The organism is Ornithinibacillus jepli (assembly GCF_047228935.1).
Lineage (GTDB): Bacteria > Bacillota > Bacilli > Bacillales > Amphibacillaceae > Ornithinibacillus.
Map to the genome: position 1 here is coordinate 519,045 of NZ_JBFEGG010000002.1, position 57,483 is coordinate 576,527.

Annotated in this window: 70 protein-coding genes and 1 pseudogene (2 of these 71 running past the window's edge); 51 read left to right on the forward strand and 20 right to left on the reverse strand. The window is 35.4% G+C overall.

What is annotated here, in order from left to right; genetic code table 11:
• The 3 genes in view from AB1K81_RS10620 to AB1K81_RS10630 are tightly spaced (at most 14 nt apart) and all read right to left on the reverse strand, a layout consistent with a single transcriptional unit that may run on beyond the window.
• Positions 1-54 carry the beginning of an HNH endonuclease gene (locus tag AB1K81_RS10620; protein WP_412976632.1) on the reverse strand. 597 nt of this gene lie to the left of the window's left edge, so the window shows 54 of its 651 coding nt (coding positions 1-54); it begins with the start codon at positions 52-54; its stop codon lies beyond the left edge, outside the window.
• Positions 44-676, reverse strand: a complete 633-nt coding sequence (locus AB1K81_RS10625; RefSeq protein ID WP_412976633.1) for a hypothetical protein — start codon at positions 674-676, stop codon at positions 44-46. Before AB1K81_RS10625 ends, AB1K81_RS10620 begins: the two co-directional genes overlap by 11 nt.
• A 14-nt stretch (positions 677-690) precedes the next feature.
• Positions 691-2,817 carry an ATP-binding protein gene (locus AB1K81_RS10630; RefSeq protein ID WP_412976634.1) on the reverse strand — a complete coding sequence of 709 codons (2,127 nt, stop codon included), beginning with the start codon at positions 2,815-2,817 and terminating at the stop codon, positions 691-693.
• Positions 2,818-3,061: 244 nt separating this feature from the next.
• Here AB1K81_RS10630 and AB1K81_RS10635 point away from each other — a divergent pair, with 244 nt between their 5' ends.
• Both AB1K81_RS10635 and AB1K81_RS10640 read left to right on the forward strand, forming a co-directional pair.
• Positions 3,062-4,321: a hypothetical protein gene (locus AB1K81_RS10635; protein WP_412976635.1), complete on the forward strand. Its 1,260-nt coding sequence runs from the start codon at positions 3,062-3,064 to the stop codon at positions 4,319-4,321.
• An 802-nt stretch (positions 4,322-5,123) separates the two neighbouring features.
• Positions 5,124-5,495 (forward strand): hypothetical protein, encoded by a 372-nt coding sequence (locus AB1K81_RS10640; RefSeq protein WP_412976636.1) that lies wholly within the window; start codon positions 5,124-5,126, stop codon positions 5,493-5,495.
• A gap of 76 nt (positions 5,496-5,571) precedes the next feature.
• On the opposite strand, the gene rlmH is transcribed toward AB1K81_RS10640, so the two are convergent.
• The gene (gene rlmH, locus AB1K81_RS10645; RefSeq protein WP_412976637.1) at positions 5,572-6,051 is read right to left on the reverse strand and encodes a 23S rRNA (pseudouridine(1915)-N(3))-methyltransferase RlmH; all 480 of its coding nucleotides are present in this window, start codon (positions 6,049-6,051) and stop codon (positions 5,572-5,574) included.
• A gap of 164 nt (positions 6,052-6,215) precedes the next feature.
• Here rlmH and AB1K81_RS10650 point away from each other — a divergent pair, with 164 nt between their 5' ends.
• The 31 genes from AB1K81_RS10650 to AB1K81_RS10800 all read left to right on the forward strand — a co-directional run bounded on the left by AB1K81_RS10650 (position 6,216) and on the right by AB1K81_RS10800 (position 30,769).
• Positions 6,216-6,980 (forward strand): DUF2935 domain-containing protein, encoded by a 765-nt coding sequence (locus AB1K81_RS10650; protein ID WP_412976638.1) that lies wholly within the window; start codon positions 6,216-6,218, stop codon positions 6,978-6,980.
• Between the two features lie 262 nt (positions 6,981-7,242).
• The gene (locus AB1K81_RS10655; RefSeq protein WP_412976639.1) at positions 7,243-7,995 is read left to right on the forward strand and encodes a hypothetical protein; all 753 of its coding nucleotides are present in this window, start codon (positions 7,243-7,245) and stop codon (positions 7,993-7,995) included.
• Between the two features lie 36 nt (positions 7,996-8,031).
• Positions 8,032-9,228 (forward strand): polysaccharide deacetylase family protein, encoded by a 1,197-nt coding sequence (locus tag AB1K81_RS10660; protein ID WP_412976640.1) that lies wholly within the window; start codon positions 8,032-8,034, stop codon positions 9,226-9,228.
• 33 nt (positions 9,229-9,261) lie between these two features.
• Positions 9,262-10,173, forward strand: coding sequence for a M23 family metallopeptidase (locus AB1K81_RS10665; RefSeq protein ID WP_412976641.1), 912 nt, complete (start codon positions 9,262-9,264; stop codon positions 10,171-10,173).
• A gap of 24 nt (positions 10,174-10,197) precedes the next feature.
• Positions 10,198-10,584, forward strand: a complete 387-nt coding sequence (locus AB1K81_RS10670) for a bactofilin family protein (protein ID WP_412976642.1) — start codon at positions 10,198-10,200, stop codon at positions 10,582-10,584.
• 25 nt (positions 10,585-10,609) lie between these two features.
• Positions 10,610-11,533: an alpha/beta hydrolase gene (locus AB1K81_RS10675; protein ID WP_412976643.1), complete on the forward strand. Its 924-nt coding sequence runs from the start codon at positions 10,610-10,612 to the stop codon at positions 11,531-11,533.
• 267 nt (positions 11,534-11,800) lie between these two features.
• Positions 11,801-12,202: an RrF2 family transcriptional regulator gene (locus AB1K81_RS10680; protein WP_412976644.1), complete on the forward strand. Its 402-nt coding sequence runs from the start codon at positions 11,801-11,803 to the stop codon at positions 12,200-12,202.
• Positions 12,203-12,233: 31 nt separating this feature from the next.
• Positions 12,234-13,154, forward strand: coding sequence for an NAD(P)/FAD-dependent oxidoreductase (locus AB1K81_RS10685; protein WP_412976645.1), 921 nt, complete (start codon positions 12,234-12,236; stop codon positions 13,152-13,154).
• Positions 13,155-13,171: 17 nt separating this feature from the next.
• Positions 13,172-13,744: a class I SAM-dependent methyltransferase gene (locus tag AB1K81_RS10690; protein ID WP_412976646.1), complete on the forward strand. Its 573-nt coding sequence runs from the start codon at positions 13,172-13,174 to the stop codon at positions 13,742-13,744.
• 538 nt (positions 13,745-14,282) lie between these two features.
• Positions 14,283-15,062: a GNAT family N-acetyltransferase gene (locus AB1K81_RS10695; protein ID WP_412976647.1), complete on the forward strand. Its 780-nt coding sequence runs from the start codon at positions 14,283-14,285 to the stop codon at positions 15,060-15,062.
• A 76-nt stretch (positions 15,063-15,138) separates the two neighbouring features.
• Entirely contained in the window at positions 15,139-15,588 is a 450-nt protein-coding gene (locus AB1K81_RS10700) for a DUF1569 domain-containing protein (RefSeq protein ID WP_412976648.1), read from the forward strand.
• A gap of 72 nt (positions 15,589-15,660) precedes the next feature.
• Positions 15,661-16,230 (forward strand): kinase, encoded by a 570-nt coding sequence (locus AB1K81_RS10705; RefSeq protein ID WP_412976858.1) that lies wholly within the window; start codon positions 15,661-15,663, stop codon positions 16,228-16,230.
• Between the two features lie 64 nt (positions 16,231-16,294).
• Positions 16,295-17,095: a CPBP family intramembrane glutamic endopeptidase gene (locus AB1K81_RS10710; RefSeq protein ID WP_412976649.1), complete on the forward strand. Its 801-nt coding sequence runs from the start codon at positions 16,295-16,297 to the stop codon at positions 17,093-17,095.
• 100 nt (positions 17,096-17,195) lie between these two features.
• Positions 17,196-18,248 carry a DUF3231 family protein gene (locus tag AB1K81_RS10715; RefSeq protein ID WP_412976650.1) on the forward strand — a complete coding sequence of 351 codons (1,053 nt, stop codon included), beginning with the start codon at positions 17,196-17,198 and terminating at the stop codon, positions 18,246-18,248.
• Positions 18,249-18,469: 221 nt separating this feature from the next.
• Positions 18,470-19,117, forward strand: coding sequence for a type A chloramphenicol O-acetyltransferase (gene catA, locus AB1K81_RS10720; protein ID WP_412976651.1), 648 nt, complete (start codon positions 18,470-18,472; stop codon positions 19,115-19,117).
• Between the two features lie 152 nt (positions 19,118-19,269).
• Positions 19,270-21,339 (forward strand): peptidoglycan D,D-transpeptidase FtsI family protein, encoded by a 2,070-nt coding sequence (locus AB1K81_RS10725; protein ID WP_412976652.1) that lies wholly within the window; start codon positions 19,270-19,272, stop codon positions 21,337-21,339.
• Between the two features lie 64 nt (positions 21,340-21,403).
• The gene (locus tag AB1K81_RS10730; RefSeq protein WP_412976653.1) at positions 21,404-22,402 is read left to right on the forward strand and encodes an HD domain-containing protein; all 999 of its coding nucleotides are present in this window, start codon (positions 21,404-21,406) and stop codon (positions 22,400-22,402) included.
• Between the two features lie 458 nt (positions 22,403-22,860).
• The gene (locus tag AB1K81_RS10735) at positions 22,861-23,382 is read left to right on the forward strand and encodes a hypothetical protein (protein ID WP_412976654.1); all 522 of its coding nucleotides are present in this window, start codon (positions 22,861-22,863) and stop codon (positions 23,380-23,382) included.
• A gap of 136 nt (positions 23,383-23,518) precedes the next feature.
• Positions 23,519-24,262 carry a type I methionyl aminopeptidase gene (gene map, locus AB1K81_RS10740; RefSeq protein WP_412976655.1) on the forward strand — a complete coding sequence of 248 codons (744 nt, stop codon included), beginning with the start codon at positions 23,519-23,521 and terminating at the stop codon, positions 24,260-24,262.
• Between the two features lie 235 nt (positions 24,263-24,497).
• Complete coding sequence (locus tag AB1K81_RS10745; RefSeq protein ID WP_412976656.1) at positions 24,498-25,043, forward strand: GNAT family N-acetyltransferase; 546 nt, start codon at positions 24,498-24,500, stop codon at positions 25,041-25,043.
• A gap of 64 nt (positions 25,044-25,107) precedes the next feature.
• Positions 25,108-25,269, forward strand: a complete 162-nt coding sequence (locus AB1K81_RS10750) for a DUF2197 domain-containing protein (RefSeq protein WP_412976657.1) — start codon at positions 25,108-25,110, stop codon at positions 25,267-25,269.
• A 53-nt stretch (positions 25,270-25,322) separates the two neighbouring features.
• Complete coding sequence (locus AB1K81_RS10755; RefSeq protein ID WP_412976658.1) at positions 25,323-25,709, forward strand: hypothetical protein; 387 nt, start codon at positions 25,323-25,325, stop codon at positions 25,707-25,709.
• 31 nt (positions 25,710-25,740) lie between these two features.
• Entirely contained in the window at positions 25,741-25,983 is a 243-nt protein-coding gene (locus tag AB1K81_RS10760; RefSeq protein WP_412976659.1) for a hypothetical protein, read from the forward strand.
• Between the two features lie 51 nt (positions 25,984-26,034).
• Positions 26,035-26,238: a hypothetical protein gene (locus AB1K81_RS10765; protein ID WP_412976660.1), complete on the forward strand. Its 204-nt coding sequence runs from the start codon at positions 26,035-26,037 to the stop codon at positions 26,236-26,238.
• 145 nt (positions 26,239-26,383) lie between these two features.
• The gene (locus AB1K81_RS10770) at positions 26,384-27,082 is read left to right on the forward strand and encodes a Type 1 glutamine amidotransferase-like domain-containing protein (RefSeq protein ID WP_412976661.1); all 699 of its coding nucleotides are present in this window, start codon (positions 26,384-26,386) and stop codon (positions 27,080-27,082) included.
• Between the two features lie 92 nt (positions 27,083-27,174).
• Complete coding sequence (locus AB1K81_RS10775; RefSeq protein ID WP_412976662.1) at positions 27,175-27,387, forward strand: hypothetical protein; 213 nt, start codon at positions 27,175-27,177, stop codon at positions 27,385-27,387.
• Between the two features lie 53 nt (positions 27,388-27,440).
• Positions 27,441-27,836 carry a hypothetical protein gene (locus tag AB1K81_RS10780; RefSeq protein ID WP_412976663.1) on the forward strand — a complete coding sequence of 132 codons (396 nt, stop codon included), beginning with the start codon at positions 27,441-27,443 and terminating at the stop codon, positions 27,834-27,836.
• Between the two features lie 306 nt (positions 27,837-28,142).
• Complete coding sequence (locus tag AB1K81_RS10785) at positions 28,143-28,346, forward strand: helix-turn-helix transcriptional regulator (protein WP_412976859.1); 204 nt, start codon at positions 28,143-28,145, stop codon at positions 28,344-28,346.
• Positions 28,347-28,488: 142 nt separating this feature from the next.
• Entirely contained in the window at positions 28,489-28,998 is a 510-nt protein-coding gene (locus tag AB1K81_RS10790; protein WP_412976664.1) for an RNA polymerase sigma factor, read from the forward strand.
• Entirely contained in the window at positions 28,999-29,937 is a 939-nt protein-coding gene (locus AB1K81_RS10795; protein WP_412976665.1) for a hypothetical protein, read from the forward strand.
• Between the two features lie 382 nt (positions 29,938-30,319).
• Positions 30,320-30,769 (forward strand): GNAT family N-acetyltransferase, encoded by a 450-nt coding sequence (locus AB1K81_RS10800; protein ID WP_412976666.1) that lies wholly within the window; start codon positions 30,320-30,322, stop codon positions 30,767-30,769.
• A 93-nt stretch (positions 30,770-30,862) separates the two neighbouring features.
• On the opposite strand, the gene AB1K81_RS10805 is transcribed toward AB1K81_RS10800, so the two are convergent.
• Positions 30,863-32,026 (reverse strand): FtsW/RodA/SpoVE family cell cycle protein, encoded by a 1,164-nt coding sequence (locus tag AB1K81_RS10805; RefSeq protein WP_412976667.1) that lies wholly within the window; start codon positions 32,024-32,026, stop codon positions 30,863-30,865.
• Between the two features lie 299 nt (positions 32,027-32,325).
• Between AB1K81_RS10805 and AB1K81_RS10810 the strand changes: the two genes are divergently transcribed.
• Together AB1K81_RS10810 and AB1K81_RS10815 are read left to right on the forward strand one after the other, a co-directional pair.
• A complete protein-coding gene (locus AB1K81_RS10810) occupies positions 32,326-33,039 on the forward strand; it encodes an MOSC domain-containing protein (protein WP_412976668.1) in 714 nt (237 codons plus the stop codon).
• A gap of 187 nt (positions 33,040-33,226) precedes the next feature.
• On the forward strand, positions 33,227-33,916 hold the full coding sequence (locus AB1K81_RS10815; RefSeq protein WP_412976669.1) for a VOC family protein: 690 nt from the start codon (positions 33,227-33,229) through the stop codon (positions 33,914-33,916).
• Positions 33,917-34,004: 88 nt separating this feature from the next.
• Here AB1K81_RS10815 and AB1K81_RS10820 read toward each other — a convergent pair whose 3' ends face one another.
• Positions 34,005-34,718, reverse strand: a complete 714-nt coding sequence (locus tag AB1K81_RS10820; RefSeq protein WP_412976670.1) for a GNAT family N-acetyltransferase — start codon at positions 34,716-34,718, stop codon at positions 34,005-34,007.
• A gap of 193 nt (positions 34,719-34,911) precedes the next feature.
• On the opposite strand from AB1K81_RS10820, the gene AB1K81_RS10825 reads away from it, so the two are divergent.
• Together AB1K81_RS10825 and AB1K81_RS10830 are read left to right on the forward strand one after the other, a co-directional pair.
• The gene (locus AB1K81_RS10825) at positions 34,912-35,742 is read left to right on the forward strand and encodes an aminoglycoside adenylyltransferase domain-containing protein (RefSeq protein WP_412976671.1); all 831 of its coding nucleotides are present in this window, start codon (positions 34,912-34,914) and stop codon (positions 35,740-35,742) included.
• A gap of 40 nt (positions 35,743-35,782) precedes the next feature.
• A complete protein-coding gene (locus AB1K81_RS10830) occupies positions 35,783-36,085 on the forward strand; it encodes a hypothetical protein (RefSeq protein ID WP_412976672.1) in 303 nt (100 codons plus the stop codon).
• Positions 36,086-36,163: 78 nt separating this feature from the next.
• On the opposite strand, the gene AB1K81_RS10835 is transcribed toward AB1K81_RS10830, so the two are convergent.
• Entirely contained in the window at positions 36,164-37,078 is a 915-nt protein-coding gene (locus AB1K81_RS10835) for a class I SAM-dependent methyltransferase (RefSeq protein WP_412976673.1), read from the reverse strand.
• Between the two features lie 259 nt (positions 37,079-37,337).
• Between AB1K81_RS10835 and AB1K81_RS10840 the strand changes: the two genes are divergently transcribed.
• The 5 genes from AB1K81_RS10840 to AB1K81_RS10860 all read left to right on the forward strand — a co-directional run bounded on the left by AB1K81_RS10840 (position 37,338) and on the right by AB1K81_RS10860 (position 39,885).
• Entirely contained in the window at positions 37,338-37,778 is a 441-nt protein-coding gene (locus AB1K81_RS10840; RefSeq protein ID WP_412976860.1) for a VOC family protein, read from the forward strand.
• A 61-nt stretch (positions 37,779-37,839) separates the two neighbouring features.
• Positions 37,840-37,992, forward strand: a complete 153-nt coding sequence (locus AB1K81_RS10845) for a hypothetical protein (RefSeq protein WP_412976674.1) — start codon at positions 37,840-37,842, stop codon at positions 37,990-37,992.
• A 342-nt stretch (positions 37,993-38,334) separates the two neighbouring features.
• On the forward strand, positions 38,335-38,607 hold the full coding sequence (locus tag AB1K81_RS10850) for a DUF2277 domain-containing protein (protein ID WP_412976675.1): 273 nt from the start codon (positions 38,335-38,337) through the stop codon (positions 38,605-38,607).
• Positions 38,608-38,645: 38 nt separating this feature from the next.
• Positions 38,646-39,338, forward strand: a complete 693-nt coding sequence (locus tag AB1K81_RS10855) for an SGNH/GDSL hydrolase family protein (protein WP_412976676.1) — start codon at positions 38,646-38,648, stop codon at positions 39,336-39,338.
• Positions 39,339-39,483: 145 nt separating this feature from the next.
• The gene (locus AB1K81_RS10860) at positions 39,484-39,885 is read left to right on the forward strand and encodes a DUF6157 family protein (protein ID WP_412976677.1); all 402 of its coding nucleotides are present in this window, start codon (positions 39,484-39,486) and stop codon (positions 39,883-39,885) included.
• An 82-nt stretch (positions 39,886-39,967) separates the two neighbouring features.
• Here the strand turns inward: AB1K81_RS10860 and AB1K81_RS10865 are convergent, their stop codons facing one another.
• The 3 genes from AB1K81_RS10865 to AB1K81_RS10875 form a co-directional block, all read right to left on the reverse strand.
• A complete protein-coding gene (locus AB1K81_RS10865) occupies positions 39,968-40,354 on the reverse strand; it encodes a VOC family protein (protein ID WP_412976678.1) in 387 nt (128 codons plus the stop codon).
• A 17-nt stretch (positions 40,355-40,371) separates the two neighbouring features.
• Positions 40,372-40,719 carry a hypothetical protein gene (locus AB1K81_RS10870; RefSeq protein ID WP_412976679.1) on the reverse strand — a complete coding sequence of 116 codons (348 nt, stop codon included), beginning with the start codon at positions 40,717-40,719 and terminating at the stop codon, positions 40,372-40,374.
• A gap of 160 nt (positions 40,720-40,879) precedes the next feature.
• Positions 40,880-41,395, reverse strand: a complete 516-nt coding sequence (locus AB1K81_RS10875) for a GNAT family N-acetyltransferase (protein WP_412976680.1) — start codon at positions 41,393-41,395, stop codon at positions 40,880-40,882.
• Positions 41,396-41,481: 86 nt separating this feature from the next.
• Here AB1K81_RS10875 and AB1K81_RS10880 point away from each other — a divergent pair, with 86 nt between their 5' ends.
• From AB1K81_RS10880 to AB1K81_RS10905, 6 genes are all read left to right on the forward strand, one after another.
• On the forward strand, positions 41,482-42,078 hold the full coding sequence (locus tag AB1K81_RS10880; protein WP_412976681.1) for a GNAT family N-acetyltransferase: 597 nt from the start codon (positions 41,482-41,484) through the stop codon (positions 42,076-42,078).
• Positions 42,079-42,092: 14 nt separating this feature from the next.
• The gene (locus tag AB1K81_RS10885; protein ID WP_412976682.1) at positions 42,093-42,476 is read left to right on the forward strand and encodes a nucleoside 2-deoxyribosyltransferase; all 384 of its coding nucleotides are present in this window, start codon (positions 42,093-42,095) and stop codon (positions 42,474-42,476) included.
• Between the two features lie 16 nt (positions 42,477-42,492).
• Positions 42,493-43,074, forward strand: coding sequence for a histidine phosphatase family protein (locus tag AB1K81_RS10890; protein ID WP_412976683.1), 582 nt, complete (start codon positions 42,493-42,495; stop codon positions 43,072-43,074).
• A 12-nt stretch (positions 43,075-43,086) separates the two neighbouring features.
• Entirely contained in the window at positions 43,087-43,491 is a 405-nt protein-coding gene (locus AB1K81_RS10895; protein ID WP_412976684.1) for a GNAT family N-acetyltransferase, read from the forward strand.
• Positions 43,492-43,716: 225 nt separating this feature from the next.
• Positions 43,717-44,232: a hypothetical protein gene (locus tag AB1K81_RS10900; RefSeq protein ID WP_412976685.1), complete on the forward strand. Its 516-nt coding sequence runs from the start codon at positions 43,717-43,719 to the stop codon at positions 44,230-44,232.
• A 644-nt stretch (positions 44,233-44,876) separates the two neighbouring features.
• Entirely contained in the window at positions 44,877-45,854 is a 978-nt protein-coding gene (locus AB1K81_RS10905) for a tetratricopeptide repeat protein (RefSeq protein WP_412976686.1), read from the forward strand.
• 117 nt (positions 45,855-45,971) lie between these two features.
• Here AB1K81_RS10905 and AB1K81_RS10910 read toward each other — a convergent pair whose 3' ends face one another.
• The 5 genes from AB1K81_RS10910 to AB1K81_RS10930 all read right to left on the reverse strand — a co-directional run bounded on the left by AB1K81_RS10910 (position 45,972) and on the right by AB1K81_RS10930 (position 49,518).
• A complete protein-coding gene (locus AB1K81_RS10910) occupies positions 45,972-46,346 on the reverse strand; it encodes a VOC family protein (RefSeq protein WP_412976687.1) in 375 nt (124 codons plus the stop codon).
• 14 nt (positions 46,347-46,360) lie between these two features.
• Entirely contained in the window at positions 46,361-46,993 is a 633-nt protein-coding gene (locus tag AB1K81_RS10915) for a GyrI-like domain-containing protein (protein ID WP_412976688.1), read from the reverse strand.
• Positions 46,986-48,365 carry a helix-turn-helix domain-containing protein gene (locus AB1K81_RS10920; RefSeq protein ID WP_412976689.1) on the reverse strand — a complete coding sequence of 460 codons (1,380 nt, stop codon included), beginning with the start codon at positions 48,363-48,365 and terminating at the stop codon, positions 46,986-46,988. Before AB1K81_RS10920 ends, AB1K81_RS10915 begins: the two co-directional genes overlap by 8 nt.
• A gap of 281 nt (positions 48,366-48,646) precedes the next feature.
• Positions 48,647-49,126, reverse strand: coding sequence for a hypothetical protein (locus tag AB1K81_RS10925; protein ID WP_412976690.1), 480 nt, complete (start codon positions 49,124-49,126; stop codon positions 48,647-48,649).
• A 152-nt stretch (positions 49,127-49,278) separates the two neighbouring features.
• Positions 49,279-49,518, reverse strand: coding sequence for a GNAT family N-acetyltransferase (locus tag AB1K81_RS10930; RefSeq protein ID WP_412976691.1), 240 nt, complete (start codon positions 49,516-49,518; stop codon positions 49,279-49,281).
• A 484-nt stretch (positions 49,519-50,002) separates the two neighbouring features.
• Here AB1K81_RS10930 and istA point away from each other — a divergent pair, with 484 nt between their 5' ends.
• Positions 50,003-51,088, forward strand: coding sequence for an IS21 family transposase (gene istA, locus AB1K81_RS10935; RefSeq protein WP_412976692.1), 1,086 nt, complete (start codon positions 50,003-50,005; stop codon positions 51,086-51,088).
• A gap of 126 nt (positions 51,089-51,214) precedes the next feature.
• Here the strand turns inward: istA and AB1K81_RS10940 are convergent, their stop codons facing one another.
• From AB1K81_RS10940 to AB1K81_RS10950, 3 genes are all read right to left on the reverse strand, one after another.
• On the reverse strand, positions 51,215-51,898 hold the full coding sequence (locus AB1K81_RS10940) for a DUF421 domain-containing protein (RefSeq protein ID WP_412976693.1): 684 nt from the start codon (positions 51,896-51,898) through the stop codon (positions 51,215-51,217).
• Between the two features lie 27 nt (positions 51,899-51,925).
• Positions 51,926-52,501 carry a CBO0543 family protein gene (locus AB1K81_RS10945; protein ID WP_412976694.1) on the reverse strand — a complete coding sequence of 192 codons (576 nt, stop codon included), beginning with the start codon at positions 52,499-52,501 and terminating at the stop codon, positions 51,926-51,928.
• A 233-nt stretch (positions 52,502-52,734) separates the two neighbouring features.
• Entirely contained in the window at positions 52,735-54,252 is a 1,518-nt protein-coding gene (locus AB1K81_RS10950) for a phospholipase D-like domain-containing protein (protein ID WP_412976695.1), read from the reverse strand.
• A gap of 377 nt (positions 54,253-54,629) precedes the next feature.
• Here AB1K81_RS10950 and AB1K81_RS10955 point away from each other — a divergent pair, with 377 nt between their 5' ends.
• Both AB1K81_RS10955 and AB1K81_RS10960 read left to right on the forward strand, forming a co-directional pair.
• A complete protein-coding gene (locus AB1K81_RS10955; protein WP_130004285.1) occupies positions 54,630-55,070 on the forward strand; it encodes a cell wall hydrolase in 441 nt (146 codons plus the stop codon).
• 97 nt (positions 55,071-55,167) lie between these two features.
• Positions 55,168-56,265: pseudogene (locus AB1K81_RS10960) on the forward strand (Tn3 family transposase); the annotation flags it as partial.
• 193 nt (positions 56,266-56,458) lie between these two features.
• On the opposite strand, the gene AB1K81_RS10965 reads toward AB1K81_RS10960, so the two are convergent.
• Both AB1K81_RS10965 and AB1K81_RS10970 read right to left on the reverse strand, forming a co-directional pair.
• Complete coding sequence (locus tag AB1K81_RS10965; protein WP_412976861.1) at positions 56,459-56,911, reverse strand: YrvL family regulatory protein; 453 nt, start codon at positions 56,909-56,911, stop codon at positions 56,459-56,461.
• 196 nt (positions 56,912-57,107) lie between these two features.
• On the reverse strand, positions 57,108-57,483 hold the 3' portion of the coding sequence (locus AB1K81_RS10970) for a DUF6262 family protein (protein WP_061794293.1). It continues 8 nt past the right edge of the window; only the last 376 of its 384 coding nucleotides appear in the window; its start codon lies beyond the right edge, outside the window; it ends in the stop codon at positions 57,108-57,110.

A 57,483-nucleotide genomic window follows, 5' to 3' on the forward strand; every position in this document is an offset into this window, starting at 1 on the left:
GTCATATACCTTATATGAAGTATTTCTATAATCGTTTAATTGTTTAGTAATCATAATTAGCTTTAACCTCATTAAATAGATCAATTAACTTATCCAAATCTTCTTTTTCAAATAAAGCTGTGTCATGAAGACCCGTTATGGTTGATTGTATTGTACCAATTAAAACAGGGTCTACTTCATTATCAAGTGTCAACTGCTGTAATACCTCAAACTCTTCAATTATAGCTAAAATAGTACTGTTTAATACTGGTGCCATAACCTCGTTATAATAATCAATTGCTCCATCTGTATTCATCGTACCGTTAGCTTGAAACTTCTTTATCGTTAAAGATCCATCTTCAGGAATATTTTGACTAATTACTATAGTCTTTATAAAAGGTAATACCTGTCTTAAAATAATTTTAAACTGCTCTCCTGTAAATTTACTTAGATTAGAATTTTCATTTTCAAATAATCTAGAATCTATAATAATTATGTTTGAATTGTTTATAATACTATTACTTAATAAAGTTTTATAAGTGTCCGTACTTTTGAACGTGTAATCGGAAAAATTCAATTGATAGTTAAAATCACGATTATTATTATTATGGTTTTTACAAAAATCGTCCAAGTATCTATCTAGTATATTATCTATTCTATCATCTATATAACTTATATTTATTGTCTTCTTGATCATAGTTTTACCCCCAATTACCCTTTTAAAGTTAAATCAATTTTGAAACCATCTTCTCCATCTATTTCAATAACCTTACCACCATACATGTGTATAGTGTTATTAATTATCCACATTCCTAATCCATGCCCATCTTGTCTAGAACTTTCATGTACATCTAGTATTCTATATGGGTCATTTTTATAAATACTATGTAATCCTCTTCCATTATCAGTATATTTTAACCTTATCAGGTCTTCAATTACTTCTAATTCTATATTTATAATTAATCTGTCTTTAAATTCGTTATGTTGTATACTATTCAATATTAGATTATCAAGAATTACCTCTAATACATCTTCAGTGAATTGATATTCTCTCGGAAATTCATTTATATTTAAATTAAAATAAATCCAATTATATTGTTGTTTCCAAGTATCTATTAAGTGGGAGATTATGTTTTCAATTGAATCAACTCTAGAATTAAACTTCTGCTTTTCAATATTGTTTAGAATAATGTCTAAAAATGCTATTAGCCTAATGTTTATTTCCTCTAAATCTTTCAAAGTTTTAGGCACATTTTTATATGAAACTCTCGTTAATTCCTCCGAATTTAACTCTTCCCAAAAGCCATATTCATCTAAAGAACTGATAATATCTTGAAACCCTGTAACTAGTGCATTTCTTTTATTATGTAATTCGTGTGCAATTGCACTAGCTCTTAATCCTTGAGTTGCTAGAACATTTAAGATTCTTACATCATATTTATGTTTTTGCTCACTTTCTTTATATACTTTCGATTGTTCTATAGCTTCTCTCTGAATATCCTTTATTTCAGTAACCAGAATATTAATTTCTTGTTTTGACATTTTAGTAACAGTTGATGGCTTTTTCAAAAATTCATTAAGTTTCTTTTTTTCCTCTTCTACTTTAACTTCAGTTTTACTCTTATCATCAATTTTTCTAATAATTTTCTGACGATGTCTTTCGAACCTACTTAAACCGAACTGCAAAATCTCTGTAAAAAAGGTGTAATACTCATCCTCTTCCAGGCCTTGTCTATTTGCTAAGTCTTTCAAATTTTTGTTTATCTTTTTATCAATATCAACATATCCAAAAATCTGATTGAATCTCACTCTCCAACTACCCGTTTGATGACTTGCTGCTGCAGGGGATTTTCTTGCACGAGAAGTTATTTCAAGCCAATCTTTAATTCCATCTAAAGAAGAAATACTAAAATTATTCCTATATAGAACTATCCTTGTATCAATACTATCTAATCCGTTATATTTATACATGAATTTCTCAGCTATACGAGCTGGCTGTTTTTCTAGACTAAAATATAATTCAGCACTGAAATCACCTAATTGAGTTAAATAGAAGGTAGAATCCTCAATAAATTTTGAGGATTTTAATTCATTTTCCATACTAAACGTTTCTTTATAATCTTTAACTGAATTGATATCTACTATTTCACTAATTTCCTCCTTAAACTCATCTGATTCTATAGCAACTGTTAACTCCATATTTTTACTATTGTAATCTAAAGATATTTTCGTACTATAGTTGACACCTATTCTTATTTCTTTAAATACCGAATTCACTTGATAAGGTTTTTCTTGATTAAAATGAACAAATACTTTCATTTCTTCACTCTTATAAACTCTATTGAGAAAATCTTTTAATTTCTTTATATCCTTTATTCGCCATTTATCTCTCAATTCTGTTATTTCTATAAAAGTTCCTATTTCAACATTTCCTGTAATTAATTTAATACCAGAATTAACCCAATCAGTTTCCCATTGCACTGGAAGATTTCTTTCTTTTTTAGTCATAATCTTAGCTCTGTCACCTAATCTTGCCAAAGCAAATCTTCCTACACCCTTTGATCCAGTTAAAACTCTACTATTATCTTCATCTATATAACCTTTATCACTTTTCCCAACATGCATCCAGCTTTTCTTTACATCTTCCTCATTCATTCCTTTTCCATCGTCAATAATTTTTATATAATCATCATTTATATAAATATCACAAGTTTTAGCTCCTGCGTCATAACTGTTTTTTAGCAATTCAAAAACCGCGGATTCTTTACTCGTAAAATTTTGTCTACCTAATAGCTCAGCAATCTCTCTATCTTCTATTGTGAATTTTATATTTTCCATATAACCCCTCCTCCTATTTAATGCTTTTATAATTATTATTTAATATTATACACTTTTTTACAATTCATAATTATTTTTTCACTTATGATAAGGCTCTTCGTGATGCATCTAAATGAGGTTTCTTGATAATGAATTAACTATTTTAGGAAATTTCAATATGTATAATTCTTACTAGTTTACTAAATTCTATTACTTTATAATATAGAGCTAGTTAGTATAAGAAAAGTTTACGAGGTGGGAATTTATGTTTTATTTGTTTTTGCTAGTATTAACAGTTTTTCCTTTTATTTTTCTTAATTTAACAAATGACAATGGAAATACACGTCTTAAAATAAACGAAATAATCTTATATATTTGGTTTATTTCATACTTGTTTTTCATCCTTTTTTCTAGTATTTATTTTTCTAACTTAAGTGTAATATTACTTTTAGCTTGCCCCTTGGTTTTACAATTTATTTTTAAAAGGTATAAAGATTCGTATTTACTTCAAGAGCTAAATATAACATTTAATAATTTTCAAAAAGACTTTTTTATTAGAGGAATTATAGTTGGGATAATCACTTTATTCAGTTATTTATTATTTACTAAATTTGGTTATTTAAATTATGGCATATACCTAACTTTCATTATATTAATTATCTTATTCTTTAATATACAAAATTCCCTAAACAAAAATTTTAGTCTCTATTTTATTTTAGTTACTTTTTGGAGTTTGATTTCTAGCGCAGGAGACTTTCAAACAAATTTACTTTTAGTATTAATAAGTTTATTTATTCCGTTAATACCATTAAGTTTATACAAACCCTTCGCCCAAAATACCTATTTACATATTTTTTCCTTTTTTATTTATTTGTGTATTTACGAACTTCTAAAAGATATTGATATTAACTTAATAACACTATTTTTAATGGATTTTACTGTTACGATTTCAATAGTTTTGTTAGGAATCTCATTACTATTTAGTGTCGAGAAAAAAATATTGAAGTCTAGTAACTTTTTTGTTCCACTTTTATTTTTAATAACTATTTCTTTTTTAAACTATTATATTAAAATTACAGACCAATTAATTATCAATTCTTTCGATAAATTAATTATAGTTTTGTCATTAATCACCTTACTTAGAACATATGGTGTTGTCTTAGCAAACACTTATAATTATTCTATTAATAAAAATTCCGAACCGCTGTATGAGAGCTCAAAAAAGGTTTTTATTAATTGGATAGGAGAGACGGTTGGCAAGAGTATTTGGGAGCATTTAATTGGCGTACCATCTAAAAGTAAATCATTAAAATATAATAAGTTTATATTTATAATTATACTAGTTTTACTTTGGGTTATAATTAAATTACAATTTGATAATTTCAAACTAAGTTTTAATCCAAATTACTTTCCTTGGGAAATTATTTACATTTTACTATCTCTCCAATTAATCAATGCTAGTTTAACTATTAAAGCCTGGTTCAAAGTTCATGGTTTTATTGACGAAAAGGCTTTAATCAAATAACAAGTAAAATTGTTGTTTCTATATTTTCATTTTTAGTATGTATTTTAATTCAATACTGGAGCGTCTTTAGTATTTTTCCAAATTGGGCTTTAATTACTTTCGGAATTTTGTATTTGATATCACTTATAATATCTTTTGTTAATTTATCCCTAGACATAACAAATTACAGAGAAAAGCAAAACTTTGATAACTTTAAAATGGCATTAGCCCCTTTAATGATGTTAATATCTATTACAATTACTTTTATAGCTTTCCACTTAAATATAAATACTATTGATTTACTATTTATTTTTCTATCAATCATTTGTTTAGGTTTAGGTTTAATTTCTGGAAAGGTCAGTAAATCAATTTTTGCTGTTTCTGGAATGGTTGTAAAAAAGTTTGACTTTTTAAATATTATTATTTTCATGCTAGTAATAATAATAATATTTAAAGAAATGACCTTCGCTTTCTTATACTATATTGGTTACTATGCTACTACCTCAAAAAATAAAAAGTAGCTAAAAAGTAGACAAATTTAATTTACCTATTCAGCGATGCTTGTTACATACTTAATTATTTACTATAAATTGAATTGGAGTTATATAATGCAAATAACAACATTAATTATTGCAGTTGTTGGTTTAGCATTAAGTCTAGTTAATACGTTAACTTCCATCTATAAAGAGTTTTTTAAAAACCACCAAACCCTTATCTAGATGTATATTGTGATTATGCATATTGGAGATACCCACATAAGCACGATAAAACTCAATGTCAAATCCAAATTGATTTAACTGTGGTACCACGTGTTCATGCTAATATGGTGAAAAAGATAACATTTATTAATAAGAAGCACTCTGAAGTTTTTACAGCATTTGATGATAAAAGTAACTATGTTCACTTTTATAAAATTGAGGAAAATTTATATGGAAAGAAGATTTTCTCCAAACATTCCTTTGATCGGCTAAAGGAGCTTATTACAGAAACAAATAAGGCTAACAGAAAAGATGTAAGAAATATTAACTTACCTGAGAATTTCGCGTATAGTTTTACATTATGTGAAAAATTTGATGGTGCAAGGTATCCCGATAGTTATGAGGACCTTCCAAATGATGGTTGGCATATACAAACTTTAGACTCTTATAAAGAAGTATTTGAAGTACCTATAGAATTTGAGCTAACCAATAACTAGTGTGATCAAGGAACAGAAGTCTAATAGGCTCCTGTTCCTTATTTTATAAAAATTATTAACTAGTTCAAAACCTCATTTACTTATGATAAGGTTCATTCTTAATAATCCGATACCCCCGATAAACCTGCTCCAAAAGCACAAGCCGCATCAACTGATGAGGAAACGTCATCCTAGAAAAAGACAACGCATAATCACTCCGCTTCTGCACCGCTTCACTAATCCCAAGCGACCCACCAATCACAAACGCAATCTTACTCTTCCCATACGTCGCAAGCTCGTCCATTTTAGCCGCAAGCTGCTCGGAGCTTATCATCTTCCCACCAATTTCAAGTGTAATCACATACGTATCCTGACCAACATGGGAGAGAATCCGTTCACCTTCCTTGCGCTTCACTTCCTCCATTTCCGCTTCGCTCATATTCTCCGGTGCCTTCTCATCCGCTACCTCCACGATATCCACCTTCGCATAGGCAGATAGCCGCTTCATATATTCATCGATCCCTTGCTTTAAATACTTCTCCTTCAATTTTCCTACTGATATAATCGTGATTTTCAAGTTTATCCGTCCCTTTCATGCTTGTCTTTCATTAGTGTATCAAATCCTCACGTCTTTCACACCTACCAATTCCCGCTTCCATCCCCTATTTCAACTTTCCCAATAATATTACCACTCCCTCACGAATACATTAAAATGATGAAGAAAAAAGGGGTGATAATCGCTTGAAGGAATATGTAGAGAGTGCATCATACGAGCATCAATTTTGGCTTAACGTCTTATCAGCTCACGCGTCCATTATCCATAACGTGCTTTCCCCGAAAGAAAAAGACGCCATCTCCAAAGCGCAAGGCTTTACGAATACATTCAACACCCTGTTAGAAAAGGCAACTAACCTATCCAACAATAACGTCATCGCTTTTACCAAGGAGGCAGAAACGGCTGCCGAGAAGTTAAAAGACTTTAAGCTTTCCATTATAAAGCGAAGTCTAACTGGGGATATCGGGATCCACCTCTCTCCTACCTGTTTGAACCATATGGTGAATGCCTTAGAGGAATATGTACTCGTGATGAGTTATTTAAAAGAAGGAAAAGCTGCACCCACTTTTCATGAATTACATCACCACCTCATCTGGCTTGCCGCAGCAGCAAATCAAGCAAGAGCGATTCATAACGCATTAGATAGCGTGGAGACGCGACTACAGGAGAAAAGCGAAGGCTTCGCAGTGCGTTTTAACCAATTCTACGTAAAAGCCATTGAACTCACGGGCTTCCTGCGCACCAATCTCACCAATTTCCCGAGCCTCATGAAGTTCAATGAAGACGTCCAAGTAGACATGACCCTATTCCGAACCTTTCTCCAAGAGCTAAAGGAAATGGCACGAACCAATATGGTAATAGGCACGCTCTCCCCGGAGATGCTTGACTTATTTGACCAGAAAGCTTCCTACTTTCTACAGAAGCTAAAGGAATCAGCCAACAGGAGCTGACTCTACGAAACTACTAAGGAGAATCTCCTTAAAGCCTAGATTCTCCTTCCTAGTAAAAAAATATCATCTTTTCTACCTTTTATTTCCACTTTTTCTGCTAAATCCGAATTTTTCTCTACTTTTAGTAGAAGTTTTAGGCCATAAGATACCAATATCCATTGACATTCCTCGACATAGATTTACAATAAAATTAGAGAATTCTTATATTAGTCTACTAAATTACTATTTTTATATACAAAATTGCATGAGAGGAAGAGTTTATATGTCAAAGGAAACAGAGAAAAAAGGTCTAGGGTGGTTCAAGGGGAACCGTGCTACCGGGGAATCCAATGAAGCTTGGGAGAATATCATATCGGAAAAGGAAGAAGCAGTCGCTACAATCGAAGAAGAAGCTCCTGTCAGAGAAATTCATTCCCCTGCCGAATCTACTAATAAAAATTATTTCTCCAAGGAAGATCAAGATAAAGTATCCCTTGATTTAATCGTATCCGTAGAGAACATGTTAAAGGACCGCCAATTATTACGCATTAAACAAAGCGACCTAGCGAAGCGCCTTGTAGAAGCGAACGAAACGATTAGCCGCTACAAGCAAGACTTAGAAAATCGCGACCAGCTAATCAATGAGAAAAATAAAGAAATACATACATTAGAAAACAGTCTTACAAACAAGCAAATGAGCTATGATCAATTACTAGAGGACTATAAAGAGTTCCAACAAAACTCCAACGCCGAATACGAGAAAATCTCTAGTCAATTAGAAACCGCGCAAGATAAATACAACAAAATCAGTGAAGAATTTACAAATAGCAAATATGAGCATATGCGTAAAGTGAATGAACTAGAAGAACAGATTCGCAGCATGGAAATTGAAAACAACAAGTACCAAGCACAATATAAGCAAATTTTAGAAGAAAAGAACGAACTTATGAAAACGATTAACGAATTCACCGAGCGTATGTCATTCTCATTCACAGCGAAGAATTCCGTATCCAATTCATCTGATCAGAATGAATAGATTCATCATGTTATAGCCGAGAAAGGGGGCATGAAGATGTATCAGCTTAAAGTACTACAGCTACTCGATATAAAAGAATACGACCATAATTACTACTTACAGGTCAATCTTCATCTGGACGAGGTTCATACCTTGTATTGGAAAGTCGACCATGAAACGGCGAAACAGTTAAACGTATTAACGAATTTTTCAAACGGGTCGTTCTATCGTCTTTCGCTTCACGTGACAAATCAAAAAAGTATCATCACCCAGACGTACTGCGAGCAAAGCCTTCGCTTAGAATTTATATGTTCGGACGCGTATAAAGAACAGTTAGCACAAATAAAAAATGCACAGTCCCAAGCAGATTTGGACAAGCTATCCTTTCTTTCTAGTAAACTAGTAATGGAAGAGCCTGAAGTAGAATTAGAGACTCCGAAGAAAAAGCCGAAACGATTAGCACTTGTATTTAGTATAGTCGCCTTACTTGCTATTTTGTTCACCTACACTGGCCATTCGATTTTAACGAATGCCCAAGCTGAACCCGATAAACAAGCGGCAGACCATGATCTTACTGAGGAAAATCGAGAACCTATTAAGGAAAAAGTAGAACCTGCTCCGGAAACGAATTTACTAGAAGAAAATATCGTCATAGAAGAACCGGAAATTCCATTCTTTGAGCTTCATGAGGGGACTTCTGCCCGTGTTCCAGACGGGATGGTTGCTCTTACCTTTGATGATGGCCCGTCCCAATTTTCTAAGGAGATTGTCGATGTATTGAAGGAATTTGGTGTTGGTGGCACGTTCTTTCTCGTTACGTCTAATATTGCGAAGTTTCCTGGAAGTGTCGAGTATATCTATGAAAACAATCTTTCCATTGGCACGCATTCTGTCCATCATATTAATTTTGCTCATAGTAACCAAGCGAAGCAGAAGGATGAACTACAAGCTTCGATTGAGGATATTGAGAAGGTTATCGGGGAGAAGATTACGTTATTCCGACCACCGTATGGTCATTTAAACGATACGACCGAACAGATTTCCCAAGATTTAGGACAACGAATCGTCCTTTGGAATAATGATCCGAAAGATTGGGAACTACGTAATGCTAGTAAGATCGTGGAACATATTAAGTCTACAGATGTGTCCGGCTCTATTATTCTACTTCATGAGACCCAAGCAACATTAGAGGCACTACCGGAGATTATTACGTATTTGCAGGAACAAGGATTGCAAATCGTATCACTACATTAATTTCCATAGATGAAGGGAAAGGAGAGCAATTGGTTGAAAAAAAAGCGTAAGAAAAATCGTTTGCTGACCTTTACGGTTGTATCCAATGATGCGAACCAGGTTGTCAAACGATTTCGTATGAATAAGTTTCTATTGTATGGCATGATCGCACTTCCGATTATTCCAGTCATCGCACTCATCTATTACATACATATGCACGACCAGAACATGGCTGAAATCGAGGAGCTATCTGCTAACCTACAAATCGAAACGAAAAAAAGTGAAAAGCTAGAGCAAAATCTCGCTGTCCTAGAGGAAGAAACCGGTGAGACGAAAGCAAGACTAGTAGAATTAACCGAGCTAGAAGAACAAATGCGCGAGTACATAGACGAATTACCGACTATCGTGGAACCAAGTGGCGGTATGCAGGTGTTAGCGGCTGGGACAAGCATGGAAGTGTCAGAAGACGGAATGTTAGTGCCATCTGCTGAGTTAATCGAACGCTATAAAAACACCCTTTCCGTAGTGGATGAGCTTAGTACGGAATTGCAATATACACCAACCGCATGGCCGACACACCCGAATACGATCACTTCTGACTTCGGTGTGCGAGAAGATCCGTTAAATAATTCCTCCTCCTTCCATAGTGGGATCGATATTCGAGGCCAATACGGGACACCCGTTTATGCGACAGCAGACGGCTCTGTCACGATGGCTAAGTATTACGGAAGCTATGGCAATGCGATTAAAATTAAACACTCTAGTACATATGAAACACTTTACGGGCATTTAATGCGAATCGAGGTCGAAGTCGGTGACACCGTGAAAAAAGGTGACATTATCGGAACGATTGGCAGCACAGGACGTAGCACAGGACCACATCTTCATTATGAAGTAGTCCGAAACGGCGAACCGGTTGACCCGAAAACATATTTTAATCTATATGGCGAATTTGATATTGAATAGGACTTGGAAAGGAAGATAGAACCATTGAATAAAAAGAAAAATGAAAAAGTAATTGAAACAATCATCGGTGCAGAAACCGTAATCGAAGGAAAAATCACCCTCCCCACTAGCTTACGAGTAGATGGGAAAATCATCGGCGAAATCGAATGCAGTGGCGATGTTTTCATCGGCCAAGACGCCCATGTAGAACCGAAGATTAAAGCGAAAAACGTCGTTATTGCTGGTGAAGTAAAAGGCGAAGTGGAAACAACGGAAAAGATTCAAATTGAAGCAAAAGGGACATTAAACGGAACAGCTACTTCCCGCGGAATCATTATTGAAGATGGCGGTGTGTTTAACGGAAATAGCGTGATTTTAGACGCTGAGGAAAAAGGAAGGAAGAAAAAGCCAGAGAAAGTTGTTGCAAACTAATTTGTAAATAAAGGAGCGGTTCGTGATGTCAGAAGCTCAGTTTATTGCATGTCAAAAAGAAGTCTTTCAGCTTTTTCAAGAAGGAAAAATCGATGAGGTCCACCCGCTTATTGATAAAGTCGAGCAAAGCTTTCCTGATAGAATCAGTAAAACGATTTTTTGGAGAGCATGTGCATTCGCCTTACAGCATAAGCTAGATGAGGCTATTTCGGCTCTTCAAGCAGGTCTGGAAAAGGAAATTTGGTGGAATCCTATCATTCTTACGAGAGATCCGGATTTAAAGCCGCTTCAGGAGCTTTCGGAATTCCAGTCCATTGTGGCTACGTGTAAAGACATATTTGAAAGTACGAAAAGCGAAATGACATCACAGCTTTTTACATATGGAAATCCTCATTCGGAGACAGGAATATTTTCCTTACATATGCGCGGGTCAAATGCACGGGACTTTGCCCCGCACTGGTTAGATGACGTAACATCAGAACACTATTTTTTCGGTTTCCCACAATCCTCCCAAATATTCGGGTATAACGCATATTGCTGGGATGAACAGCAAGTGGTGCTGGATGAGATACGTGAGAATTTTGCAGCGTTTAAGGAAAAAGGTAACACACAATTAGACATCCTTGCCGGTGGCTCGCAAGGTGGTAAAGTGGCAATAGAACGAAGCCTGGCGCAAACCGTTCCTGTGCGTGGGTTCATTACCGTAATCCCATCGGTGCAAGATGTGGCTGCCTTTGAAACGTTAATCAAGACAGCTCCGAGTGATTTAAGAGGCTGTATTATTACAGGCGATCAGGATCCATTTTATGAGAATACGGTACAACTAGTGAAGCTTCTCGAGGAACATCGTATTCCGTGTAAATTAATTACGATTAAGGGGCTTGGGCATTTTATTCCGAATAATTTTTCGGAGATGTTGGTGGAGGCTGTTGGGTTTGTTGCTAACTAAGGCCCCTGGAATTTATAATTTTATTTTTGAATCAACCATAGCTGGTTGGTTCTTTTTTTCTTGTGAAAAGGACTATTCTATTATTTTGGTTGGTTACAAGTACTAAATTGAATTGGTAAAAATTCCGATATTTATTCAACTAGCGGAGCAGTTTAGTCAAAGTTTAAAAACCACTATGTTGACTTCCTTCACGTCTAATGATAGACTCAATTTATATTATAGATATTAAGAGTCCTTAATATCCCATTTAAAACAAGGAGGTTATGTATGAGGTATTCAAACGCAACAAACTACGCCTTGCATACGATTGTCCATTTAATGCTGCAACCAAGGGAAAGCTCGGTGGGAGTGCAGGAATTAGCCGAAATGCAGCATCTTTCCCCGACTTACCTTTCTAAGATATTAACCAAACTTGCGAAAGCAGGTTTGATTGAGTCGACGCCTGGTGCGAAGGGGGGCTATAAAATCTCAAGAAGAAAACATGAAATATCTTTTTTAGATGTAATTCATGCGACTGAAGGAGATACTAGCTTATTCGACTGTTCCATTCACCATGAAGGCTGTCTGATTGAAAAAGTAATGAGACAGGCAGAGGAAAATATGAAGGCTGAACTGAAATCAAAGCTTTTGATCGACATTGCTAAAGAGGCAGAATCCAAACAGAAATAACAATAAAAGTGAAATTAAAGGAGTGAACAAGATGATACTAGACTGCGCTGTGATTGGCGGAGGGCCAGCTGGACTTAATGCTGCATTAGTTCTTGGAAGATCAAGACGTAAAACTATCCTGTTCGATGACAACAAACCTAGAAATGCGGTTGTTTCAGAATCTCACGGGTTTATCACTAGAGACGGTATTAATCCTATGGAATTCAAAAGGGTTGCCCATGAAGAATTAAGCAAGTACCCAGACGTGAGGATCGAAAAGCAACGGGTACATCGTATTAATAAAGAAAACTCCTTGTTCCAGGTGGAGACAGAAAATGGGGAAGTATATAGCGTGAAAAAAATCATTCTCGCAACTGGCTTTAAGGAAGTCCTTCCGAATATCCCACGAGTGGAAGAGTTCTATGGCAAGAGCCTGTTCAGCTGTCCTTTTTGTGATGGCTGGGAATTAAGAGATCGGGCGCTGGCAGTGATTGCAAATGATCAAAGGGCGCTTCATATGGCGAAAATGGTATCCAATTGGACGAATGATTTAATTATTTTTACCAATGGCAATAAGATACTTTCGTCGGAAGAACAAGAATTGCTCAAAAGCTACGGAATCAGTATAAATGAAAAGAAGATCGCCAGTTTCATTGGAGATGACGGGATGCTGAATAAAATCCAACTTGAGGATGGTACGACTGTAGACCGTGAAGGAGGATTTATCTCTGCAGAATGGAAACAGGCTGCTTCTTTTGATTCTACACTTAACTATACAGTAAACGAGCAAGGCGGAATTGAAACCGACAACTGGCAACGTACCAATACGGAAGGGGTATTTGCTTGCGGAGATACGCGAATTGCCGGTCCTTCCCAATTAATTATTGCGGCAGCAGAGGGTTCTATGGCTGCCATATCAGTGAACGCAGCACTGATAGAAGAAAAATTTAACCAGGATAAACAGCACGCGTAAAAAAGAGGAGGATATCTATGCATCACCCGAATGGCAAGCACAGTAAAGGAAAAGTATCGTACTTGGAAAGTCCCGAACGAAGAAAAGAATTCTCTCCGGAACAGCTTCTAAATATGATTCCTTTAAAGGAAACAGACAGTATCTTAGACTTTGGCGCTGGAACCGGTTATTTTTCCATCCCTGTGGCGAAGAGGATCAAAGGCAAAGTATACGCGCTAGATATCGATGCAACAATGCTGGAAATAATAAAAGAGAGAGCCTTGAAGGAACAGCTTATGAATATTGTCCCGGTGCAAGAAAGCATGGAAGAACTTTCTTTACCTGATGGCACTATCGATATGATCATTGCTTCTCTGGTACTACATGAAATTCGGCCGTTGGGTCCACTGTTACAGCAAATGAGAAATGTACTGAAAAAAGAGGGCTATCTAATCTGTCTAGAACTCGTTCTAAAAGGAAGCGCAGATAAAGGACCTAGAATTACTTTGGAAGGAATGGAGCTAGAAATGAAGAAAGCAGGATTTCAGGTAACGGAGAAGTTTTTCCCAGCGGAATCTTTATATATGCTCGTTGCACAGAATACGAAGTAAAGGATTAATTTTCGGCGTAATTAAAGACATTAGGTATCTCTAAAGTATATAATTGATATTGAACTGAAGGCGTGTTTTATGCTTTTGGAAATAATACTAACCAAACAATGCAAGTGCTTCACCGTACAAGGATACAGTGCAGCAAAATGACACCTATTTAGTGCTGACTTTGTGAGTAAATGTGCTTAAATTAACGGCTGCTTTAGTGAAATAAAAGATCATCGAGATGATGGTCTTTTTTTTGAGAAAAACAATTTAAGTGTTATGTTATGATCCGATTATACGATAAGGTGTTCACGGGGAAAGATGAAATAATCTCATTTAACCACTACAAATAAGGAGTGGTTTTTTTGCTTTCCTTTAGGAATCAATCTATAACTGGTTGGTTCTTTTTTTAGGACTGTTCTAGTTTTTCTTGTTTAGTTACGAGTATCTACGTGAGTTCGATAAAAATTCTGAAATTTATGATACAATTAATTTGCAAACGGGGAAGCATTTAGTTGGGAGTATTTGGCTTTACTTAAAGGTTGTGATAACGATGGAAATGTTAAAAGAGGATGAATTTAATAAGGTATTACCTATTTTGAATCAAAATAAAACATCTCCTACCTTCGCTTATTCTATTATTGAAAGAATCATTTCAGGAATGGTTTTTGTAGATAACAGTGATTGTCCTAAAACGGCTTTAATAGGCACGAAAATCGGCATTTATTTTATAGCTGGTCATGAAAGAAACAGTGATTTCAATCGTTCATTTCGGGATTTTTATGAGGAAGAGATAGGAGATCGTTTCACTTTATTTTCAGCTACTGAAGAATGGGATCATATAATTTGTAATCTGTTTAAAGATGAAATTTCGCAAATGGATAGGTATAGCTATACATTTAATAAGAAAAAGTATCTATCTAATGTGATAGATATACCAAAAGATTATCATGTTAAAATGACCGACAAGGATATCATTGAAAATAGTCCTGAGTTTAATAAAGATTACTATAAACAATATTGGGGTTCCGTATCTAACTTTCTTGCTAATGGAATAGGGGTTTCTGCTTTGTATAAAGGTAGAATTGTTAGTGAGTGTACATCCATTTTCCGGAGCAATTCATTTGTTGAAATAGACATTGCAACCCAAACAGAATTTACCGGAAAAGGTTTAGCTTACATATTAGGGAAGGCTTTTATTGATAAGTGTTTGGAAAAGGGACTAATTCCGAATTGGGATTGTGACGTGGCAAACATAGCATCAAGAAAGTTAGCTGAGAAATTAGGCTTCGAATGCCCTATTAAGTATTCGATATTTGTAAGAAGGAGATAAAGGTTTCTTCTATTATTAAACTATTGAGGCAGATCAATGAAAGAATCCCGAGTTAAAATTAGATCGGAGATGACCAATGAAAAATATATATCATCCATTACACACAGAAGAAATTTTAAACCGCATTGACAAGTTAAGCCCAAATTCAAAGCCCGAATGGGGTAAAATGAAGGTTGCGCAAATGCTTGCACATTGCTCAGCCTTTCAAGACATTGCAATGGGTCATTCTTCTCCAGCGAGAGGTTGGTTAGGAATACTAATAGGAAACTTTGTAAAACCAATGTTTTATAACGACAAGCCAGTAGCTCGAAATATGTCCACCATTCCGACCATTTTAATAGAAGATGAAAGAGAATTCGAAGCAGAGAAAGAAAAGCTAAAAGAAAAAATTATAACTTTCCAACATAATGGTCCAGAGAAATGTACGACTCATCCACATGCGTTTTTCGGTACACTTACTCCTGAGCAATGGGGTAAAGGAATATACAAGCATCTTGACCATCACTTAAAACAGTTTGGAGTTTAGGTAGAAGAGGTTGATCCTATGTGTCTTCATAATATAAAAAATGAAATAGTTAATCAGTTTTAGCAACGCGCTATAAAAAATCGTCCTTATTTAATTGGAATTGATGGTTTAAGTGGAGCTGGAAAAACATCTTTAATAAATAAGCTCGAATCTGAATTAAAACATCTATGCAAGATTGTTGTAATACATATTGATGATCTTATCGTCGAAAGGAATAACAGGTATAATACCGGATATGAGGAATGGTATGAGTATTATTACTTGCAATGGGATGTTGAGTTGCTGACGGAAGTATTATTTAAAGGAATCGGTAATCATACTGAATTAACGCTCCCCTTTTATGACAAATCTATTGATAAAACGATACATAAAACCATTTCTTTAACTCCCGAAAGCATCATTCTCATGGAAGGCGTTTTTTTACAAAGAAAAGAATGGAAAGGATTTTATGATTTTACGATTTTCATAGATTGTCCTAGGGAATTAAGATATGAAAGAGTACGCCAACGAGATAAATATATTGGAGATACGCACGAAATATTAGATAAATATAAAAGAAGGTATTGGTTAGGAGAAGATCATTATCTTAAGATGGAAAATCCCATTGAATCAGCTAATAAAGTATATAAGATTCAGCCCTAAGCCTGAAGATATTAAGTTTAGCTAATTATATAATGTAACCACTGCTATTAGGGAGTGGTTTTATATGAAAAAGAAATCAGTATTCGAAAATCCACTGATAAGCTTTGTTACCTTAACTTATATCATATTTTTCATGCTTTTTATGGTTATTGGGATATGTATATGGTTAGGTGCACCTGAGTGGTTAACCGTCACCATGCAAATCATGGCTGCTTGGTCATCAACCTTTGCATTTATTATTTTATTTAAGAGAATTTATCCAGAATTACGGTTAAAGGATTTTATAAAACAGCAATTCACTACCCGACTTCGCTTTTCCGTACTTGGTACCATCGTAGCTATTCAAGTTATTATTGTCGTTGTGACAATGCTTCTACACCAACTTACCAATACGCAAGGTTTTGCTTTTTCCTATCCAGGTCTTGGTCTAATGGCTCTCGCATTTTTAGATAATGTAATAAGGGGGCCTCTTGGTGAGGAGCTAAGCTGGCGAGGTTATGCGTTAAATGAACTTCAAAAGAAGTACTCTCCTTTGAAATCCGCTTTAATAATCGGCGTTTTATGGGGATTCTGGCACACACCACTTTGGTTGGCCTCCGGTTATAATGGTGTAGATTTAGTGAAGTATAGTGTGCTGTTTTTAATTGGAATTATTTCTTTCTCCATTATTGTGACGTTCTTCTATAATATGAATCCAAATCTGGTAATACCGATTGTAATACACCAGCTTTTTAATTTTTCACTTGTTGTCATAAGCGGTGATTTATTAGAGATAATGGTGTATGTTATGCTTTTATATTTTGTTGTTGCAGTGTTATTAGTTGTTATAAATCCAAAGGGAAATTTATATAAAAAAAAGCATTGAAAATCATAATACATCTTAATTATATCCATCCCGAGGAATTCATAATTATCTCCTTTTTTGAGAATAGTATTCTTAAATGAATTTGCTTGGAGGATGCCCTATGGTACATGTCGAAAAAGATTTAAATCCCTTTAATGTTATGAAACGGCTTCATTTGAGTACAAGTGAACAAGATGAATCTCAACCTTTAACTGTTGTTGAAATGGGCAAATTATGGACTTCTTATATGGGCAATAGTATGTCGAGCCAAATCATTACTTATTTCCTTCAACATTGTGAGGATGAGTATATTCGGACGTTATTAGAAAATGGCTTAGCAGTAAGTAAGGATTTTTTGCGAAGGATTGAAAAAGTCTTTAACGCTGAACATTTCCCTATACCAGCAGGATTTACGCAAGAGGATGTAAATCTCGGTGCCCCACGTTTGTACGAAGATGAATTTTATGTCCATTATTTAAAATATGCGGCGAAGGCAGGGATGAGCATTTATTCGGTTGCCATTCCGTTAGTAATAAGGGAAGATATAAGAGAATTTTTCATTTACGCAAATCAATGTACCATGATTTTATTAGGACAAATTAATAATGTTCTATTTGACAAGAAATTAATGGTAAAGCCCCCCATCATTCCTACACCTGAAAAAAATGATTTTATTAGTAAAAAAAGCTACCTAAACGGTTGGTTTGGAGATGTGAGACCTCTACATGCAATGGAGATTGTACACCTGTATGATAACATTGAAAATAACACAACAAGCAAAGCTTTATTATTAGGATTTTATCAGACGGTTAAAGATGAAAAGATAAAGTCTCTATTTAAACGAGGTTTAGATATGACAGATAAAGCTGTGAAGCAACTAAGCGAAAAGCTTCATAATGAAAAACTACAAACGCCGTCATATCTTGACCATTTGGTTACAGCATCTACCTATCCCCCCTTCTCGGATAAAATAATGTTATTTCATAAATTTGATATGTTCTCTATCAAGATGAGATCATTTGGAAATTCCGTAGCTGTAAATGGTCGAAGAGATATAGGTGCATTATATGGCCGAGCTATCGCTAACGTTGGCTTATTTGTTGATGATGCTGCAAATATCCTAATTGATAAAGGCTGGTTGGAATCACCGCCAAAAGCATTGGATAGAAGTTGAATTTTTACCACATAAGCGAATTGGTCTAAGGCGATCTATGAAGGTCGCCTTTTCCTTATGATAATCCCACTAATAAATTGGGAATAGTATGCTACTATTGAGATAGTGATTATAATTATATAAAAAAGTATTTCAATACGATTGAAAAGGATGGTTCCCATGAAAAAGGCAGTGAACTTAGCCTCCTAAAATCAAACTAAAAACTTTTAGGAGGCATAAACATGACATTTCATATAATTGACCGTGAGAATTGGAAACGAAAAGAGTATTTTGAACATTATTTGGCTCAACAAACAACTTTCAGTATAACGAATAATATTCGTATTACTGTTCTGCTTGAAAACTTAAAGAAAAAGAATTATAAGTTATATCCTGCGTTTATTTTTATGATTACTAAAGTAGTGAATTCGCATAAAGAATTTAGGATTAATTTTGACTCGGAAGGTAACGTAGGCTATTGGGCAGAGCTTTTGCCGTCTTATACAATTTTTGATCAGAAGACGAAAACCTTTTCGAGTGTCTGGTCACCACATACCGCAACTTTTTCAGAGTTTCATTCTGAATATGAAAAGGATGTAGAAACATACATCGGTTCGGGTACGTTATTTCCAAAGACACCAATACCAGAAAATAATGTCCCGATATCGATGATTCCCTGGAGTTCATTTACAGGGTTTAATTTGAATATTAACCACAATGAAGACTATCTTCTCCCAATCATTACTGGCGGTAAATATTCGCAAGTAAATGGGGAATTTTGCTTACCTGTCTCCCTACAAGTTCATCACGCCGTTTGTGATGGCTACCATGCGAGTATCTTTATGAATGACTTACAAAGACTTGCTGATGAAAGTGCCGATTGGATATAGTTGTAGCTTTTCTTCGTCTACTAACGAAAACAAGGTGATCCCTAAAACAGATCACCTTGTTTTTTTCCATAAAAAGGAAGATTAAATTCCGAATATTATGTTAGTATAGAAATAGAAACACGTTAGCGCAGTGAGGGGAATGGTTAGATAAAATGAAGAAAGAAAACAAGAAACAATCTCAGCTTCCCTTTCGTCTAAATTTATTATTTTTCTTCGTCTTTGTATTATTTGCCGTCCTTATCCTCCAACTTGGTATCGTTCAAATTCTTAACGGCAAAAGGTTTCAAGAAGAGATAGACAGCACCACACAGGATATAACAAAACTTCCAGTACCTCGTGGTGAGATATATGATCGCAATTATAATGTAATTGTAAAAAACCAGCCAACGTATGCCATTACCTATACACCCCCAAAGAATGCAGGTGCAGAAGATAAAATAGCCGTTGCTAGAAAGCTGGCTCCGTATATCGATATGTTTCATCCAGATAAAGAAGAAAGAAAAAAACAAATTAGCCGAATTACGGAAAGAGAGAAAAAAGAGTATTGGTATCTTGAACATGTAGCAGAAGCAAATGCCAAACTAACGATGGAAGAAGCAGATGAGCTAAAGCCTGCCGAACAGTATAAAGAGATTCTAAAGCGAATTACAGTAAATGAATATGAACATTTAACGAAGCAAGATTTAGAAATTATTTTGATAAAAAAGGAACTTGACCGTGCATATGCCTTAACACCGCAAATTGTGAAAAATGAACATGTCACACCTGAGGAATATGCCAGGATTGCAGAACATCTCGCATCACTACCAGGAATAAATGCAACTACAGACTGGATAAGAGAATATCCATACGACGAAACATTTAAAAGCTTAATTGGAGATATTACAACGGAAAAAGAAGGCGTTCCTGCTGAGAATATTGATTATTATTTAGCAACGGGGTATAGCCGTAATGATAGAGTAGGTGAAAATGGTCTTGAATCGCAATATGAGGACCTACTCAGAGGTAGAAAAGAACAAGTTAAGTATATTATGAATAACCATAACGTTATTCTGGAATCAGAAGTTGTTGTCCCAGGGGAAAGTGGAAAGAGTCTTATTTTAACTATTGATATGGAATTTCAGAAGTTGGTAGATGAAATACTTCGGGAGGAACTAATGGCGGCAACGGCAGGTGGTAAAAATAATCTTCTACGCGATGCTCTAGCAGTTGTAATTGATCCGCATACGGGAGAATTACTAGCTGTTTCCGGCCAAAGTTTTAACGATGAGAAACAAGATCAAATCTATGATTCTGCTTACAGAACGATTTATGACCAGCATGTACCAGGGTCTATCGTTAAAGGGGCTACTATTCTAGCAGGCTATGATTCTGGTACCATCACACCCGGACACCGGGAATATGACGAACCAATTAATATACAAGGTACACCAACCAAGGGTTCATGGATGGACTTAGGATCGGTAAATGATCTTGATGCACTACGGTTGTCATCGAACGTATACATGTTTTATATCGCGATGAAAATGGGTGGAGAAAATAATTATTATCCAGGGAAAAAGATTAGCTTCAACCCTCAAGCCTTCCAAGAAATGCGTAATTACTTTAAACAATTTGGACTAGGTACGTTAACTGGAGTTGATTTTCCAAATGAATCTCCTGGTCTTAAAGGAACATTACAGGATGGCGGTTTATTAATGGACTTCGCTATTGGCCAGTATGATAACTACACGGCGATGCAACTCGCTCAATATGTGTCCACCATAGCAAATGGCGGTTACCGTGTTCAGCCACATTTCTTAAAGGAAGTACGTAACCCATCTTCTGATGAGGAATTTGGCAGTGTTTATCGTAGTTTTAATACGAAGATATTGAATAAAATTGTAATGGATGAGAACTATATCCAGCGGGTTCAAGAGGGGTTCAGACAAGTATTCCAAGAACCCGGTGGTACGGCTTATAGTTATTTTACAGAAACAGATTATCAAATAGCTGGTAAAACAGGTACAGCCGAAAATCTCCACGATACCATCAATTTAACGATGGTCGCCTACGCTCCTTATGATAATCCAGAAATAGCGGTGGCTGTTCTCGTTCCTAAACTAGATCCTGATATGACGAACAACAACTCTATTATTACGAGGAGAATTTTTGATGCTTATTTTTCATTAAAGGAGAAAAGAGAAAATGAAATACAAGAGGAAAATCAAGAAGAGGAATGAAGCAATAGCGTATAGCCTTATTGGTTAGGTCGTAACGTTCAACAGGTACCTTAATCATCTGCAGATGAAAAATAAAGGAGGACATTCATTTCAAAAACAACAAATAAAACTATTCTCAGAACCACTTTATCCATACATCCAACCTAATGATTTGGAAATACAATTAGTTCAAAGTAAACCTCTTAGAAGGTTAAAACATTTAGCGCATTTCGGTGCTGGTTCACTAGTTTCATCTGTTGTTCATAGTAGATTTGAACATACAATAGGTGTATGGAAGCTAACGGCATTATTTTTCCCAGAAGATATGGAATTACGGATAGCAGCATTGCTGCATGATGTTGGGCATCTACCATTCTCCCATGCAGTAGAAAACACCTTACAGTTTAACCACCATCAATTAACAGAACAATATATTTTAGAGGATGAAATAGCTTCGATATTGAAACAATTTAATATGAATCCTAATAAGATTATAGAAATCTTAAATGCGCCTTCCGTTATCACTGGTAACGAAAATATATTAGGTATTGATCATCTGGATAGCTTTTTTAGAGACACCTATATGGCCGGTAGGATAGAAACTCTCCCTAAACATTTATTACATAAAATTAGATGTACCTCTAAAGGCATCGAGACGGATCTTGAAACAGGACATTATATTTTACGACTGATTTTGTCAGATCATAAACTGTTCTTATCACCACATATGGTTGCCGTAGATAGATTATTAGCAGAGTCTATAAAACTACATTGGAGTGTAGATACCGTTAATAAGAAAGATTTTGCACGACTAACGGACTCCGATGTGGTGTCCATGTTAAAAGCATCCCCTTCTACTGAAGCCAAAGAGCTAATCAATATTTTACTTTTTGCACCAAATAAAATTAGAATTAATACCGCCAAAACAGGAAATGGTTACCCGATTAGTATCAGGAAGGTATACAGTAAAGTACCTTTATATAAGGGAAAACCACTAACGGAACATAGTAATGAAGCTAGAAAAATCTTAGAGGGATTGAATCAGTTATCGTTTGATTCAGAAGTTCTTATAACTTCCAACTAGTTAACGTTTTTAAAGTTACCGGCACCTTAACACAACTATGAGAAAGGCGATCATTCAAGTTCGCCTTTTATTTTCGAAATTGATGTTGATGATTTAAGGAGAGTGAGCCATGAAATCTATATCTAGGGATAATATCAACCTCGGATTTATTTTTGTCCTGTTGTTTGGAATTTCATTATTTGCTGGAGTATTTTATTGGATATTCTTTATTTTTTCAGGAGTTTTTCTGCTATCTTATATAGTTTTGGATAGGAAAAAGTTACGATGTCCTGCATGCGGGGGATTTGAAAATCTTGATAGATTATTGTATGCAAAAAATAATATCTATCATTGCAATCGATGCGGTGAAAGGATAGTAGTTTTATAAAGTTGCGTAATTATGAATCTATCATATTTCTTTATTGTAGAAATGGATTTAATGGAGATAGAAAGCGTCTTACATTAGGAGGAATAAAATCTTGAATAACCTATTAAAATCGAGTGTCTTCATTTTATTACTTGCAGCACTATTTTTAACCGGTTGCAATGAAATTGAAGGTAAGCTAGTCAATGGAGATAAACATATAACTGCAGAGATAGATGAGGCGATATCTGATTACATCATTGAAAAATATTCCTCCTCTTATCCGGATACAGATAAGCAATTTGAAGTCCACCGTGTATATGGCACGAGTGAATCAGAAGGAGTTCTAAGTGTCTATATGTGGTCTTATTATAGTGGTTTTAACAAATCCACTGGATTAGAAAGCCAAGCCGGCCATTCCCTACCAGCCGTCATTCGGTTACGTAATGAGGGAGAAAATTATTCTGTTATCGAGTATTTAGAACCACAAGACGGCTCTTATTACCTGTCCTCTTTAGAAGAAATGTTTCCCAAAAAGTACGTTAGGCTCGCTAAGAAAGATAGTGGTAATATCGAGGATTTACAAAAAGAGATGGATCTAAAGGTAAAACAGTGGTTAGAGGAACCAGCGAATTGATGAGAATAGACATTTAAGCAGACGGAAGTTTACTATATAGAAGAGATGAACATTATGGAAAAGAAAGACCCTTCCCTTTTATGCTAGAATGAAATAACATGATCATCATAATATATTTAAAAAGTGAGGACCCACAATGATTGCAACGACAGAAGCAGATTTTAATGGATTAAAAGAAATTGGTAGTATTTGCGGTGCAATTCGAGATGAATTAGTTAAACGTACGAAACCTGGAATAACTACAAAAGAACTCGATGAGATTGCTGCAAAGATGTTTGAAGAAGCAGGAGCGCAATCTGCACCTAAGGGAGTATATGATTTTCCCGGATATACATGCATTAGTATAAATGAAGAAGTCGCCCATGGGATTCCAGGGGACCGGACCATTCAAGAAGGAGACCTTGTCAATATCGATGTTTCCGGTTCGAAAAATGGGTATTTCGCAGATACTGGTATTTCCTTTGTTGTTGGGGATGGAGAAGCAATTTTACAGAAAATATGTGACGTTGCGAAGGAAGCATTCTATGCTGGGCTTGAGAAGGCAAAACCAGGTTCGAGAACAAGCGCACTCGGAAAAGCTGCACATAATGTGGCGAAACAACATGGCTTAACGGTCATCAAGAACCTTACTGGACACGGTATCGGACGGTCCATTCACGAAGCACCAGACCATATTCTCAATTACTACTCCCGCTGGGATGACGAATTGTTAAAGGATGGTATGGTCATTGCTTTTGAACCTTTTATCTCGACATTGGAAGAAGAAGTTTTCTTATCTGAAGACGATGACTGGACTTATCTAACAGATGAAAGCTTTGTCGCTCAATACGAGCATACGATTATTCTTACGAAGGATGGACCGATTATTACGACATTGTAAACGGCATTAGCCACTCTGATTTTATTATTTGTTGAAATGTGAATTTAAGGGACCGATGGTATTGCACCTCAAACATTGTTGGGGTGTTTTTTTTGTTTAAAATTTTTGATTTTATATTTGGAATATTATGTTAGTATTTAGATAAACTCATTAAGCTTCTGATTCAAGACTTGCTGATATGATGCAACAACCTTTTACTGGCAGTTTAATTGATAATGATATAGGGAGATAGAAAATGAATACTAGAGAATTACCGAGAGTACATTTAAGAGAATTAACGCCTGATGATGTGGAAGATCGTTACAGATGGTGTTTAGATAAAGCAGTCATTAAACATTTAAATATGCCAGATAAGTATCCTCCCTATACTCGAGAAGAAACGCTTCATTGGATTAAAATGTGTATTAACAAAACAAATGGCTATGAACAAAAGGCGATCGAAACGGAAGAAGGAAAACATATTGGTTGGGTCGATTTAAAAAACATGGACCAACTAAACAAACATGCTGAATTAGGCATTGCTATAGGCGATAAAGAATATTGGGGCAAAGGATTTGGTCTTGCTGCCATGAATGAAATGCTTTCATGGGGGTTTCATGAATTAGGACTAAATAAGATTTGGCTTAGAGTGGAAGTGGATAACGAAAAAGCTATCCGATCTTATAAGCATGCTGGCTATGTAGAAGAAGGCATTTTAAGACAAGACAGATTAAGAAATGGTGAGTTCGTTGATCGGTTAAGAATGAGTATTCTTAGACAAGAGTTCCTCAAAAATGGATGATTAAACAAATGATGATAATATGGATACCATTCTCAATAAATTTAAAGGAAATAAGGGGATAACAATGTTTTATTATGAAGTGCTTTGTTATAACTGCAAAAAAACATTCAAAGTATATGAAGGAAGTCAGAAATATAAACAAGCTAAGGAAAATAATATCAAAGTATTTTGTTGCGAAGATTGTGATCATCGGATACGCATGGAAGCGATAAAGAACTTTTTTTAGAAGAGAATAGTGATACAAGAAATATCAAATTGTTACTAAAGGGGAAGGTTTTGATGTTACTAAGAAAATTTTTAGTTCTTATTTCTACTACATTGTTAACTGGATTATTTCTTAACTTTTATTTCGTGATTACAGAAGGCATTGGTATGGATAATTTATTTTTTGCGCTCGGTATGTTTCTTATGGGTGCCTTTCCATTCATACTTCTTATTGGAATGCCTGTATCTATCTTATCTGATTCGCTATCAAAAAATATAAAAGGCAAACAACGATATATCGAGGCATTTTTAGTTCATATTACCTTTGGTCTAATAGCTGGGTTGGTTATTTCCTTCTTTTTTGAGCATTTTTTCTATGTTGTCGTGACACTCTTTGCCGCAATTATATTCTGGGCTGTTGATGAATTTTTGAGGAAGAAAATAAGAGGATTACATAACTAGGAGAAAATTACTGATATCGAGGAGTGATGTAATGAACCTAAAGGCATTTTGGGTTAGTTTTGTTATTGCTTTTCTATTGATGAGCTTACCTTCACTATTCGGAATAGGTTATGTAATTGATTGGACTCCTGAAGCAACCTTGTTTCAAAAGTTTACAGGATACGTAGCTGAGGTGTTTTTTAATAATTTCCCTATAAAACTTATACTAGCTTCCCTAGTAGGGATTATTGTTAGTTTTGTTATAGCTAGAAAGCGGCGGACTATGGAAGAGTGAAACTAAATACGCTAGAAGATCGTATGTAAGGAAAGAAATGGAGGTGGCGGGATGCCTATATGGTTATTTCTAGTCATTTTGCTCGGTGGATTACTAATTTTTGGCCTTATATTTGATTGGACAGCAAAGAAAAGAAATAAAAAAATAGATCTATATAAAGGTGCTATAAATGTTAGAGAGTCAGAAAGGATTTATACAGAAAAAGCATTGGATGATGTTAAGCGTAAAATAGGTGATGACAGTAATTATTGGTAAATTGGATTGCTACTTGGCATACCAAATTTAGTCGTTTCTATCTTGTTAGCCTTAATAAATTACTAACATAGTAGTAATAATAAGTTACTTTGTGAACTACAACTAAAGTACAAGAGTGGAAGAAATAAAGAAAGGATCAAAACTTATGAAACAAATTATCGCCCTTGGTGGTGGCGGCTTCTCCATGGAGCCAGAAAATCCATTATTAGATTTGTATGTACTTCAACAATCAGAAAAGGAGACTCCTCAAATTTGCTTCCTCCCTACCGCTAGCGGAGATTCCGATAACTACATATCGCGATTTTACAGCTCCTTTAAAAAACACCATTGCACTCCCTCTCACTTATCATTATTTAAGCCACCAACTAAAGACTTAGAGAGCTTTCTATTGGAGAAAGATATCATTTATGTAGGCGGAGGCAACACGAGAAACTTACTCATTCTATGGAGAGAATGGGGATTAGATTCTATATTACAAAAGGCTTGGGAGAAAGGCATAGTGTTAGCTGGTATCAGTGCAGGCTCCATTTGTTGGTTTGAAGAAGGTGTTACAGATTCATTTGGAAATGAACTAGAGCCATTAAAATGCTTAGGATTTCTCAAAGGGAGTAATTGCCCACATTATGACGGGGAATCTAAGAGAAGACCTTCCTATCAGGAACTTATAGCCAACGGGAAAATAAAGTCTGGTTATGCAACTGATGATGGTGTCGCACTCCATTATATGGATCAAGAATTAAGTAAAATAATTAGTTCCAGACCTAACGCGAAGGCTTATAAGGTATATTTTGATGAGGTAGTAAAAGAGATGGAATTGGATACGGATTTTTTAGGTGGTTCTTAAACGGTATTTTAGGCAGGAATTAGGTAGGATTTTGTTGAAACATATGAAGGAAATACTCTTCATAAAAATAGGATGTGAAGGAGCTTTATATTATGAGTAAGGACACTTTGTTATTTTGGGTATTTTTTACGATATTTCTGTTTGTGAGTTATCATGCTTATTTTTACTATATAAGTCATTTATTAGTCGATTTATTTCAAACTGATGCAATGGATTTAGTAATATTTCCGATTGTATTTATCCCGTTATCTACTATATTGGCAAGAATTGCAAAGAATTTTTTTCTTTCAAACATAACTAGTTAAAGTGAAACCTGAACATTTTATTACCCGTCTTATCTTGTAAAGGGGGGCTAAGTTTGTATAAAAGAGCTTTATTAATGATGTTATTATTCTCAATTATATTAGCAGCTTGTAGCAATCAAAAAGCACCGAGGGAATCAAAAACTGTTAATGATAATCCAACTCCTGAGGATATTTTATTAGAGAATGAGAATGCAGATATATTTCTCCTTAATGGAATTGTATATAGCAATGCTGAAGATTTAGAATGGGTAACTGAAAAAGAATTAACTTTAGGAAATGAAATCGGTGAGATTAAAAAACAGACAACGAACAGTGATGAGTTTGAAAATTATACTGCAACTAAATTACTTGTTGGAACAAAAATCTACGAACCTATCGAAAATAGTGACATCTTTATAGTAAAAGTAGATGGGAAGGAAATAAGGTATTTAGGATTAAGAGAAGGTTAGCGAATTTTTTTACTGTGTTGTGATCATCCATATTGAGAGATTTCAAAGGTGGAAACAAGTTCGTGTAATCCTTTAACAAAGTCAGTTTAAGTAAACTACCGATGAAAGTAAATAGTACAAAATAGTGCTAATTAATATAGGCTATTCACCTTAAAACGCGTTCTCTAAAATAGAAGAATGCGTTTTTTCAATGTGGAAGTATAAAATTTATATGTTAACTTTTTATGACAAAATGACAACTTTAGTTTACATTTTGCAAACAAAACTTTACGCTAGTAGTGGAAATTAAAGAAGGAGAGTTAGAAAATCATGTTAAAAAATTCTGTGCGTGAACTGCGGGCAAGATATCGTTTAACGCAACAAGATTTAGCCGATAAGATTGGTGTTTCAAGGCAAACAATCGGGTTAATTGAAAAAGGGGATTACGCTCCATCCGTTACTCTTGCATTAAAGATGGCAAACGTATTTCAAGTACCCGTTGAACAAATCTTTTATTTAGAAGGAGAATAGTTATGTTAAAGAAAATTTTTCAATCTCCCATATTTAATGCCATACTTGTCCTTAGTATAGGCGTTATTATGCTCGGAAAGTGTGACTATTCTTATTCATTTTCGTCTTAATAATGACCAGTAACACAGGGGGTGAGACTAGTTTGCAGGATATAGATAAAATGGACATCTCGGATTGGTATCAGCAGCATGGTGAAGCCATTTTAAAATACATATTATTAATGGTTCGTGATTATCACCATGCTGAGGATTTGACCCAGGAAACGTTTTTTAAAGCTTATAACAGCATGAGCTCCTATCAGGGAAAAGCCAATCCTAGAACATGGTTATTTCGTATAGCTCACAATACTACGATAGATTTTATAAGAAAACATAAGCCCATTGAGTTAATCAAAGAATTCATTCCTTCTTTAATAGATAGAAATCCGTTACCAGAAGAGATGGTACAAATAAAGGAATGTACAAAGGATTTATATATGGCACTTGGCAAACTAAAAAGGTCTTATCGAGAAGTTATCATATTACGGAAGATAAAAGAGTTTTCCACGGAAGAAACGAGTCAGATACTAAACTGGTCAGAGGGGAAAGTAAAGACGACGCTATACAGAGCAATCCCTGCTTTGGAAAAGCTATATGGGAAGGAGGTTTTATAAGTGAACACCCCTTTAGATGAGGAATTAAAAAAACTTGATCAGCATGTTTCTTTTAATCAAAACCAAATAAAAGAAATAGAGAATAAAATCTTAACTAGAATTGATAAGGTAGAGAATAACAGAATAAAGAATTCCATCCTGTATTTAGGTAGCATCACTACTTTTGCATTATCGATCTTTGCTGCATTTCTCATTTTTTCAAACCCTAAAGAAACTATCGAACGTGTTAGCGGGGAAGGTTTAGAAAACAGAATAACTAATCAAGTAGAACACTTGTTATATATCGTTATTGGGTTCCTTCTATTGAGTTTGATTGTATTTACAGTAATTAGAATTAGAAAAAGAGGAATCTCGATTAAGCAACTACCTTTCAAATTTAAAGCTTCGTTCATCGGTATTGCAATTATTACATTGTTAGTACTATGGGTCAGTGGATTAATGAATCTTTGGATAAATGGCATTAGCTATGTTACAAACAACGTTGATAACTATTCGGTCGAGGCATTTCCTGTTGATGGAGAGTATTCCGTTACGATTGATTTAAGTGACCTCGATAGCAACAAAGGTAAAGTGCTTTATGATGATGGTGAGAATCAAATTTATGTATCCGATGTATTGGTACATAACAAATCAGATTACCAAATATATTTTAGGGCGAGCGGAACGTATAATTTGAATGGAGCAACATTAGTATCTGGGATTGAACACGCATATACTCAAAATGGTTTCACAGATTATATGCATGTTATTGCAACCGCTACTTATCGTGGAGATACTTTTGAAATAGACCAGGCTGCTATTTCTGGTATAAATTATCGAGACGGAGATGACTTTGGTTTTTATTTATTTCCAAACGAAAAAGATATTAGCGTTAAAGAGGACTCCATTATAGAAGTGACACTTTCCAATTTAGTTTTGAACAAATGGGAGAAAAAGTAGCTTTGGGGGAAGACTCCCTCCTACAACAATCGGGTGTTGTATTTAAAACAAGGTGTTCCTAGTGTGGTCACCTTGTTTTCGTATGAGTATAATTTTAGTTTGGTTTCAGGTGTAAGAAAGTATTAACATTAAAGAAATGAAGTAATTAGATTATTCGATATAATTTGATATAGAATTCAGAAATTTATGATACAATTATTTTAGCAAAATTTGCGAAGAGTTTAATAAGGCGGGTATTATCCTGTCTTTCACAACTTATTTGCTTTTTAAGCTGACTAGGAAATCTAATACTATATAAACAACATGAGTTTTTTGTTCCTCAAACGGGTCCTTTATTTCAAGAAAGATAGATTGAAAGTAGAAAGGGAGAAAGTAAATAATTATGGAGCTACAAACAGAAAGATTAAAACTTACCCCTTGTTCTGATAAGGCATTATCAACTTATTCAACAAAAGAATACGAGCTAGGATCTCATATTGGAAAGTATCTGAAAGAATTAAAAAAAGATAAAACTCTATTAGGGTGGGGAGTTTGGCTTGTTATTGATAAACAGACGAATAAAATTATCGGGGATATTGGATTCAAAGGTAAGCCTGACTTAGAAAAATCTGTTGAAGTTGGATATGGGATTACACCCTCAGAACAGAATAAAGGTATTGCAACAGAAGCATTAAGATGTATCATTAAGTGGGCATTTAACTCCGATATAGTAAATAAAATAACTGCTGAATGTCTAAATGATAATACCCCTTCTATTAAAGTGTTAGAGAAATTGAATATGAAAAAAATACATACTGATAATAATATGATTTACTGGCAATTGGATAAATAACTTTTTTATTGTTTTATACTCACTTAATAGTACTGCTCAGTAGCAACCAGAACACTAATAGGGCTTGTAGGGTTAACTACCTACAAGCCTTTCCTAAAAAATATATTCTTCATTTCTTAGTTTTTCTTCAGCTATCCTAAAGGCTATTCCCGTCCCAATCATCGTCGAAAGTACCGAGCTTCCCCCATAACTAACTAACAGTAAAGGGATTCCTGTAATAGGCATAACTCCAATTGTCATTCCAATATTTTGGAAGGCATGTACTGCTAACAATGTTGAAAAACCAAAACAAAAATAGGAAGCAAATGGTTCTATTTTATACATTTTTAAACCTCGGACTATTAAGCTATAAATAAGGATAAAGTATAGCAAAATCACAATTGTACAGCCAACATAACCAAAGCTTTCTCCTATGATTGCAAAGATAAAATCTGTTTGAGCTTCAGGGATATAGACCTCAAGGTTATTAAAACCTTTCCCAAATAATTGTCCAGAACCTATCGCTAGTAAAGATTTTGTTACTTGAAAGTTTTTATCATTCTGATGCTCTGATTCTTGTACCCACGTCATTATTCGATCAACTTGATATGGTGCGATAGGAAGAAGTTCTGTAGACTCCTCAGGGAACGTAATTATGATAAAAAATGCACTTCCTATTATTATTACGAACGAAGCTGCAATAAGCAATATCAGTTTCCAATTTATTCCGGATAAAAGAACCGTTACCCCTAGAATTATAAGATAAACAACAGAAGTACCAAAATCTGGTTGTAACATAATAAGACTTACAGGAATTGCTGTAACCACCAACAATTTACTAAACAATATAAAATCACTTTTAAATAGACCAGTTCCATATTTATTTTTGTGTTTAACAATGACATAAGACATACATAAAATTGTGGTAAACTTTGCAAATTCAGCCGGTTGCATGGAGATCCCACCAAAAACAAACCAGCTATTAGCCCCATTTATTTCTGGTGCTATGCCACCTGGATTAATTAGTAAAACTCCAAGTACAAGGACTCCCATTATATAAGCAGGGAGACTTAATTTGAATAATTGATTAAGATCCAAGAAGCGAATCCCTATCATGAATAAGATTCCGATGCCAAACCATACAGATTGCTTAAGTACAAAATTTTCACTTCCAGGGTAAGTCTGTTGCAAATTATATAACGATAAAAGACTTATTAACATCAAGAAGAAAATAACTAAAATAATATCCATTGGGATTCTCTTTTTTTCTGATTCCAAAATACTTCGCTCCTATTTATAATAAAAGTAATATTTACACATCCAATACCATAGAGCAGGTGATGAAGTTATTTGCTACGTATTTCTTTAAGAAATGCTCATATACATAACTTTTATCTTCCCTTTAGTAATATCATGATATCGTATAGACTGGAAATACCTTCCTTGTTTTTATAGTATCAAACAGAAAATAGATATAATAGTAATAATTTTCTTCATTATAAAAGGTGTCCATGATTAAATGATAATAGAGACAAAAGTACATTTTTACGTGCTAGTCTGAAACAGGGGTGAAACTTTTGAAAAATAATAATGAACGTATCGGGAAAGTCCAGGAAATTCGCCGCTTTCCTGTTAAATCCATTTTAGGAGAATCTTTAGCCACAGCTTCTGTTGATGATCGGGGTCTTTGTGGAGATCGCCTGTGGGCTATAAAAAACTTAGATGGAAAGTTTGGTAGTGGCAAAACAACACGACGCTTCCAACGGATGGACGGGTTATTTCAGTATAGGGCAAGATATGAAGGTAGCAATCTAATCTTAACAATGCCCGATGGCTCCGAATATCAGGGTGACCATATTGACGTACATGAGGTATTGAGCGAGTCACTCGGGTTTCCAGTAACATTGGCAAAAGAAGAATCTATATCACATTTTGATGAAGGTCCAGTAAGCATTATTACGACCTCTGCGTTACGAATGTTGAGTCAGGAATTAGGAGAGGCGATTGACCCTAGACGTTTTAGAGCAAACCTTCTAATCGATACCGATTCAACTGGATACCCCGAAGATGATTGGGTTGACCGAACAATCCATATCGGTCCAACCGTAGCTCTAAGAGTTGTTGCGCCACTCCAAAGATGTGTCATGGTAAACAATGCACAAGAAGAATTAAAACAAGATGCTCGAATTCTCCGAAACTTGGCTACTAACCATGATGCTATGTTTGGAATCTGGGCGAAGGTTGTGCGTAGCGGTGACATACATGTTGGGGACGATATCATCTTACAATAAAATTGCTTAAGGAATGCGACAATCCAAAATGGGTTATCGCTTTTTTATGAAAGTAATCACCTAACTTTTTCCTATAACTTTTCATGATACCTATATATCCAAAATTAGTATTTTATCTATGCCCACGCATATATTACACTTACATTAAAACAGCATAAAAAATATTTTGAATTGGGGTGGGTAGGTAATGGAAATAAAACGATTGACGCTTCAAACAAATAAAATCAAGGCAATGAAAGAATTTTATGTAGACACGTTAGGATTTCCATTAATTACGGAGGATGAGCTTCGTTTTTGCATCCGAACGGGTACAGACGAAATAGAATTCACATCGGAACATGTAGAAGGCGATCCTTATTACCATTTCGCCTTTAACATTTTTGCTAATAAATTTGAAGAGTCTAAAGCTTGGGTAAAAGAAAGAGTACCTTTGAATGTAAGCGATGGCGACGATGAAGTATATTTTTCTAATATCGATGCTCATGCCTTATATTTCTACGACCCTGCCGGTAACATTGTAGAGTTTATCTCCAGACACGCTATTTCGGAAAATGGAGAAGAGCCTTTTTCTATAGAAGGTATCCTAAACATTAGCGAAATCGGTCTGACAGTAGATGACGCTATAGATGCTGGAAATAAATTAATGGAAATTGGAATTAAGGAACGTGATAACGAGCCTATAAGCTCCACATACCTTAACTTTATGGGAGATAAAACAAAGGGGATTTTTATCATACTTAATCAACCAGGGAGAGAATGGCTTTTTTCAACTAAGCGATCCGTCGTATTCCCTCTGGAAATTACAACATCTAATGGTAAAATCGTCGTAACTTCAGACCGAAAGTTAGAAGTATATGCTCCTCCAAATGAACAGTAATCTTTTCGGATAATCAAGGTTAAACAAAAGTAAGAATCCATTTTGATAATAGATTGTTCAAATTGGATTCTTACTGCCCCTCTTAGGATTACTTACTAAACACCCACATTTTCGACACTTCACGATAGCCCAATTTAAGATATAAGGATCGCCCCATTTGACTGGAAGCAAGCGCACTCTTCACCGCTCCCTCCTGCTTGGCATCATGAAGCATTTGCTGACAGAGTGCATTAGCCATTCCTTTACCTCTATGATCTTTTGAAGTAAATATATTATCTAAAAAACATACCTTTCCATCTAAAAGTAGATAGCTTCCATGCGAAACAGGCTGCCCATTTTCCTCACCAATGTAATAATGCAGATTTGGGTTGTCTATTTTCCCAAGATCAATGACAGTTTTATCAAACAGATGATTAATATGTCGAGCCTCTTCTTCCGTTTTTACACGCTTAATACTCTTGTCTTCTGTATCAAAAGACACGCTCTCCAGATTTAAAATCATAAGATACTCTGTACTTTTGAGCGAGTACCCCATCAATTCATAACTATCCGGTTTTTCATCAGAGTACACAGTAAGCCAGTAATCTTCTTTCGGTTCTTGTTTATTTATGGTTTCTATAACATGATCAGGACCTGCATTATAAACGAAAAACTCGTCCGTTCTACCAGCAACTTTCGTACCAAATGCAAGATGTTTTACTGAATTGAAATCATATAGTTTAGTCGCCGGTTGCCGACTACAGTGAAACTCCCCCCGTACAAAATAATCGATAGCCGCTTTTATCTCTGTCGTTTCCCCCATTACGGAATCCCCCCATATCGCCCAATAGCATTTAAAAATCTCCCTTATTATATCAAAGTTATCTTTGTTTTTTGAATAAATATTTCAAACATTATGGTAACATGATGGTATATAGAGTATGAACTTACAAATACCACGCGTACATCATTCGAGGGATTGGTTAAACCATCATGATACTAAGGAGAGAATTTAAATGTTATCACTATCCACGACTGTTCAAACAGTCTTAGATGAATATATTAATCTATTTCATGAACAATTTCCCGAAACACTTGAAGGATTATATATCCATGGTTCCATCGCTCTCGATGCCTATGTCGATGACTCCAGTGACATTGACTTTATTACAATAACAAACCGCCGCCTAACAGAGAAGGATCGAGATACATTATCTTCTATTCATACTAAAATAGCGGATACATATAAAAAACCAGAAATGGACGGTGTCTATATCACTCGGAAGGACATAGGAAAACTCTATCATTCTAGTGGTGATTCAGCCTATAACTACCCATACTTTAATGATAATATTCTATCATTTGGCGATTACTTCAACTTTAATCCGATAACTTGGTGGTTATTTAGTAAAAAGGGAATTACTGTGTTGGGGCCAGAGCCTAGTGCTTATCCCATCGACATCAACTCTGATCAGTTAACTTTATACGTACTGGAAAATATGAATTCTTACTGGGCTAATCGAATTCAAATGATGGAAAATTCAACTGAAAAAATAATTAACCTACCGAGCCAAACCATAGATGTTGAAGTGGAATGGACCGTTCTTGGTCTGTTACGCCAATTCTATACGTTAAAGGAACATGATATTATTTCAAAATTGGGTGCTGGGGAGTATGGATTAGTTCACCTTCCAGAAGAGTGGCACACCATTATAAAAGATGCGATCCATATACGTAAGAATACGAGATTAAATGCATTCGATTCAGATCGAGAGAGACTAGAAGCTGTAATAGGATTTTCGAAGTATTTGATTCGCCTTTGTAACAGCAGCGGCAGTTTAGGATGAACACCATATATAGAAGTTGGAAAGTTGGTTTTACAATCTAATGAGAAAATGGTTTTTACTTGGATTATTATTCGTTTTTATATCTATCATAATCGCCTCGATAACAGGCTATTTTGAAATAGTAGTGTTTCTAAATTTAATAGTAGGAATGATAAGTTTAGTTATTGCATTCTATATGCATATTGGAATGATGTGGTTTTACCGCTATAACCAATTTAGAAATAATCATGCTCATGCTGATTACAAAAGCAGGAATCGACTTAAATATAAGTTTGTTGTATTTGGCATACCAAATGTTTTAGTTGGTGAAATAGTCAATAGAGTATTTAATATTTGGACGTAGAAGAAGATTTAGAGCTCTTAATCTATCACATTAAAATACTAGGAGTATCTCGATTGAGATACTCCTAAAAATCACTCTTTACTTCTTCACAGCATGGATAAAATGAATCGTCTCAAACGCAGACAAGTCGTCCGTTCTATTGGCGAATAAAAGCTCATTGATCGCATTTGGAGATAAATGTTCATAAATTAGTAAACCTAATTTTTCTAACATATGCTCCATTTCCTGATAAGTGAAACTCGATTTCATCGGTTCTCCACTTGCTGCAGCCATTTTCACCATATTTTCCACTCGATTAGACATCCCTTTTTCTACAAAGAGATTTTCATCTGCATAATCCAAAACAATGGAGCTGCCTGTCGGGACGTTAGCGAATATATGATGAATCAAGGACGCAATTTCCTCTTTCGTTAAGTAATAGGAAACACCCAAAAGGCTAAAGAACGTTTTCTTATGATCAAACCCTTTTTCTACTAACTCTTGATAAGAAAACTTAGTCGTAAAGTCCATCGAAACAAAATGGAGATTATTCGGGATATCAAGCTTAGCTTCCCTTAACCTTTTCTTTTTAAATTCTTGTGTAGCCGGATGATCAATTTCAAATATCTCTAAGCTACTTTCCAACTCAGGATATCGGAAAGCAAACGTATCTAAGCCTGCTCCGAGTATGACATACTGGTTTACTCCTAACTTCAATTCATGAAGTAATACTTTTTCACAATAAGCAGCGCGTGCTAAAGGTGTTGGGGAAAGCTGAACTTGTGTAATCCACTTTAATATTTTATCTGGATCATCTTTAAATCGTTGCGCAATATCTTTGTTGAAAAACTCTATGCCATTCATCATATTCTTGCTGATAGTGGAAAACTCTTCTTCCGATATTAACTGGTTTGCAATAACATCATCAAAGATCTTTGGTGTGTCATATTTACTGTGATATGCACGACCGAATGCCGATACTAAGGAAGTTAAACTGGACTCATTTTGTTTCATACCATTTTCCTCCCAAATAAAAAAATAAGATTCCCCTGGCCAGGAGAACCTTATTATACATAATATATTAATAACTGTAAATTATAGCATAAATAAATTATTTTGTCAATTATTATGACCGTTAAATTTCGTGAGAATATTCTAATTCAACTAATCGCCTCAATACTTAAAAAGGATATTTTCTATTTTTAGCGAATTAAACAATATAAAGAACAAGAATACAGGATATTACAAAAAGAGAGCATAGGAGGTATAGGTTATAAAGATCAATAGAATCGATCATGTCGGTATAATCGTGAATGATCTACCTGCCGCGAAAGAGTTTTTTCTTGAATTTGGCCTTGAAATGCTAGGGGAAGCAGAAGTAGAGGGCGAGTGGGTCGAGAGAATAATAGGACTTCAAAACGTTAAAGAGGATGTTGTGATGTTTCAAACGCCAGACGGCGAGGCGACTATAGAACTAGTTAAATTTCACACACCATCAGATGAAAATGGCATTCAATCTGCTTCGGCAAACACTCTGGGAATCCGGCATATTGCCTTTGCTGTTGAAGATATTGAAGCCATTGTTGCCAAATTGAAAAAGAAAGGCGCGGAACTTATTGGCGAGATACAAAACTACGAAAACGCTTATAAATTGTGCTATATTCGTGGGCCAGAAGGAATTATTTTAGAGTTGGCGGAGCAAATCAAATTTTGAAGTAACGATTCCGTTTAATTAAATAAGCTACTTGAAATTTACTAATATAAGGAGATGTTCTATGATAATTGGGCAGAAAATTGGTGAGGGGCCTAATGCAGAAGTCGAACATTGGATAATTCCAGTAACTGCTCGCAAGCTATCTTCTGATAGTATTGATGAAGACAAGAAGCAATTACTATTGAATGAGATTAAAATGGGAATTTCATTCTAGTAATAACGACATACTTGAATTATAGAGTAAGTTCAATTAAAGGGAGAGATATTATGACTGCGATCATTAGTATTTTACTATATCTATTCATTCTGTTTGGTTTTTCAACATTGCTATTTTTTTCATTCCAAATGATATGGGAAACTAATGAACCTATTATTGTTTACTTGTTATCTTTGATCTTTATTTACTTAATATTGAATACTATCGGGAAAATTACTAATCAGGATAAGTGATTACCGGTAAAAGGTTTGAGGTAATATATGAGGTACTAAGATTCATTCTCAAAGAAGGATTTCCAACAAATGAATAAAAAATAATGAAAACGAAAAGGAGTATCGTATGTGCAGAAACATTAGAACGTTGTACAATTTTGATCCACCAGCTACCAATGAAGAGATTCATGCAGCAGCACTTCAGTACGTCAGAAAAATTTCCGGTTTTAACAAACCCTCAAAGGTTAACGAAGAAGCATTCAATCGTGCAATCCATGAAATAGCTGTCGTCACCGAGAATTTACTAAATACGTTGGAGACCAGTGCGGAACCTCGTAATCGAGAGGTAGAAGCTGAGCGTGCGCGCATTAGGTCCGCTAAGCGATTTGGAACACAATAATTATCTTTCTAGAATCAATAAAAAGGGAGGGGATACACATGAAAGTCGGATTAATCGGTGACAGCCTAACCGAAGGACGTCCTGGAGTTTCCTTTTTTAATATTCTACAAAGCAACTATCCAACTATTACCTTTATCAATCTTGGCAAACCAGGGGAAACCATGAAAAGCTTGCATTCACGTTTAACTAATACAAAATTAGACACTGATTATGATCTGGTCTTTCTTTGGATTGGGGTTAATGATTACTCCAAATTATTGAAGGTTCAAGCACAGCCTGTTGCAAAAGACCACCAAGAATTCAAAGAATATTTTAACCTTGTACTAGATATGATTACGTCTTTTTCTAGGCAGGTTGTTGTGGTATCACCAGCTATAGTAGGAGAAAACATTAAAAACCCTTCTAATGAAGAGCTAAGAGAATTGACCTCCATTATGGAAAGTTCTAGTAAACAATCAAACGTAAGCTTTCTGAATATGAATGCTATCTTTGAGAAGAAGTTGGCTACACTCCATTATTCTGACTATATAAGTACAGGTATATTCAGAGTAATGATGGATGTACTCTTGTATAAGAAGCCTAAACGAATAGATCGGTTATCTAGTAAGCGAGGATTGCATTTAACTTTAGATGGAATTCATTTGAATAGTAAAGGTGCTAGAATTGTTGCGGAAGAATATTCCTCGATAATTAATCGATTTTTACACAACAGCATGACGACAACTCAATAGCTTTCTGTATTTTTTCTACTTTTGTCCATAGAAGGAACTATTATGTCCATTGTTGAAAATAGTGGGATCATGGAAATAGAAAGGGCCGAAGACTTTAATAAAATCATCCACTCAAACGCTCTTTAAATATGAAAGGAGTAAAGGAATGAGTTATCAAAACACTTTTATTACCATTTCAGAGGATTCAGCTATTGAATCGGCTATTACACCCCTCCCGAGAAATAACAAACCAACTATAGCCTCGATTGAATATGAGTTAATCTATAATAACCCTTATAAATACACCCAGAGTGATGTGCAGTTTCAAACCTATTTAATAAAAAACGACATTGTTTCTGATCAATTAGAAGAGTTAAGAGAGCAATTCTTCCAAAAACCTAAAGCGTGTTTTAGAGCTTCTCCATTGGTGAAGAAATATGGCTGGGGAATACACTATGATGCGGAAGGAAAAGTTGCAATATATGGCGTTGATAGCGAAGCCTATGAGCGATTCCTCCTTTCAGATGATATTACCAAATTAAAAGGAATGCGTTCTAAAAGGAAATAAAACGAACTTACGAGAAGAGGCTGTCTCCAAAAGCTATACTTTTGGGACAGCCTCTTTATTGGGAAATCTTAATAACTCCAAGTCAAGTCATTATATTTTTGTTAATTTCGATTAGCGTCCCTGCTGGGTCCCGGAAATGTGCCACGCGAATTCCCCAGTCTTCACGATCATGTGGCTCGGTAATGAATGCCACCTTTTCCTTTAATGCCTGATACGTCTCGTCCACATCATCCACCGCAAAGATTAGGCTAACTTCATGTAATGGACGGTTTGCCGGTTCGACTTTTGCATGAATATCCTCGAGCATTTCATTCCGGTCAAAAATCGCAAGCTGTGTATCACCTACCTGGAACTGCGCATAATTGGACGTTTCATCTCCCCAGTTGCAAGTAAACCCTAAGGTATGTTTATAAAACTCATAGCATTCTCGATAGTTATCAACTAGCAGTCTAGTATGGGTTAGTTTCATTTCAATCACTCCTTCGTTTAATTCAATTTCCATGCTGGTATTAATGAATGAAAATCAAAGAACATGCTCATGATGACATGAATTATCGTGTAAAGTAATAAAATCGTGCTGTAGGTAAGCATCCACTGCAGGAACGCCTTCTTTAAGAAAAGGTATAACAGAATCATCCCTACCGGAAAAGGTGTTAACACGATTAACCAAATTGGTGCACCTAACGCTTCCGTTAGCGCTCCGAGTGTTACGACAGATGTCCCAATCACGATTGCCTTCCATAGTGCAATCCCATTTCTCACTATATGACTTCCAATAAAGTACGATAGTGACGTTAAGGCTACAGATAAAATATAGCTAACGACATAACTCATAAGATCTCCTCATTTCTACAAGTCTACTGTATTACTCCATTTATTAGCATATATAAAAGTACACGGTTGCCATACTATCGGAAGTCATGATATGGGCTTTTTTGGTGTGACTGGAGTAATTTATTTCGCATATAAAAATGAAGAGCTCATTAACTATTCCTTATGCTAGAACGGAACTTATATCTTCCCATTCATAGATTAATAGACCGAGTTCCGCTCCACCTAAAATTACTTTTTCCGTTTTCACTAACGTTGCGCCATAATGCTCATAAAAGTAACGGGTTTTGTTATCTTCTAGCACTTCTACAAATACGCGTTTGTAGCCTAGTTGTTGGCATTGGAGAACGATTTGCTTAAGAAGCAGTTTACCAATCCCTTTCCCTTGGTACTCCTCCAGCAAATAAATAGAAGTTAAATCTCCTGAGTTCGGTACCTGATTAGACTCTCTTTTCCCACAGTCGGCAAAACCAACAATCTTTCCTTCTTCAGTCTCTGCAACAAACAAGTAGTTATCCTCTCTCGCAATATTCCGCTCCCATAATTCTGTACGCTTTTCATAGGATAAGTTGTTCAGCATCGTATCTGGGACAATATTTTTATAGGTTGTTCGCCAGCTGTCTACGTGTACTTTAGCAATGCCAGTAGCGTCTTGATGGTTGGCTTTTCTAATTTTCATGGGATCCCTCTTTCTGTACCATTTAGAATTTATTACATTATAACAAGGATATACGCCATTTTGTTTATTTTTACAGAATTTTTCTAATGTTAGTTAGGAATGCATATGATAAGATGATTATAAATGCACGGGAGATGATGGCGATGTTTGCTTTTAATGTGGATGATGAGATTTCATTAAGGCTGTTGGACGAAAGATACGCCGGGGAATTGCTTCAATTAATAAACCACTCCCGAGAGGATTTACGGGAATGGCTTCCTTGGTTGGATAGTACCACAACACCGAGACATGTTGCTGAGTTTATCCAAGGTGCATGGATGATGTATGAGGAACGGAGTGGACTTCGTTTAGGGATATTTTATCACGGTAGACTTGCTGGTATGGTTGGATTTAACACGATAGACTGGGCAAACCGCATTGGCATCATTGGCTACTGGCTTGGCAGTCATTTTCAAGGATATGGCATTATGACAAGGTCTGTTACCGCTATAATCGATTACGGATTTAACCAGTTAAATTTAAACCGCATTGAAATCCGTGCTGCCTTTCAAAACGATAAAAGTAGAGCAATTCCTGAACGGCTAGGCTTTCAAATTGAAGGAAAAATCCGCCAAGGGGAATGGCTATATGACCATTTCGTCGACCTCGTCATGTACGGAATGCTCGCATCGGAATGGGAATAGTAAGGAGATTAGAAATGAAATTTTATATTGCATCAGGATTTGAAAATAAGCAGCTTGTCCAATATGTACGGGATAGGCTCGTTGAAGCTGGACATATTCATACGTATGACTGGACAAAAAATACTCGCGCGACATCGGAAGCTGCTTTACGCGAAATTGGGACGGCAGAGCTTCAAGCAGTGGTGAATAGTGATGTAGTAATTGTGCTCCTTCCCGGGGGCAAGGGCACGCATACCGAGCTCGGGATTGCACTTGGGTGTAAAAAGGAGATTCATCTATTTTATAGGGAAAACCTAGACCAAGCTACTTCTACCACGTTTTATTATGTAGACGGTGTTCAGCATTACAACGGGGATATCGATCATTTTATAGAAAAAATACGAACACTATATTCATAGAAGTGGAGCGAATAGAATGACAACTATTTATCTAGTAAGACATGGGGAAACAGATTGGAATGCGGAAAGAAGAATGCAAGGTGGAACGGATATCCCGTTAAATGCGAAAGGTGAGGAGCAAGCCGAACTTTGTGGTGCTGCATTGAATCCAAGTGATTATGATGTCGTTGTTTCTAGTAATCTTAAGCGCGCTAAGAAGACAGCAGAGATTATTAATCAGTATTTGGGATTACCTTTTGAAGTAATGGAAGATTTTGCGGAGCGCAATTTTGGCGATGCGGAGGGGTTGACCTTTGATGAGCGTAGTGAGCTTTATCCAGACCATGAGTACCCGAATCAGGAAGAGCTAGAAGTTTTTTCTTCGCGAGTAATGAATGGACTTGAAAAGGTGTATGAAAAATATGCTGGTAAGCGCGTGTTGTTAGTTGCTCACGGTGCTGTGATCTACCGAATTTTAAGCAATCTATCAGAAACTAAATTGAACCTTTATGGTAGGAAGATTGAGAATACAAGCATTTCTACGATTTATCGTAAGGATGATGGTTGGGCGATTCAAGAATATAATCGAGTCGATCATTTAGAGATTAAACAGGCATAATTGTTGGAGTTGATGACGTTGAAATATACAAATTCGTTAGAAGGAATCACGGAAGGAATGTTAGAAGGGTTCTTTGTAGACTGGCCGAATCCGCCTAGTCCAGGAACACATTTGAAATTATTAAGAAATAGTAGTCACGTTGTCTTGGCGATTGATGAGGACAAAGTGGTTGGTTTTATTACGGCTATTAGTGACGGGGTGCTTTCTGCCTATATCCCGCTTCTTGAAGTTCTTCCTGAATATAAAAGTAAAGGGATTGGCTCGGAATTAGTAGAGCGAATGCTAGGCGATTTAGAGCATCTTTATATGATTGATTTAGCGTGTGATGATGATCTGGTGCCTTATTATGAACGATTCGGTATGCAGCGGTCTACTGCAATGATAAAGCGGAACTATAGTAGACAATCTGGGGAATAGTGTTTTCGGGGAGCAAAAGCGATGAATGAAATTGTGCTACGAGCTATAGCTTTAGAAGATTATGTGGTTATGAGATTTATTCGGGTAGGGAATGTAGGTTAATTCAATATCGGTTAGTGTAGAGTCGGGGGAACCTGACTCTTTTATTTTTTAAAACATAGATTAAAAATATTTAGAAACTTGTGATAAAATTAAGTTAGAAAACATAACTACTGGGGGATTAATGTGAGAAAAGGCGTCGTATTTTTATTTTTTATATTCGTACTAACCGGATGTAGTTTCACCGGCCACGCCACGCTGGAGGAAGCTGTTCAAAGCAGGTGGGATACACCTATCAAGGTAGTAAATCAAGACAGTGAAAAACACCTTGTTTATTATTTAGACTATGATCAACACGTGATAGGTACATATGAATTTAGAGATGGAAAGTATTTTTATGATAATAAACAAAGTGAAGGGATGCGATTTACTTCAGCAAGTGGGTTGCCCTTTTATATACAATATAAATACTTTGAGGGTTCAGGAGATATAGTTTACGGTGCAATTACGACCGAAGACTACCAGGTTGAAAAATTCGTTATCCATTATAAGAGCGGAGAGATACAAGAAATAAATGCGGAAAACAACACCTTCATGTCAGAGATTCCACCTAATGTGGATCCAAGGGATTTTATGAGTCAGATTGATACAGTATATGGATACGACAAAAATGGAGAGGTAATAGAAAGTATGGACTATTAAAGGAGTCAATCTGTTAGAACGTAAGGAGAAACTTCGTGAAGTAGAAACATATTTTATATATGACTCTTCCCAGTATTCTTAATATAGTATAAAAAGATTTCAATACAAAAATAAACATAACGGAAGGAGAGATTCTCATGGGTTGGATTATAATCGTCATGATTGCCTATACACCACTCTTATATAGAATGCAAAAACGGATTAGTTACTTAGAAAATGAAGTGGAAAAACTAAAAAATGCTAATTAAGGGGATTTAACAATGAAACAAGGCAAAGGTGCTTGGTTTCATAATTCTCCTTCTGAGGTTCTTTCTTGTATGCTTCTCCAGAATATGGGCTTAGACGCCTGGTATATGTTACCTTTTAAAAGTCCGTTCCCAGAACGAGGGCTCAGACAACCGCCATCTGCTACCTTTTTACAAAGTCCTTCTCCCGAACAACGGCTCAGACAACCGGTATCTCTTAACTCCGCATCATAATAACTCCCACTTCCATACCAATATAATAATCCAAAAAAATTAGTAATATTTTCCCATAAGCAGTAGTAAATTATGCTATTCTATAAATAGTGTGAATTTTAGCATTTGGTTAATAGCCCAAACGAAAGAACTTTATACTAATCTATTTTAAGGGGAATTGCAGCTATGAAAAAAGTATCTATTTTACTACTAACTTTAGGAACGTTATTATTATTTGGATGTAATCCACAAGCATTGCTTCCGAATGATATGACGTACGATAGTGAAAAGGTAGAAGCTTACTATGAAAATGGTGAATATGAAGAGGCGTTAGCATATGTCGATGAAAGAATCGAAAAATATCCAGACGATGCTAGTCTACATGGAGAGCGTGGTTATTTACTACTCGAGCTTGGACGAGCTGATGAAGCATTAAAAGCATTAAATAAGTCCTTGGAATTAGAGCCAGAATTTGAAGCGGCTTTAAATAATAAAGCATGGGCATTAAATGAGTTAGGCAGATTTGAAGAAGCTATAGACTTTGCAAAAAAAGCAATTGATTTAGAGCCAGACGGCGATATGGAATATGTTAATATGGGAAATGCACTAGTATCAATGGAAAGAGATCAAGAAGCATTGACATACTATGAAGAGGCGTTAAAAATTAACCCAAATAGTGAATATGCCTTTTTTGGAAAAGGTGTTGCGAATTATTATATCGGCGAATATGAAGTAGCATTAGAAGCGTTTAACAAATACAATGAATTGGTTCCTGGAGATATAGATGTATTGTGGTATTTGATGTACACTCATGATGGGCTAGGAAATTGGGAAGAAGTAGTGGCGTATAGCGACCAAATTATCGCACTAGATCCTACACAAATTGATGCATACTATTATAAAGGTTCCGTTTTAGTTGACTTAGATAAGCCAGAAGAAGCAGGTAACGTGTTTGATACGCTAATTGAAAAATTCCCAGAGTCTCCATCTGGATATTATGGAAAAAGTCGTACGTTCATGTACATGGAACAAAAAGAAGAAGCACTTGAGCAATTAGCGAAAGCGGTAGAGATTGATCCAAGCTATGGGGATTGGGCATACGAAGACCCAATGTTCTATAACGTAATCGAAGATGAGACATTCCTGGAGATAATCGGATACTAATAATCCTTAGTAAAAAACCATCGTTTTCAACTACTTATTAAAAGTTGAAAACGATGGTTTAATTATTATGAAATGACTTTCAATTCGTTTGCTATTTGTAATAGCAGAAGAAAATTCTTACCAGTGTACTTGAAGTTTATTACCACTTGGATCATAAAAATGGAAATAGGCATGACCATTATCTTGTTTTATATCCTCAACCTTAATTCCATTTTCGATAAGGTGTTGATGAAATTGGGATAATTCTGGACTCGTAAAGCCAATGCTAAAGGCTGGTTCACTATTAATTGTAAAATGTGAAAACGTTTCATCTTCAGAGGGAACTAAGATAAGTAAAAAAGGTCCCTCATTTACTTTAATAATCGCAAATGGATCCTCAGTAATGGTTAACAATTGCAGCCCTAACACATCTCTATACCATAGTGCAGAATGGTCTAAATCTCTCACAGGGATTCTAATATAATGAACTTGTTCAATAAATGATTTACTCATAGTTTTTTACTCCTCTATTTAATTGGATATAAAATATCAAAATCAAATGCCTGAATTTCATTAGCAGGTACACTAAAAGGATTGAATGTATCAAGACGATTGGGTTCAAGGGAAAATGCATTAGTTCCATTATCAATTTGATATCCTTCTTGTATGATCCATTCCTTCAAATACCTGTATCTACGGTCCATCTCAGTCCTACTAAAACATCTACAATCAATTTTTGCATACTTCCTTTTTGGTATCGTCATAGTCAAGCACTTATACTCCCCAGGAATAGGAGTGTTATCTTTTACTTTAATTCCTACCCAAAGCTCAATTCTACCATCTGGCTGTACCATAATTCCTTGATTATAAAAGACAATTCCTTTATTTTCTTCCATTGAAAGTTCTTTCTCAGAAGATAGAACATCTTGTAGTCTATTCCATCCTTTTCGTACTTCCTGCCCCACCTCAAAATTTTCCATACTACCACTTACTTTAACAGCTAGCATAGTAAACCGATCAATCGTGACTGTCTTAACTTCTAATTTCCTATTTCTCTGATACTCCTCTTGTTGACCTAATAGAACTTGCAGTGAGTGTGGCGTTTTTTGAGGTTGATAGTTTTCTAGAGGAAAAAGGTTTAACGCAGCTTTGTCACTCATATAACTTCTTCCTTTCCATAATAGGTATATAACTTCGAACAAGCACGTTATGGTTTGATGAGTCAAATGAAGAAGTTTGATATTGAGCAAACCACTGTCTTGAATCATCTAGAATGTATTTTTCTTCACTAACGATCCACCGGTGAATAATTTCTAAAACACCATTAAGTGTTCCGTAGGCCTTCGTCTCGATAACAGCGAATAATCCACCGCCTAATCTCTTCTGATTAATATAAGGGTTGCTTATACCTTCAGCTTTTGAGTATTTAGTTGTTATACCACATTCACTCCAATGTTCCAAACCATTTTCTGCTCCGTAGTTATATGATACGTACAGCTTTGCCTTAGAATAGTCAATGAATGCATCGGTTTTTAACCAATCAGATAATGTAGCATCAGCTTTATGCTGACTATCATGTCCGTAAATCCTACTAAATGCCACCCAGAAAGGTTCAGTTTCTTCTACGGTAATCATTTCAGGTTCTAGCTGACGCTCAATCGGTAAATAAAGTTTCATTCGAACAAGTTTTTGGTTATAGGTAATGTACTCTTCTAAGTATGTATGTGCACCTTCTTTAAATACGCTTTTAGGCAGCCACTCTGAATATAACCGATTCCATAATGATAGAATACCGTGTTCACAATTTGAAGGGGTTGCTCCAACCGCATACATCCCACCATGAATCTTTTTAATATACATTCCAGCTATTGAGTTAACAATAGACTCTTCAATAGCAACCATCATTTCATATGCAAATAGGTTACGGTTAAAGTCAGATCCTTTATCATGATCTAATTCTATATTACGACCAAAAAGTTTAACTTTTTTCATGCTTAAATTAGAGTTTTGAATTAGATGTTGAACTGCCGTAAATGCATCCTTTTCAATTCCTTCTAAACAGTCTGATCTATGTATATAACTTAGTACTGTCATATCTTTTATTTGAATAACCTTTACGTCAGGGTATCTATCGAACAAATCACGTTCCTCTAGGTAGTTCACCTTTTCGTATAAATTAATACGTTCGAAACTATAAAACATGTCTGAACTTTTATATACCTTCGGAGTCACTCCAACTATCTTCTTGAATGATTTTGTAAAAGATGCCTGTGATTCAAAACCAACTTCCATGGCAATGTCTATGACTTTACGCGTTGAGTTTTTCAGATGTTCTGAAGCAATGCTAAGCCTTCTTTTACGCATGTAGTCTTTGACTGGATGTCCAGTAAGGGAATAAAACATACGATATAGATGCGGGAGTGACATACAAGATATATTAGCAACCTCTTCTATTCCACATTCATTTCCATATTCTCTTCTATAAAATCTATTGCAGTTTGAACACTTTCTAAGTAATTCATTTCTCACCACCAGTCTAGTAAAATATTCCAACAGGAATTTGAAAATAATTCCTTTAGTGTAACTATAGCAAACATGTAGGTCATATTTTTGTCCTTTTTTATCAAAAACCCAATAAAATTGACAGCGTTTTGAAATATACTAAGCATCTATTCTAGGGAAATGAGTAAGAAATTTATATGTTAAACAACTTGGATTACCTTTATTAAAATAACTAGTCACTATCATAAATGATTCGATAAAAAGGACATTAATCTATCTTGGATTAATGCACCCGTCAGTTCAAGAAGAATTTATAATAATGGAAGAATATCAGACAAATCGATAAACTCTAGTTCAGTTTCTGCTTCTGCTTTCGAACGATAAACGGTAATTTTATCATAGGGTTTCATGTTGTCTTGCCATGTTCCTATATTACTCAGAAAATCTTCTAAGTTCTCAGAAATTATAAAGCACTCTAAGTCCCTATTGATATAACAAATTGGTGCGTCACTTTCTGAATCACACAATTGATAAACAGTTCCGACAAATCCACCTTTACTATCTTTTGCTATAATATCTACATGTGGAACCGTAAAAAACTCTAAATGTGGAATATCATCGTCAAAGATAAATTGAATATCATGATCGTTAGCGTATCTTTGATACTCCTCATTTCTATCATGAATACCCATTGAATAAATGGTTGTTCCTGCTGATATAATCTCAGTATCTTCTAAATTAACACCTATGGCTCCAGAAAATGCTGTTCTATCTAGATAGATTTTTCGCATATAAACCCCCGTTTAATCTTATTTTAAAGTAAATGCTCATTACTTTTACGATTTCTTATTCAACTAAACTGCCTCTTTACCACAATAGGAACTGTCACGAATACAGCTCCTTATTCAAGATAAGCACCCTTTTATTGAAATAACTTTATGACCTATAATGTTTTTTCCATTTTAATATTCTTTTCTATATATCCTAACTTTTCATATAAGCCTCGTGCTACTTTGTTGTGACCAAAGACGTGAAGTTCTATACTTTTCAATCCAATCTTCTTGGCTACAATCTCAATTTCTTGCATAGCTTGTTTGCCATAGCCTTTACTTTGATTTCCTTCCCAAATGTTAATATCATAAATAAACCCTTTTTCATCTGTTCTCTGTGCGAGCCAAATCATACCAACTTCTTTACTTCCATCATGAATTTAAATAAATAATGGTTTTTCGTATTCTGTCCTTTAGGCAACAACTTTTCATATTCCTGTGTTGCTTTGCTAATTGCCTCTTGTGACCCCCAACTGCCAGGCCAGATTTAATTTGTTTCGTTTGCAAAGTTTTTGATTGCAAAATTTTGATATTGTTGGAATTCATCTGCATTCATTTCCTCTAATCTCACCGTCATTTTACTTTCTCTCCCCTATAGAATAATAAGCAATAGGAGTGGCCAAATGACAACTTGTAACTGCTAAACTAAAGTAGTCAATTATTGCTAGATAAAAATGAACACTTTTCTTTGGGGGTATAGGCATGTAAAAGGCTGTTGCCCCGTAGGGGCAGCAGCCTTTTACATGCTCGCTGCTTACTAGGCCCTCAACTATTTAAATTCCTCCATTGCTGTATAATACATGTTTGTACAAAACAGCAATGGAGGGAACATGAAAGGTGGAAAAATGGAAAGTGTACATGGAAATCTATCAACTAAAACAACAGGGATTTAAGATACGAAGAATTGCTAGGAAGTTAGGTATTTCAAGAACAACCGTATATAAATATTTAGATAAATCCCCGGAGGAAATGAGTGAATGGATGGCTTCCACAAAAACTAGAAAAAAGAAGTTAGATCCATATGAAATGCTGATTCATACGTGGTTAAGTGAACACCCTGACACCTCCGGTGCACAAATATATGATTGGCTAAAAGAAAGATATAAAGATGATTTTAAGGTAGGCGAAAGTACAGTTCGGGGTTATGTAAAAGAGTTACGGGAAAAATACTCTTTACCTAAAACAGAATCCAAACGTATATATCAAGCTGTTCCTGAATTACCCATGGGACAACAAGTACAAGTTGATTTTGGTCAAACAGTCCAAAAAGCATCTAACGGGAAAGAGCAGAAATTATATTTTATTAGCTTTGTGCTCTCACATTCTCGTTATAAATATGCAGAATGGTTAGATAGACCATTTACTGCGAAAGATGTTATTCGAACACATGAAAATGCATTTCAGTTTTTTGAAGGGGTCCCACAAGAAATAGTTTATGATCAGGATTCTTTAATCGTAGTAAGTGAAAATTCGGGTGACTTAATCTTGACAGGTGAATTTCAAGCATATCGTGAGGAGAGAAAACTGAATCTGTTTGTTTGTCGTAAGGCGGATCCAGAGAGTAAAGGAAAAATTGAGAATGTCGTTAAATTTATAAAGAGAAACTTCGCCAAATACCGTATCTTTCAAAACATAGACCATTGGAATGATAGATGTATAGATTGGCTTGAGCGAACTGGAAATGGAAAAGTTCACAACGGTACAAAAAAAAGACCGGCTGAAGTGTTTGCATTGGAAAAACAGCACTTAAGACCAGTCCTTAAAAAATTCCATGTTTCACATGTAGATTCCAGTATAACAAGAACGGTACGAAAGGACAATACGATTGTGTATAAATCTAATCGTTACTCCGTTCCACTGGGAACGTATAGGGGTAGCGTCAGGAAAATGCGGATTTACAACGTTAAGGAAATCAAAATATAAAAAGTCTAATTTCTCGGTGTTATAAGTGAAAAATTAGGCTTTAGTTACTTCATTAAAGCGCCTGATTGTTGAAGACTAAAGTTTATATTCACCAAGAAAATTGATGTGCTCTTATCCTAACAAATTTTATTTAGGACTTACATGTATGCCTTCACTCTCTCGCCAATCTGCGTAAAGTATACGCTTTACATTATCATATCCATTGGTAGTTAATTGGTTATCTAACCACTGTTGATCAAATCCGAGTTCATGTAAATTATCCCATAAAATTTCCCCATCTATAATTAACGATGTTGGGAGGTCTACTGGACTTTCTGGAAGATTGAGATCTTGCTTGTCTGGTTTTTGATACTTGGATTTTAATAATAAACTTATTTGCCCATTAGCTTCCAATATACCGTATTTGACTTCGCGAACTGAAAAGACATTATTTTGACGGAGTATACTCAATACTTGATTTACATCCAATTTGTTCTTTGTAAGTAACTTTCTGTCCATAACACCATCTCGAATGATGATGTTAGGATTGCCTAATAAGAGAGAACGTGTCGATTTAATTTTTAGAGTCATAAACTCTATTCCCAACATAAGAAAAGTCCACAATCCGACGGCATATAAAAAATGAAAAATCCTTACCTTATCTTCATAAATGGTATTTCCAAAAAAATCTCCAAGTACTAACACAAAAACTAAGTGAAACGGGGTTAACTGATAGATGGATGTTCTGCCTGTTATGATAATGATAAAAAATAAAGTTGCAAAACCAACGATGACTTTGATCGTCAGTAAACCAATATTAACTTCTTCCAAAGTTTTTTCCTCCAATTTAAATTTTACTTAGGTGTAAGATCTTGAGGGTTTAGATAAAGAGGCTAGTTTTAGTATTAAAGCTCGAGTTACAATTCCAACAATGATGTAATATATGAATGAATATCTGTATCTCCACTCATAATAATACACAAGTTCGACCCACTCGGAAAAAGGTTCACCAATAAAGGCGTATGTGAGTACCATAGTGATTTGTGCGATTATAAAAATTTTCCATGTTCTAAAATATTGATATAACAACATGTAAGCTACAGGTACCATTGAAAAATCAAAAGGAAAGGCCCTAGGAATAAAAGGTAGGAATGCAATGGGGTAATCCCAAAAACTGTATTGTGCACCAACTACATCTAATAAGGTTGTTGTCAAGATAATTATGGTACCAAATAACAAAATTTCTAAAATAATGTCTCGTTTAACAAGTTTAGCCCATATAACCCAAGGCACAACTAAAAAAACGACTAGTATCCACCATTCCCAAGTTAAAAACTCATTTTTTAGCCAACCATTTAATTCTAAATGATAGAGCTTATCTTCTAATAAACGTATTTCCTTAAGATTTTCAAATATATTATCTATTGATATCACCTCTATATTTAAATGAAAAGGTAACAGATATTTTTGAATTCAAACTCTTTGAGCTGCCTTTTTAGTATTACCGTTTTTTAGTAATGAATTTCCATCGTAAATAAGAAAAAAACCATGTTGGAATTTCTTATAATACACGGGTTTTCGACTTTTTTTCAAATAAGTCAGAAATATATTAAAAACAAAGTTAAATCTAGATTTAAGATAGAACAATAAAAACAGGATACATCAACTTATAATAATGGAGAAAGCAGACGAGCACCTTGTTCAACAATGCGCTCGGTCAGGGATCGTTGCAACAAGTCTTCAATTCTTAATGGTACAGAATCAGTAAGATCCCTCTCGAACTGCTCTGTGAGTTCCCTTGCCACATCAGCACTGTACACGACTTGACACACCTCATAATTCAGGCGAAAACTTCTCATATCATAGTTTGCTGCGCCTACTTCTGCAATTTCCTCATCAATGATCATCAGTTTCGCATGTAACATTCCTTTATTGTACTGGTAGATTTGGACCCCAGCTTCTATAAGTTCCCCGTAATAGGTACGACTTGCATAGCCCACGCTTTTTTGATCAATGTGGCGAGGAACCAGCAATCTTACGTGCACACCACGAGCCACAGCTGTCTTTAATGCCATGATAATATCTGTTTCTGGTACAAAGTAGGGTGTTGTTATATCAATAGTTTTGGTCGCCTGTGTTATACATATAAAGTAAGCTTGACGAATAACTGGGGTAGGAATTCCAGGGTTTCCTTCCAACGTATGGATGTACGCTTTTTGCAATTCTCCTGTCTTTGTTTGGGTATTGTCTGTTTTACCTTCTATAGGCCATAATTCAGATCCTAATTCGGCAGACCATCTTGAAAGATCTATGCTGCCGGTTGGATTGATTTCCTTTGATTTATATTTTGGGATTTTAGTGGCCTTTTTCGTTGCCTCAGATTTTGTTTTTGACTTTATCCGTTCTGGTACAGCGATATTCCAATGAACGTCGAAGATAGTCTGCAAGTCGCCTGTTGCTTCCCCTATAATTTGCAAATGAGTGTCCCTCCAAAATCCTACGTCTGGCTTTAATCCTGTATATTCATAACCAACGTTCATACCGCCAGTAAAGGATTCCTTTCTGTCAATCGTCACAATCTTACAATGATCCCGATAATTCCAATTGGACAAAATCCAGGGAAAACTTAAAGGAAATATTGTCCGACATTCTATCCCTGCTTCCACCATCTGAAGAATTTTTTGACGCGGAAATTTTTTACTCCCCCAACCATCTCTAATAAAACGAACCCGCACTCCATTTACTGCTTTTTCGATCAGTAGTTCTGTGATGCGATTACCAATTTGGTCGTTCCGATAGATGAAATATTCCAGATCAATGGTTTTTTGGGCTTTTTGTAGGGATTCGATAAGTTGTTCATATTTTGCTATTCCATTGTTTAGTACTTGGACTTTGCCGACTCGAAGCCCATGCACAGTGAAATGCCGTAAAGCATCGGCGATTATCGATGCTGAATCACTATATGTATCAGGTAACTTCTCAGACTCATTATGAGAAGAGGTCAATCTTTTACGATGAATAAGCTTGGGATTTGATATGCTAAGATATAGTAAGAAACCAATGACAGGCAAAACAAGGACTATTATTATCCAATTCAAAGCCTTGGCAGGACGACGAACTTCCCAAATTGCTATGAATAACATAAAGAACGTATTTAACAGGTATAGATAAAAAATCCACTCCATAAAATTCCCCCTAGTTTTTTCTTAGCATGTACAAACTATGTAGCGAGTATACGTTTGGAATACGAAAGAATTGTTTAGATACCTTTTCTTATGAGGCACTCAAAATAAATATTTTGTAATTAGTTTATTTTGTCACAGGAATTTAAACGTCGGAAATGGATCGAAAAACAAAAAAGGAGGTTCGTTTTACATTTCTTCGATTTAATCCCAATACCTTCCGTAATTCTGATGTAGCTGACTACGAAAAAGACTCCAACAGGGGCAAGGCACTACTACTAATTGTTAACTTGGTTTTTTATAGAGTATTCATTTAATATTTGTAAAAAAGGGACATAAATGTATGCTTTTTTTCATACTGTATTTTGGAGGTGAAAAAAATGGCAAGAGTCGCTTACCGAGATGCAGACGTTGATTTAATGGCAAGGATGATGAGAGCAGAGGCTGAAGGTGAAGGAGTACAGGGGATGCTCTATGTTGGAAACGTGATTGTAAACCGTGCTGTAGCTGATTGTGCGGATTTCATGGATGTAAGGACCATTGAAGATGTTATTTTTCAAGTACAAGGGGGAAATTACTCCTTTGAAGCTGTGCAAAAAGGCAATATGTTTTATCAACGAGCAAGAGAATCTGAAAGAAGATTAGCAAGAAAGAATTTGGAATATTGGAGAGATTACCCAGCGAAATATGCTCTTTGGTACTTTAATCCATATGGTCCGTGTCCTCCAACATGGTATGGCCAACCTTTTAGTGGTCAATTTAAACAACATTGTTTTTATGAACCAGCGCCTGGAACATGTGAAAGCGTTTATAGTCGTTGAGGAAAAGATTCGAAGATTTTTAAAAACTAAAACTTTTAGCAGCAAAAAAAAGGAACTTCTTACTGGAAGATCCTTTTTTCAGTGCCTATAAAACTACTTACGTAAATATACCCCAACATTGTTAGAAGCCCTAGAATTCACTTCTACAAAATCAGGAGAGCCATTGCTTCAAGCTATTGAGACCATTAAAGAGATGAACAAAAATAATAAACGAAAAATTCCAGAAGGCGCTCCTTTGGACTTTATCTCGAATCGCTGGCAAAAGCACGTTTATGATGATGATGGGAATATAAATCGCCAATATTATGAGATGTCTGTTCTTACCGAGTTAAGAAATCTTGTACGCTCAGGTAACGTTTCTATTAAAGGAAGTCGTCAGCATCAAGATTTTGATAATTATTTAGTGACAAAAGAAGCATGGCAGCAAAACAAGCACCTTAATGGACTTACCGCACCACCTTCTGTTGCTGAATACTTAAAATTGAAAATGGATGCATTACATAATCGGCTTGAATGGATTAAAGCGAATATCACAGAATTAGATGGGGTTAATTTTGAAGACGGACGACTGCATCTCCATCGTTTGGAGAAAAACGTTCCAGAAACAGCACGAGAATATAGTTTATCTCTATATCAACTGATACCTCGTGTGAAGTTGACAGATTTACTTATGGAAGTAGCAAGTTGGACGGGATTCAAAAAGCAGTTCCTCCATGCTTCTACGCTGAATCCACCGAAAGAAGAAGAAAAGTCTGCAATCATGGCAGCGATTATGGCTATGGGAACAAACATCGGTCTTACTAAGATGGCAGAAGCGACACAAGGGGTTTCTTACCGGCAAATGTCCACAGCCGACAGTGGTGTTTATATGAAGATGCTATGAATAAAGCACAAGCCGTTATGGTGAATTTTCAACACCAGTTAAACTTGTCGTCGTACTGGGGCGATGGCAACTTCTTCTTCAGATGGAATGCGTGTTCAAGTAGGAGTTTCATCCTTACACGCTGATGCAAATCCACATTACGGCACAGGGAAAGGAACAACCATTTATCGGTTTGTTAGTGACCAATTTTCTAGCTTCTATACGAAAGTGATTAATACAAACGCAAGAGACGCTGTTCATGTTATAGATGGTTTATTGCATCATGAAACCGACTTGCATATTGAAGAACATTATACAGACACGGCCGGTTATCAATACCTTTTTGTAAAAAAATTAAAATTATTATGTGTTCTTTCATTGTAGACATGTACTTAACGAAAGATTTAAAAATGACTAACGATTTAAAGTCGTTAGCCATTATCTTTCACAATCGCGCTCGATTGTGGAAGATTTTAAAAAATAATAAAGCTTCAAAATTAATCTTTAGTTATTACTAACGCTTCCTTTACTTTTGAGAGCCAAATTTATTCTCTATTTCCTTGAAGTCTTTGCTATCAATATCTGGTGGTTCTTTATCATTTTCTCTTAATGTCCAATTAAAAAATCCAGAAATCAATGCAAATATGAGTGAACCTTGCGAAGCAATCTCAATATTCACCATAAATGTATCGAGTAACTCCATTAACACAAAAGTGAGACCTGTATTCAAAATAAATGACAACCAGCCGTTGCTTGATTGAATAATACCAACAAATCTCAAAGCTTTTGGTATCGCATTTGTAATGAGTGAGAGAGGTATTTCAAGGAATACATACATAACAAAGAAAAATACTAAAGCACTGATTGAATTATATTGTAATCCGAGTAACCTTAAAAATATGTATTCAAAAAAGGTAATACCAAACAAAATTATTAGTACGATAGATGTACAGATAACTATTGTTTTAATTTTATTTATCTTAAACGACTCCTTCCTAAATTTGCCCGTTAATTTAAGTACAACGCTTCACAACCTCTCTTAAATTTTATCATTATATTCAATTTTCTTTAAAGCTATTGTTCCAGAAAATGGCCCGATTGCTGAATACAACTTATCTTTTAACGGCATTGTCATATTACACAGAAAATCAAACAGGGAGGGAAAATCGTAGATCTTAAATTCCCTCATAAATCTTCCCAAATTTAATTTTCATTTGTTCTTTAATTTCTTTATTTTCCTTCTCTAAATCTTTGATTCTCTTCCGTAAGGAAGAAATAATTACATCTTTAGATGCGTCACTCATATTTCTTTTAGCTTGTTTTATTGAAGGGAGACCTTCTTGTTGATTGCGAAGTGTTTCGATTCGTTCTCGGAGTTCTGTATTTCTGTATAGAAATGCTTTTGAAACCCCTGATTCTGCAGAAACAGAGTTAAAATTGATTTTTATTTGTTTTTTTATCATCTTTTTGATCGCTTCTTCAACTTTTTGAATGGTCTTTTCCGTTTTTAACTTTGCATGTTTTATAATACCTTCGGTATTTGGGTTTTCA

Bases quoted from the DNA above. Each gene is read 5' to 3' on its own strand.
- AB1K81_RS10625 (WP_412976633.1), bottom strand. From the start codon at position 676: ATGATCAAGAAGACAATAAATATAAGTTATATAGATGATAGAATAGAT.
- AB1K81_RS10630 (WP_412976634.1), bottom strand. From the start codon at position 2,817: ATGGAAAATATAAAATTCACAATAGAAGATAGAGAGATTGCTGAGCTA.
- AB1K81_RS10635 (WP_412976635.1), top strand. From the start codon at position 3,062: ATGTTTTATTTGTTTTTGCTAGTATTAACAGTTTTTCCTTTTATTTTT.
- AB1K81_RS10640 (WP_412976636.1), top strand. From the start codon at position 5,124: ATGGTGAAAAAGATAACATTTATTAATAAGAAGCACTCTGAAGTTTTT.
- AB1K81_RS10655 (WP_412976639.1), top strand. From the start codon at position 7,243: ATGTCAAAGGAAACAGAGAAAAAAGGTCTAGGGTGGTTCAAGGGGAAC.
- AB1K81_RS10660 (WP_412976640.1), top strand. From the start codon at position 8,032: ATGTATCAGCTTAAAGTACTACAGCTACTCGATATAAAAGAATACGAC.
- AB1K81_RS10675 (WP_412976643.1), top strand. From the start codon at position 10,610: ATGTCAGAAGCTCAGTTTATTGCATGTCAAAAAGAAGTCTTTCAGCTT.
- AB1K81_RS10680 (WP_412976644.1), top strand. From the start codon at position 11,801: ATGAGGTATTCAAACGCAACAAACTACGCCTTGCATACGATTGTCCAT.
- AB1K81_RS10685 (WP_412976645.1), top strand. From the start codon at position 12,234: ATGATACTAGACTGCGCTGTGATTGGCGGAGGGCCAGCTGGACTTAAT.
- AB1K81_RS10690 (WP_412976646.1), top strand. From the start codon at position 13,172: ATGCATCACCCGAATGGCAAGCACAGTAAAGGAAAAGTATCGTACTTG.
- AB1K81_RS10695 (WP_412976647.1), top strand. From the start codon at position 14,283: ATGGAAATGTTAAAAGAGGATGAATTTAATAAGGTATTACCTATTTTG.
- AB1K81_RS10700 (WP_412976648.1), top strand. From the start codon at position 15,139: ATGAAAAATATATATCATCCATTACACACAGAAGAAATTTTAAACCGC.
- AB1K81_RS10710 (WP_412976649.1), top strand. From the start codon at position 16,295: ATGAAAAAGAAATCAGTATTCGAAAATCCACTGATAAGCTTTGTTACC.
- AB1K81_RS10715 (WP_412976650.1), top strand. From the start codon at position 17,196: ATGGTACATGTCGAAAAAGATTTAAATCCCTTTAATGTTATGAAACGG.
- catA (WP_412976651.1), top strand. From the start codon at position 18,470: ATGACATTTCATATAATTGACCGTGAGAATTGGAAACGAAAAGAGTAT.
- AB1K81_RS10725 (WP_412976652.1), top strand. From the start codon at position 19,270: ATGAAGAAAGAAAACAAGAAACAATCTCAGCTTCCCTTTCGTCTAAAT.
- AB1K81_RS10730 (WP_412976653.1), top strand. From the start codon at position 21,404: ATGAAAAATAAAGGAGGACATTCATTTCAAAAACAACAAATAAAACTA.
- map (WP_412976655.1), top strand. From the start codon at position 23,519: ATGATTGCAACGACAGAAGCAGATTTTAATGGATTAAAAGAAATTGGT.
- AB1K81_RS10745 (WP_412976656.1), top strand. From the start codon at position 24,498: ATGAATACTAGAGAATTACCGAGAGTACATTTAAGAGAATTAACGCCT.
- AB1K81_RS10750 (WP_412976657.1), top strand. From the start codon at position 25,108: ATGTTTTATTATGAAGTGCTTTGTTATAACTGCAAAAAAACATTCAAA.
- AB1K81_RS10755 (WP_412976658.1), top strand. From the start codon at position 25,323: ATGTTACTAAGAAAATTTTTAGTTCTTATTTCTACTACATTGTTAACT.
- AB1K81_RS10760 (WP_412976659.1), top strand. From the start codon at position 25,741: ATGAACCTAAAGGCATTTTGGGTTAGTTTTGTTATTGCTTTTCTATTG.
- AB1K81_RS10765 (WP_412976660.1), top strand. From the start codon at position 26,035: ATGCCTATATGGTTATTTCTAGTCATTTTGCTCGGTGGATTACTAATT.
- AB1K81_RS10770 (WP_412976661.1), top strand. From the start codon at position 26,384: ATGAAACAAATTATCGCCCTTGGTGGTGGCGGCTTCTCCATGGAGCCA.
- AB1K81_RS10775 (WP_412976662.1), top strand. From the start codon at position 27,175: ATGAGTAAGGACACTTTGTTATTTTGGGTATTTTTTACGATATTTCTG.
- AB1K81_RS10800 (WP_412976666.1), top strand. From the start codon at position 30,320: ATGGAGCTACAAACAGAAAGATTAAAACTTACCCCTTGTTCTGATAAG.
- AB1K81_RS10815 (WP_412976669.1), top strand. From the start codon at position 33,227: ATGGAAATAAAACGATTGACGCTTCAAACAAATAAAATCAAGGCAATG.
- AB1K81_RS10820 (WP_412976670.1), bottom strand. From the start codon at position 34,718: ATGGGGGAAACGACAGAGATAAAAGCGGCTATCGATTATTTTGTACGG.
- AB1K81_RS10825 (WP_412976671.1), top strand. From the start codon at position 34,912: ATGTTATCACTATCCACGACTGTTCAAACAGTCTTAGATGAATATATT.
- AB1K81_RS10830 (WP_412976672.1), top strand. From the start codon at position 35,783: ATGAGAAAATGGTTTTTACTTGGATTATTATTCGTTTTTATATCTATC.
- AB1K81_RS10835 (WP_412976673.1), bottom strand. From the start codon at position 37,078: ATGAAACAAAATGAGTCCAGTTTAACTTCCTTAGTATCGGCATTCGGT.
- AB1K81_RS10845 (WP_412976674.1), top strand. From the start codon at position 37,840: ATGATAATTGGGCAGAAAATTGGTGAGGGGCCTAATGCAGAAGTCGAA.
- AB1K81_RS10850 (WP_412976675.1), top strand. From the start codon at position 38,335: ATGTGCAGAAACATTAGAACGTTGTACAATTTTGATCCACCAGCTACC.
- AB1K81_RS10855 (WP_412976676.1), top strand. From the start codon at position 38,646: ATGAAAGTCGGATTAATCGGTGACAGCCTAACCGAAGGACGTCCTGGA.
- AB1K81_RS10860 (WP_412976677.1), top strand. From the start codon at position 39,484: ATGAGTTATCAAAACACTTTTATTACCATTTCAGAGGATTCAGCTATT.
- AB1K81_RS10865 (WP_412976678.1), bottom strand. From the start codon at position 40,354: ATGAAACTAACCCATACTAGACTGCTAGTTGATAACTATCGAGAATGC.
- AB1K81_RS10870 (WP_412976679.1), bottom strand. From the start codon at position 40,719: ATGAGTTATGTCGTTAGCTATATTTTATCTGTAGCCTTAACGTCACTA.
- AB1K81_RS10875 (WP_412976680.1), bottom strand. From the start codon at position 41,395: ATGAAAATTAGAAAAGCCAACCATCAAGACGCTACTGGCATTGCTAAA.
- AB1K81_RS10880 (WP_412976681.1), top strand. From the start codon at position 41,482: ATGTTAGTTAGGAATGCATATGATAAGATGATTATAAATGCACGGGAG.
- AB1K81_RS10885 (WP_412976682.1), top strand. From the start codon at position 42,093: ATGAAATTTTATATTGCATCAGGATTTGAAAATAAGCAGCTTGTCCAA.
- AB1K81_RS10890 (WP_412976683.1), top strand. From the start codon at position 42,493: ATGACAACTATTTATCTAGTAAGACATGGGGAAACAGATTGGAATGCG.
- AB1K81_RS10895 (WP_412976684.1), top strand. From the start codon at position 43,087: ATGACGTTGAAATATACAAATTCGTTAGAAGGAATCACGGAAGGAATG.
- AB1K81_RS10905 (WP_412976686.1), top strand. From the start codon at position 44,877: ATGAAAAAAGTATCTATTTTACTACTAACTTTAGGAACGTTATTATTA.
- AB1K81_RS10910 (WP_412976687.1), bottom strand. From the start codon at position 46,346: ATGAGTAAATCATTTATTGAACAAGTTCATTATATTAGAATCCCTGTG.
- AB1K81_RS10915 (WP_412976688.1), bottom strand. From the start codon at position 46,993: ATGAGTGACAAAGCTGCGTTAAACCTTTTTCCTCTAGAAAACTATCAA.
- AB1K81_RS10925 (WP_412976690.1), bottom strand. From the start codon at position 49,126: ATGCGAAAAATCTATCTAGATAGAACAGCATTTTCTGGAGCCATAGGT.
- AB1K81_RS10930 (WP_412976691.1), bottom strand. From the start codon at position 49,518: ATGATTTGGCTCGCACAGAGAACAGATGAAAAAGGGTTTATTTATGAT.
- AB1K81_RS10950 (WP_412976695.1), bottom strand. From the start codon at position 54,252: ATGGAGTGGATTTTTTATCTATACCTGTTAAATACGTTCTTTATGTTA.
- AB1K81_RS10955 (WP_130004285.1), top strand. From the start codon at position 54,630: ATGGCAAGAGTCGCTTACCGAGATGCAGACGTTGATTTAATGGCAAGG.